Raw genomic sequence first — 57326 nt, forward strand, 5'->3', positions numbered from 1 at the left:
ACTTCGGCGGACACACCGTCCGCACCACCGGCATCGAGAAGAACACCCACGACAACCCCTTCGGCGCCGTCCTGTACTTCAAGGGCACCGTCACCAAGTCGGTGGTGAAGTATCCGCTGGCCGAGACCGTCATCGAACTCACCGACGCCTTCCCGGTCCCGGACTCGGGCGCGTTCAAGGTCGGCGAGTGGTGGACCGTCGAGATCGACCCGATCGCCGGCGGCGGCATCTACGAGCGCGAGTTGCAGAAGCTGGTCGAGATCACCCAGATCGTCGACGGCAGGCACATCCGGGTGGACTACCTCAACGGCTGGGAACTGGCCGCCGGGCGCGGCATCACCTGGACCCGGGTCGAACCGGTCCGACGCGCGGACGTACGCAACATGGTGTTCCTCGGCGCCGGCCCGAACGACGACGAGTACACCGGCTCGCATCCGATCGCCTACGAGTACGCGGTGCGCTGCGACGTGAGCGGGATCGAGGCCACCGGGTCGTTCTGGCCGGTGATCATGCGCCGTTGGTGCACCCACTTCCATACCGCGCGCTCGTCGCTGAAGAACCCGCCGACGGTGATGTACGGCGGCGCGGGCTACCTGACCCAGCAGATCTACTGCCTGTACGGCCGGGTCGAGGACTGCGTGTCGAGCAACGCCCGGCACCTGAACGACCTGACCGCGTCCGCCTACTGTCACGTGGTCAACTGCCACGGGGACGGCGACGACCAGGGCGGCAATCCGTTCACCACGCACGGCCAGTACGAGCACGACCTGCTCTTCGAGGGCAACTCGGGGCTGATGGACATCGCCAACTCCGGTGCTCTGTGGGGTACTTCGGCCAAACGCATCACCGTGCGCGACCACTCTTGCTCGTGGTTCGTCGCGGGTACGAAAATCACCGACCTGACCCTGGAGAACGTCCGGGTGATCCCCCGACCGACGTTCGACCCGGGCGGCACGCTCCAGGTGAACGCGGACGGCGTACAACTGCGCGGCTGTGTGGCGCGCACGTTCGCGATCGGGCAACGTTCGGCCCGCTCCACCCGGCCGAACGTGATCGAGGGGTGCACGTTCGACCTGCCCGCGAAGCAGGTGCTGGTACAGACCCCGGTGAGCAACACCGTGCACTTTCGGGACTGCACCCTCACCGGTGTGGACGGCGCGATCCTGCGCGGTTCGGGCGAGGTCGACTTCGACGGATGCACGATCGTCGGAGCCGGGCCCGCGGCCGCGCCGTTGGAGGTCGGCTCGGCCGTGTTGCGGCTGACCGCGAGCACGCTGACCGACACCGGCGTGCTGCTGTCCGCGGTGCGCGACCAGAGTGTGCACGTGAGTGCGGGCACCCGGCTGAGCGGCGGCAACGGCGCCGGCGCGCTGCTGTCCCGGGGTGCCGGAACGGGCGTCGTGCGCTGGCAGTTGCACGACGCGGCCTCGGCCACCGACGGTGCGCACGCCCGACTGGATGCCGGGGTCAACCACTGGGTGGCCACCGGAACCCGGTTCACCGGCGGCCGGTTGGAGCTGCGCCCGCAGGCGTTCGCCGGCGTGTCGTCGATGTTGCACACCACGTGCGTCGAGGACGGTGTGGCCCGGACCGCGCTGCCCGCCGACGGGGCACGCGTGCTCACCACCGGGAACCTGGCGCTCTGAGATGCGACTGCGCACCACCACCCCGGCCGACGACCTCGCGCTGCACGCCCTGTGGGCGGTGGCCTTCCCGGACGCGCCCGACCTGCCGGCCCTGCACGCGCAGGACCCGGGTCGGCATCCGCGCACCCTGGTCGCGGCCGACGAGGACGGGATCCAGGCCGTGCTGCACTGGCAGCCCCGGCCGATCCGCGACGCGACGGGCGGGGTGGAGGTGGTCGGTTGTGTGGGCAGCGTGGCCAGTGCGCCCCGGGCCCGCGGCCGGGGGTTGATCCGCCGGTTGCTGGTGACGGCGATCGACGACATGACCCGGTACGGCTGCGCGTGGTCGCTGATGTTCAGCGGCACGCCGGGGGTGTACACCGGGTCCGGGTGGGAGGCGTTCCCGGCGCCCCACCTGCGCGGCGTGGCCGGTCCCGAGGCCGCGTGGGGCGACCTTCGGGTGCGGCCGGCGCAGCCCGCCGACCTGCCCCGGATGGCCTTGGCGCACGCGGCCGCGAACGCGAACCGGCCGCTGACCACGGTGCGTTCGCCGGCGGATTGGGTGCACCGGTTCGGCCACTGGTACGCCGCGCCCGCCCGGGTGTTGACCACCGAGGACGGAGATTACGCGGTGATCCGCCCGGACCTGGGCGAGGTGGTCGAGGTGGCCTGCGGCCCGGGCCGCCCGTACGCGCTGCCCGCGCTGTTGCGCGAGGCGCTGTGCGAACTCGGCGGTCCGGGCACGGTGGTGACGTTGCGGGTGCCGATCGACGCGGCGCTGACCCGGGCGATCGGCCCACTGTTGACCGAGGTCAGCACCGGCCACACCACGTTCGGCCTGGCCCGGCCGATCCAGAGCGACCGGGCGCGGGTACGCGCGACGGTCGACGCTCCCGGCGCGATCCACTGGCTGGGGGACTCGTTCTGATGTCCCGTCGGGACGACCACGAACCGCCCGGCTCGGCGAGGAATCACCCCGTGCCGCCGAGCCGGGCACCGATCCTGGTCGGTGGCGAACGCACGGTGGTGTGCGAGGCCGATCCGGACACCGGTGCACTCGCCGAGACCGGGCCGGCGCTCGCGGTGCGCACCGCCTACGCGGCCCGGCATCCGCGTCTGGACCTGGTCTACGGCGTGGACGAGGCACTCGACGGCTCGATCACCGTGATCGAGCCGAGCCGGCACCCGCGATTGCGACAGCGGGCCTCGTCGCGCGGCGCGATCCCGTGTCATCTCGCGGTCTGCCCGGACGGCGGGCACCTGGTCACCGCCAACTACGGCAGCGGCGACCTGATCGTGCACCGTCTCGACGAGCACGGCTCGCTCGCCGGCGTGAGCGAGCAGGTCGCGCTGCCGGGACCGGGTTCGCGGGCACACCCGGAGCGGCAATCGGCGGCGCACCCACACCAGATCGTGTTCGAGGACCAGGGCACGCTCACCGTGGTCGACCTCGGCGGCGACGTGCTGCTCACCTACCACCTGAGCGCGGGCCGACTGCGGCTGCGCTCGACCCACCGCGTCCCGACCGGCACCGGCCCGCGACACCTGAGCGGCCGTTGGCTGCTCGGCGAACTCGATCCGGCGATCCTGGCGCTGCCCGACCTGACCCGCCATCCGCTGCCCGCGCCGGGCCTGCCCTCGGCCATCGTCACCTCCCCCGACGGCGCGCACGTGTACGCCGCCAACCGCGGCCCCGGCACCATCACCACCCTGGCCACGGCCGCCCCGCACACCATGTCCGACCTCCCCGCCGGCGGCGCCGACCCGCAGGACCTGGCCTTCGTCGGCGACGTCCTGTACGCCGCCCTGCCGGACGCGAACGCGGTCGGCGCGTTCCGCCGCACGCCCGGCACCGGCCTGCTGCGCCCGCTCGGCATGGCCCTGCACCTCCCCGACCCACGCTGCCTGTTGCCGATCCGCCGGCTGTCGGCGCGGGCGGCCGAACCCGGGCCCGACCGGGTCGGGCCGAGCGCGGGAGTTCGCTCAGCCGAGTGAAGCCGTCCTTGGCGAATCCGGACCGCACGCCGCCGCGGAACACCTCCAGGACCGCGCTCGGCAGCGCCGCGTCCACGCCCGAATCACGCGTGGTGTGCACGACGTGTTCGATGCTCGCCACCGCCATCGCCAGGGTGTCCACGTCGCCGTCGTGCTCGTCCGCGTCCAGCCGCGGCGCGTAGAAGGCGAGGAAACCCGGCACCGGCCCGGCCGCAGCGTGCGGCAGGAAGTCCGCGGCCCACGCCGGGAGGCGCCGAGTCGGCCGCCCGGGTCTCCCGGAGCGAGCAACCGCTGCTGCCGGCCGGGGTGCACCGGACCCGGCCGATCGACACCTGGGAGCGCACCGCTGCGACGGCCGGCCGAGCGGAGTGCGGGTCAGCGCCCCTCGCCCGCCCGCACCACGCCGTTCTCGTACGCGAACACCGCCGCCTGGGTGCGATCGCGCAGGTTCAGCTTGGCCAGCAGCCGGCTCACGTGCGTCTTGACGGTCTGCTCGCTGACCACCAACCGCGCGGCGATCTCCGCGTTGGACAATCCCTGGGCGATCAGCGAGAGCACCTCGGTCTCCCGTTCGGTGAGTTGCTCGACCCGCCCGCGCGGCCCGCCGGTGGGTGGGCCGAGCCGGGCGAACTCGGCGATCAGCCGGCGGGTCACGGTGGGCGCGAGCAGCGCCTCGCCGGCGGCCACCACCCGCACCGCGTGCGCGAGTTGCAGCGCCGAGGCGTCCTTGAGCAGGAAGCCGCTCGCGCCCGCGCGCAGCGCCTCGTAGACGTACTCGTCCAGGTCGAACGTGGTCAGCACCAGGACCCGGGTCGTGCCGCTCGGATCGGCGGTGATCTCGCGGGTCGCGGCCAGCCCGTCCAGGACCGGCATCCGCACGTCCATCAGCACCACGTCCGGGCGCAGCGCGGCGACCTGCTCGACCGCGTCGCGCCCGTGCACCGCCTCGCCGACCACGTCGATCCCGGGCTGCGCGCCGAGCAGGACGGAGAAGCCCTCGCGCACCATCATCTGGTCGTCGGCGATCAGTACCCGGATGGCCATCGATGTCACTGCTCCTCGGTCGGCAGGAAGACGTCCACGTGATAGCCCCCGTCGGGAGTATGCCCGGCTTCGAGGGTGCCGCCGATCATCGCCGCCCGTTCGCGCATGCCCAGCACGCCGTGTCCGGAGCCCTCCCGCGCGGGCGGCCCGGGAAGTGGCGGGGGCTCGTTGTGCACGCGCAGGGCGATCCCGGTCGGTCCGTACCCGACCTCGACCCGCACCCGGGCGCCGGGCGCGTGCCGCAGTGCGTTGCTCAGTGCCTCCTGGCCGATCCGGTAGGCGGACAGGTCGACGCCCTGCGGCAACGGGCGCGGGGTGCCGAGCACGACGCACTCCACCGTCATGCCGGCCGCGCGCACGTTCTCGAGCAGGTCGGGCAGCCGGTCCAGGGTGGGCAGCGGGGCCGGGCGGGGCGGCTCGCCCGGCTCGGTTTCGGCCTCCTGTTCGGTGCGCAACAGGCCCAGTACGCGCCGGAGTTCGGTAAGCGCGTCGACCGCGTTGGCGCGGATCGTGACGAAGCTTTGGAGCAGTTCGGGTGGTGGGTCGTCGACCCGATACCGGGCCGCCTCTGCCTGGATCGCGATCACCGACATGTGATGCGCGACCACGTCGTGCAACTCGCGGGCGATCCGCGCGCGTTCCTCCAGAAGCGCACTGCGCTCGCGCTCGGTGGCGGTCAGCTCCGATTGCACGGCGAGTTGGCGGCGCGCGTCGCTGCGGCCCCGGAAGGCGACCACGACCACCATCACGATCGCGGTGATCACCGCGACCGCCGGCATCGTGCCCCAGTGCGAAGGGTCGTGCTGCGCGTTGCGGACCAGCACCAGACCGAGCAACGCGGTGATCATCCACGTCTCCACGATGATGCGCAGCCGGGCATGGAAGGCCACATAGGCCATCACCACGACCTGCGCGAAAACACCCACGGCCGTCCACGGCCACTGGATGTGGTCATGCCCGTTCGACTCACCGGCGAGGGCGCACGCCACGGTCGCGCCGAGCGACATCCACCACGCGACGAGTGGCCGTTGCGGCGCGAGCAGGATCGGCGCACCCGCGGCCAGGCCCAGCGCGAAGGCCAAGCCGCCGGACACCCCGGGGTAACCCGCCAGGACTGCACCCTGAATGCCCACGGTGAGCACGACCGCCACGTAGAGCAGGCCGCGCGCGATCCCCATGCTGCCGAACGGGGCCGGCGGGCGCTCGGTGCGGACCCGAACGTCGAACAGGTCCTCGCGCAGCGCGGTCAGCCCTCGGTTCATCCGACCGACCCAGGCCGCACCGCCGCCGGGCTCGTCGATCCGCCCGGCATCAACCGCTCGCTTCGCTCTGCCCGCCTCGACACTCACCCGCAGCACGCTACGAGGCACGACCGGTCCACGGCATCCCCGCCCCGGGGGATCCCGGGCGTCACTCTCAGGAGCTACGCCGGGAGTCCCCGGGGCCGCGTCCGCCCGCCTCCCAACGATGGAACACCGCCCACAACCCGAGCAGCACCCCCGCGAACACCGGCATCCACACGATCCGGGCCACGATCCAGGGCAGGTCGACCGGCGCCGTGCCCAGACCGGGCAGCCCGCCCAGCGCGATGCCGAGCCAGGTCACCGCGAGCATCGCGCTCTGGTGCCACAGGAACACCGTCATCGCGGAGAGGTTGACCAGCGCGACCACCGCCCAGGTCCGCGGCCGCCGGCCCAGCGCCCGCCGCAGCGGGGCTCGCACCAGCAGCGCGAGTCCGCACTGGGCGAGGCCGAAGGCGACCGCGGCGAGCGTGGGCGGGTTCAGGTTGGAGATCGGCTCGCCCGGGACGCCCACCATGCTCACCGGATAGCCGCCGTAGCGGATCAGCCCGGCGCAGGCGAGCCCGCCGACCACCGCCGGCAAACCGCCGAGTCGCTCGATCCGGGCCCGGTGCGGCCCCGCCCAGAGCACCCCGAGGCTGTACGGGACGAGCCAACCGGCGAGCACGTTGACCCAGCCGACCACCGCCGGTCCGTCGGCGGCGAAGCGGGTCAGGTCCACCACCAGGACCGTGCCGACGGCAAGGACCGGTGCGGCCCGGCCGAGGCGGACCACGAGCGGGGTGAGCGCGGTCAGGCCGGCGTAGACGAGCACGAACCACAGCGGCGACACCACGAGTCTGCCGACCGTGTGCAGGGTGTCCCCGGCCACGAAGTCGGCGAGCACCGCCATCACCGCGGTCCACGCCACGAGCAGCGCGGCGATCGGCCGGCCGAGCCGGATCATCCGCCGCCGGGCCCACCGGCGGTAGCCGTCCGCGCGTGCCCACGACCGGGCGGCCACGTACCCGCCGACCAGGAAGAACACCGCGAGCGGCTGGAGCAGCCAGGTGAGCGGCGCGTAGTCGGGCAGGTGGCGCAGCGGGCTGTCGGTCTGCCAGTGGTCGGCGCCCGCGGACACGCCCGTGACGATCCAGTGGCCGAACACGACGCCCAGGATGGCGATCGCCCGCAGGCCGTCCACCTCGCGTTCGCGGTCCGCCGGTGTCGCCTTCTCGATCCGTCGCACCAGGACGCCGGGTTCACGCATGGGTCACCTCCGTGGCGCGGCCGCGCGCGATCAGCGCGAGGTTGTGCAGGGCCGGCCCACCGGGCCGCAGGTAGTCGGAGTGGCCACCGCCGCCGGCCGCGAACTCGCGGGCACCGAAGCCGCCTCCGGTCGGGTCGGCGCCGAAGCCGACGGTGGTGTCGAAGAACGGGATGCGCACGTTGGGCACCAGGTCGATCCAGTCCGAACCGCCCCGCCCGGCCCAGACCCGGGCGCCGGTGCCCAGGTCGTCCCGCTCGTCCACGCCCAGGCCGGGACTGCCGAACACGGCCAGGTCGGCGACGTCGATCCGGGAGACCGCCCGCCCGCACACCACCGAGCCGTACGAGTGGCACAGCAGCGACACTCCGGCGGCGGGCGCCACCGCGTACAACCCGGCGACGAAGCGGCGCAGTTCGCGCGCCCCGTCGTCGGCCCGGCCGGTGGTCAGTACGTCGAGGCTGATCGTGCGCGGCGGCGAGTAGCCCAGCCAGGCGATCACCGCGACCCGCGCGTTCGGCTCCTGGGCGCGGATCTCGTCATACAGCGCGCGGGCGCCGCCGGCCGGCGTGGAGTACGGCTTGTTCCCGCGCGTGTCGAAGTGGTCCAGGTCGCTGTCGCTGCCCGGCACCACGATCGCGATCCGGTCCGCGCCGGCCAGGTCGCCGAGTACCTCGACCGCGCGGACCCGCCCGGCGCGGCCGTCGAAGGCCAGGAAGCTCCGGGCCGGGTCGGCCATCCGCGCGAGGTGGTCCGCACGTGCGGTGTGCCCGGTGTCCCGGGCCAGACCGGCCGCCTCCGCGATGGCCCGCTGGTTGGCCGCGTAGCGCTCGCCCAGGGTCGCCGCGGACATCGCGGGCAGCGTCGGCGGGTTCGGCGCCGCGGCCTCCGCGACACCGACGCCGGGTCCGGCCAGCGTCCCGGCCACCAGCGCCGCGACCAGAGCCATTCGCAGCCGACCACCCATGTCCCGCTCCCGTCCTCGAAGTACCGGACACGAAGCTAGGAATCGGCGGCGGTAGCCTGCGTCGCACCAGGGAGTGGACCTCGGGAGTAGCTCTCCGGGACTACGCGGGTCGGTCGGCGGCCGCGAACACGGACGAACCACCGAAGCCGTGCCCGCCCGCGGCAACCGGCGCCGCCGGCCGGGCGCGGGGAACATCGGGTCGAGTCTCAGGTACCACCCCGCCTCTCCTCCGCTGGGGTGACGCGCGCCGGCCCAGGCCGGCTACCGTGGAATCCGTGACTTTTCGCCCCGTCGAGTCGATCCGCCGCCCGTTCCCGTCCTGGTCCGCGGCCCGCCGCTCGTTCGCCTTCGACGTCACACTCGCCGTCTCGATCGGGCTGCTCACCTCGGGGCTCAACTTCGCCCAGCACCTGCGGGATGGCGGCGACTTCACCGACACCGGCGCGCAGATCTCGTTCCTGGTCGAGCTGACCTCCGGACTGGTGCTGATCATCCGGCGCCGGCATCCGGTGTTGTGTGCGTGGATCGCGGCGCTCACGCTGTTGCAGGAACAGGCCCTGGGCGGTTGCTTCGCGGCCTACGCCGTCGCGGTGTACGTGCAGGATCGGCGCAGGATGTGGCTGACCATCGGGGTGCTGTGCGTGGCCACCTGGCACCCGTGGGACTGGCGGGATCTGGGCAACGGCACCGCGAACATGCTCGTGATCCTCACCCCCGCGTGCTACGGCCTGTACATCGCCTCCCGCCGCCGACTCTTCGCCGCGCTCGGCGAGCGCGCCGAACGTGCGGAACGGGAGCAGGAGTTGCGCGCCGAGCAGGCACGCGAGGAGGAACGCAACCGGCTGGCCGGGGACATGCACGACATCGTCACGCACCGGGTCAGCCTGATGGTCCTCCAGGCCGGCGCGATGCGCTTGCGGGCGCCCGACGACGCGACCCGTACGGCGGCCGAGGACCTGCGCTCCACCGGCTGCCAGGCGCTGGCCGAACTGCGGGACCTGGTGGCGGTGTTGCGCACCGCCGAGGAGCGCACCGCGGGCGCGCCGGTGGAACCCGCGGTGCTCGACCTGTCCGCGCTGGTCGACGAGTCGCTCGCGGCGGGCGTGGACGTGCGCCTGGACGTGCGGGGCACCGTGCGACCCGCCTCGCCGGTGGTGGTGCGCACCGCGTATCGGGTGGTCCAGGAGTCGCTGACCAACGTGCACAAACACGCCCCCGGCGCCTTCGTTCGCATCCTGCTCCGGTACGGCCCCGCCGAGTTGCGGATCACCGTCACCAATACCGCGGCCACCGGTCCGCGCGAGATCGAACTGGGCTCCGGCGGCACCGGCTTGGTCGGGCTGGCGCGCCGGATCGAGTTGACCGGTGGCAGCTTCGGCGCGGGCCCGCGTCCGGACGGCGGTTTCGCCTTGGACGCGCGGCTGCCGCTGGCGCCGACCGAATCGACCGAATCGGCCGAATCGGCCGAGCCGACGGATCCGCCGGCACCGACCCCGGCCGCGCCGGGGCGGTCGACCCGGGAGCCGGGAGCCGCGCCGGGCGCGGTCGACCGGCCGACTCGATCACGCGCGTTGCGGGCCGCCGGCCGAGCAGGGCGTACCGGCGGGCAACGCGCACAATCGGAACCGGAATCGCCACCGGGAGTACTCACCGGGTCACACCCCGAAATCGGTTGATACCCGGCTGATCCGTCCGGGCCGGATTCCGCATCCTCGACACGTGTCACCGGCGCTTGGGTGTTGACTTGACCGGCCCCCGGATGGACCCTCGGGCCAACCACCTCGCGAGCCGCCGGCGGCGGACGCCGACTCGGCAACGCACCGTCCAGGCACGCCGTCACGTCGTGGACCCGGGAACATCCACCGGTCCCGACGCAGCACTCGCATCGCGATCCACCGGCACCTCGGCACCGCAGCAGATCGATCGTCCGGAATCGGAACCTCCGCTTCCGCATGTCGAATTCCCCCGGGCTGCAGGCCCTCGGGACGCCCGGAAAGGCGACCTGATGCCACGACCGAACCCCATGAATCCGAACCGCGTGAACTCGAAGCACGGGCACTCGAACCACGTGCGTCCGGACCACCCCACCGACCCCCCGACCCACCCGTCGAGCCCCGCGTCCGGCGCGCCCTCGCGCCGCACGCTCCTGGGGGGCCTCGCCGGCGCCGCCGCACTCGCGGCGACCCAGTGGACGCCCGTCGGTCTGATCCCGGCGAGCGAGGCGGGCGCCGCGCCCACCCCGCCCGACTTCCCGACCGGCATCACCCTGGGCGTGCAGCAATACCGGAACTGGTCCGGCGAACTGCGCGCGGACGACGTCTGGACGGCGGTGCCCGCGCACCCCTCGGATGTGGTGATCCTGGCGAACTGGGCCCGGGCCAAGGGCTATCGGCTGCGCCCGCGCGGAATGAGCCACAACTGGTCGCCGATCCTGATCCCCACCGGCGCGGACACCTCGCACACCCTGATGGTCGACACCACGCAACATCTGACCTCGCTGGTGGTCAACCCGGGATCGCCCACCACGGTGACCGTCGAGACCGGGTGCAGCGTCGAACGGCTGCTGACCGCACTGGAACAGGCCGGGCGGGGGCTGATCGCGACCACCGCGCCGGGCAAGCTGAGCGTGGGCGGTGTGCTGGCCATCGGCGCGCACGGCAGCGGGATCCCGACGCCGGGCGAGACGTTGCCGCAGGGCGGTACGTACGGCACGCTGAGCAACCTGGTGTTGTCGCTGACCGCGGTGGTGTGGAACCAGGCCGCCGGCGCGTACGTGCTCCGCACCTTCCAGCGCAACGACCCGGAGATCGGTCCGTTCCTGGTGCACCTGGGCCGTGCCTTCGTCACCGAGGTCACCCTGCAGACCAACGCGAACCAACGGCTGCGCTGCCAGAACTTCTACCACGACCAGATCGGCACACTGCTGGGCCCGGCCGGCGGCGGTGGCAAGAAACTCGCCGACTACATCCGCGATTCGGGTCGGGTCGAGGTGATCTGGTTCCCGTTCACCACCGTGCCCTGGCTCAAGGTGTGGAGCGTGGCGCCGAGCAAGCCGTGGGTCTCCACCCGGGTGGAGAATCCGTATCCGTACACGTTCGCCAACTTCGTCACCGAGGACCAGGCGAAGTTCCTGGCCGACATCGCCACCGGCAACGTGGGCGCGACCGAGGTGTTCACCAACGCCGAGATGGCGGTCGTGGGTTCGGGCCTGATCGTGACCTGGACCTGGGACATCTGGGGATGGTCGAAGAACACCCAGCTCTTCGTCGAGCCGACCACGCTGCGCATCCACGAGGGCGGCTGGGCGGTCTTGACGGCGCGGGCCAACGTGCAGCGGGTGCTCAACGAGTTCTTCGTCCGGTACACCGGCCTGTTGGGCGCATACAAGGCCAACGGCCAGTATCCGTGCAACAGTCCGATCGAGCTTCGGGTGACCGGCATCGACCGGGCGAGCGAGGTGGTCACCGCGAACGCGGTCGAACCGACCCTGTCCGCCGCCCGGCCGCGCCCCGACCACCCCGAGTGGGACACCGTGGTCTGGCTGGACGTGGCGACCCTGCCCGGCACGCCCGCCAACCACGACTTCTACCAACAGATGGACGCCTGGATCTGGGGCAACTACACCGGCAACTACGCGTGTGTGCGGCCGGAGTGGTCCAAGGGCTGGGCGTACGGGGTCGACGGCGCGTGGACCGACACGGCCGCGGTGACCGGTCGGATCCCGAATTCCTTCCGCACCGGGCTGCCCACGACGAGCAACTTCGACGCGGCCCGGGCCACGTTCAACAAGTACGATCCGGGCCGGGTCTTCTCCAACACCTTCCTCGACCTCCTCCTGCCCTGACCCACCCGCCCGATCGTCACCCGCCGGCGTCGCCGCTCTCGTGCCCGTTCTCGTTCGCGTCGAGCCAGCCGTCGTCCAGTGCGCCGTTGTCGTCGTGTACGACGAACTCCCGTTCCACAGAATCGATTTCGTATTCGCCCAGCGCGGCCACCAGGGCCGCCGTCGCCGCGGCGGCGGCCTCGTCGCCGACCCGGTGGCAGCGCTGGGTGACGAACCGCTCGGACCGTCCGTCCGCCCGCACACGGCGCGCGTTGTACGACAGATGCGCGCCGTGCCCGACCACCGCGGCGGCAAGCGCGGCCGGGTCGACGTCCCCGGTCAACACGAGCTTGAGGTGATGCTCGAAGTACGACTCGGGCCCGAGCGCGCGCGCCGCCGCGTCCGTGCGCGGCACGCCGGGGTGCCACGGCGCCGCCTCGATCTTGATCCGGGTCACCGAATATCCGTCCCGGCGCAGCTCCGCGGCCAACGCGGCGGCCCGCTCGCGGGCTCGGGTCAGCGTCGTGGTCGCCCGCTCGGTCAGCATCGGCTGGGACACCGTGCGCCCGCGCGCGAGCACGATGTGGGTCAGGCCCACCCCGTAGCCGCCGGCCCGGCGGGCCAGCGTGTCCACATCGTCCGTACGCACCGTGACGTGCGTCTCGAACTCCCCGACCAGGTCGGCGGGGAAGGCCCGGGGCGGGTCGCCGATTCGGCGGGCCCGGCTGCTCTCGGTGGCTTCGGTCGACGCGTGCACCGCGCCATCCTCCCAGGTGGCGATCGCCGGCACCGGCAATTGCCGGGGCGGCGCGGGAGGGCCGCCGATCCCCCGGGACGGCGCCCGGGCCCGCGTACCGGACCGCGATCAGCTCTGTTCGGTGCGCAACAGCCGCAGGAACGCCTTGATCCCGGAGATCACTTCCCGGTTGTCGGTCAACTGGCCGATGGTGTCCTCGAATCGGCGCCCGAGCGCGTCGATCTTGCGGTCGGCCGCGTGGAATTGCTCGGTCGCCCGCTCGGCGTCCTGCCCGGTCGTGGTCTTGAGCAGCGCGACCGTTTCGATCAGCACGGTGGTCCGCTCGTCCAGCCCCTCGACCCTGCGCTCCAACGTGGTCACCCGGTCGATCAGCGCGAGCACGTCCTCGCGCGGGTGGGTCACCTCGCGCAACATGCTCCGCAGCCGCTGCCCCAGGTGCTCCAGGTATGCCTGGCCGGGTCGGAACAGGGTGCTGAGCAGGTAGAACCCGGCGAACCAATAGCCCACCACGCCACCGGAGATCCAGGTGATCAGCGCGATCACCGCCGCCGAGACGACATGCGCGCCGATCGCGCCCCACAACAACCGACGGGCGATCCGGCGTGCCTCGGGTTCACGCGCCTCGGGGACCGCGAGCCCGCGCTCCCGGCTGATCGCGATCTCCCGGATCAACCGCCGGGCCTGGAAGTGCAGGTTCCACGGCACGGTCAGCACCATGATCAACCAGAACAGGCACAACGCACCCGCGCCCAGCGACAACAGGTCGGCCAACGACGTGTCCTCGACGAAATACAGGACGATGCCCAACACCGTCGTCCCGACCAGCAGCAAAGCTCCCAAACCTTTGGCCGCACGCACCCGAACTCCACTCCCCCACCCGGCGATCCGGCCACCCCGAGTGGCGACCTGCTCGGACTGTAGGGCACGCCGATCGGCCCCGCCGCGCCGCGGGGACGTGCGGGTGCACCCGCACGCGGCAGCCCCCCGCGTGCGGCCGGGAGTCTAGTCGCGGTCCGGTATCCAGGACCCGTGGATGCCCGCCGGGACCCGGCGCGGGAGTTCGACCGTCGCGATCGGTGCGGCGGTGATGTCGCGCGCATCCAGCACCAGCAACTCGGAGCCGTCCCGGGCCAGATCGCCGACCACGGTCAGCAGGTAGCCGTCGTCCTCGGCGGTACCGGCCGCGGCGGGTACGAACACCGCCTCGCCCGGCATGCGCCCCGGCCCCTGACCGGCGACCTGCCGCTCCCCGGTGCTCGCGTCGTACTTGACGATCGCATGCTCGTGCAGCCCCGCGCCGGGAAAGGCCAGCGCGTAGTCGAACCGGTGCGGTCGGCCGGTCCGGCGGGCGTCGATGGTCGGGAAGTCCACGACCAGCGAGTCGAGGTCCTCCTCGCCGGCCACGCCGGAGACCGGATCCAGCATCCACCGGTGCCGGATCGCGCCGATCAGCGGCGTCTGCGGGTGCCCGGGCGCGCCCACCCACCACTTCCAACTGCTCTCCCAGGAGGAGCGATCGAAGCGCGGCCCCTCGACCACGATCCGCCCGCGCGCGTCCTCGTAGGCGTTGGCCACGTGCAACAACATGCCCGGCGCCACGTCGTACCAGGTCGCCGCGGCCGGCCCGGTCCTGGGCATCACACCGATCCGCGGCGCGTAGGAGTCGCTCCACCGGTACGGGATGCCGGAGTGTTCGGCCGGGTTGAACACCACCGGCAGGTCCAGCCAGACCACGTGCCGCTCGGTCAGGCCGAAGTCGTGCATGAGGCAGGGGCCGGCGCCGGGAATCACCTCGGCCCGGGTGATCGCGCCCGCGGCGGACGCGACGTAATAGGTCAGAAACGGCGGGAACGGCGAGTAGCCGAAGAAGTGCAACTCACCGGTGACGGGGTCCTCCTTCGGATGCGCGGTCATCGCGGTGGTCAACCGACCGGCGAAGTCGTACGGGCCGACCGTTTCCAACTCCCGGGTCACCTCGAACGGGACGTTGGCCTCCTGGAGCGCGAGCAACCGACCGCCGTGCTCGACGATGTGGGTGCCGGCGACGCTCGCGGTCCGGTCCACGCTGCCGTCCTCGCGTTGGAACGGCGCGCCGTCCAGGGCGGGCGTGCGCACCCAGCGGTTGCGGTACCACTCGGCACGCCCCTCCCGCAGCCGTATCCCGTGCAGCATGCCGCTGCCGCGAAACCAGTGGGTGGGCACATCCCCGGGTTTCGGGTTGTGTCCGTTCCGGAAGTATCGACCGTTCAACTCGGCCGGCAGCTTGCCCCGCACGGCGAGGTCGAACCCGCTGATCTCGTCGGCGACGGGCGCGAAGTGGCCGACGAGGTAAGGCTTTTCGAGGTGCGGCAGCGTGCCGTTCATGCGCAGGGCTCTCCCTTCTGAGGGGACCGGCCGGATCCGGGCGGTCGCCCGATCATCGAGTTACGATCAGTCGCGCCAGTTATGCATACTGACACTCGCCATCGCTGATCGCAGGCTCGACGCAAGGGCACACCCGTGACCCCCGCCTCTCCGTCCGGCCCGCGGGGCTCGCTGTCGCGAGCAGACGCGCACCGAGATCAAGGCGATCGCGGTGCGGCAGTTGGCCGAGGGTGGCACGGAGGCGGGGCCGGCCGGCGCCGGCGGCGCGGCCGGCGAAGCGCGACACGCGGGTCCGGCGCCGGCCGGCGCGGTGCTCGTGTGGACGCAACTGCACGGCGTGATCGGCCTGGAGGTGGCCGGTCGGTTCACGGGCATGGGCCACACCCCCACACGCTGCTCGGCACCGCCCTGGACCTGCTCGCGGACAGTTTCGCCCCGGCCCGACCCCCGGCCGGGCCGAACACGAACACGCGAAGGCGGGCCGGGACTTACCGTCCCCGGCCCGCCGACCATCCGTGTGCACGCCCTACCGCGCGCCCAACTCCTCGCCGAGCGCGCTCGCGAACGCCTCGATGTCGCCCTCGGTGGTGTCGAAGGACGTCATCCAGCGCACCTCACCGATCGACTCGTCCCACGTGTAGAACCGGAACCGCTTCTGCATGCGCTCGGTGACGTCCGGGGGCAGCACCGCGAAGACCGCGTTCGCCTGCGGCATGCGACTGAGCGTCACACCGTCCAGGTCGACCACCTTCTCCGCGAGCAACGTCGCCATCGCGTTCGCGTGCCGGGCGTTGCGCAGCCACAGGTCACCGGCGAGCAGCGCCTCGAACTGCACCGACACGAAGCGCATCTTCGAGGCCAGTTGCATCGCGGCCTTGCGCAGGTAGCCGACGCCGCGCGCCGCGTCGGGGTTGAGCACCACGACGGCCTCGCCGAACATCAGGCCGCTCTTGGTGCCGCCGAAGGACAACACGTCCACCCCGACGTCGGTGCTCAGCGCGCGCAGCGGCACATCCAGCGCCGCGGCCGCGTTGGCCAGGCGCGAGCCGTCCAGATGCGCGAGCATGCCGTGCTCGTGCGCGTGGGCGACCAAGGCGGCGATCTCGTCCGGCGTGTAGACGGTGCCCAGTTCGGTGCTCTCCGCGAAGGAGACCACCCGGGGCTGCGCCCGGTGCTGGTCGCCCCAGCCCCACGCGTGGGTGTCCACGAGTTCGGGGGTGAGCTTGCCGTCGGGGGTGTCCACGGTGAGCAGTTTCAGACCGGCCACCTTCTCCGGCGCACCGCACTCGTCCACGTGGATGTGCGCGGACGCCGCACAGATCACCGACTCCCAGCGGTCGGTCATCGACTGGAGACCGACCACGTTGGCGCCGGTGCCGTTGAACACCGGGAACACCTGCGCGCGTTCGCCGAAGTGCGCCCGGAAGACGTCGGCGAGGTGCTCGGTGTACACGTCCTCGCCGTACGAGATCTGGTGGCCACCGTTGGCCGCGCCGATCGCGGCCAACACCTCGGGGTGGATGCCCGCGTAGTTGTCGCTCGCGAAGCCGCGCGCGTCGGGGTCGTGACGCGGGGTCAGGGGACGTTCAGGCACAGTCTTTTCCCGTTCAGGTCGATTGCCGCGGTGGTCCACAGGCCGGCGATCTCGTCGGCCAGGTCGACCACGTCGGTGAAGCCGGCGAATTTTGCGTTGGGTCGAGCCTGCCGCATCGCGTCGTTCACGAGCGCCTTGACCACCAGGATGGTGGCCGCCGCGTCGCTCTCGGCGAACGCGTCGGCGAGCGCGAGCGTCCAGGTCTCCGCAGCCGCCTTGGCCGCCGCGTAGCCCGCGTTGCCCTGGGTCGGTCGGCCGGCCGCCGCCGCGGAGACCAACACGAAGCGCCCGTTCGCACTGCGGGCGAGCGCCTCGTGGAAGGCGAGGCTGGTGTGCTGCACGGTGCGCACGAGCAGGTCGTGCAGGAAGGCCCAGTCGTCGAGCGAGTTGTCGCCGAACTTCTTGCCCCCGCGCCACCCGCCGACCAGGTGCACGAGGCCGTCCACCCGACCGTGCTCGCGCTCGACGTCCGCCGCCCATCGGCGGGTGGCGGCCGCGTCCAGCAGATCCACCACCGCGCCGCGGGCCCCGGGCGCCGCGTCCACGCTGTCGCGCAACCGCTCGGCGTTCGCGTCCGCGCCGTACACGTGCGCACCGGCCCGCGTCAGCCGCGCGAGCACCGCGTGGCCGGCGGGCCCACCCGCGCCGGCGACCGCGATCACCGCACCGTCGAGACCGTTCATCGCACCCACTCCTCGTTCACCGTGTCGTTCGCCGCGCCGTTGGCCGTCACGACGCCTCGGCCGCCCGCTCGGTCGAATCCTGCGCGGGGCTGTCCGCGGTGATCCCCCGGGTCGAGGCGATCACCTCGCGCAGTCGCCGGTTGAGCGCCTCGTAGAACATGCTCAGCGGGAACTCGTCCGGCAACACCGCGTCCACGAGCGCCTTCGGCGGCCCGTCGATCGGCAGCGCGGCGGCTCCCTTGGCCCACACCGAACCGGGGTGCGGCTGCACGTACTCGGCGACCAGCGCGTAACCGGCCAGCCAGTGGCCGACCTTCGAGCGATCCACCCCCGCGCGGTAGAGCCGGTCCACCTCGTCGTAGAGCCCGAGCACCGCGTCGGTGATCCGATCCCAGTCCACGGTGAGCCGATTGTCCGCCCACTCGACCACACCCGCGCGATGCAGGTAGGCGAACAGCAGTTGGCCGCCCAACCCGTCGTAGTTGCGCACCCGGCCGCCGGTGACCGGGAAGCGGAACAGCCGGTCGAAGATCACCGCGTACTGCACCGAACGAGCGGTCGACACGCCCTCCTCGGCCAGTCGCACCGCCTCGCGGAACGCGGTCAGGTCACACCGCAGCTCCTCCAGCGCGTACATCCAGAACGGCATCCGCTGCTTGATCATGAACGGGTCGAACGGCATCGGACCGCGCATGTGGCTGCGGTCGTGGATCAGGTCCCACAACACGAACGCGTCCTGGGCGAGTTGCTGGCTCTGCACCAACTCCGCCGCCTCCGGCGGAAGTTCCAGGCCGAGCGTGCGCGCCGCAGCGGCGCCGACCCGACGGAAGCGAGCCGCCTCGCGGTCGCAGAAGATGCCGCCCCAGGTGTACTGCGGCACCTCGCGCACGGCCACCGTCTCCGGGAAGAGCACCGCAGAGTCGGTGTCGTAGCCGTCGGTGAAGTCGACGAACGCGATCGGCACGAACATCGCGTTGTCGTAGCGCCCGGCCTCCAACTCGGCCAGCCACTGCGGCCACACCACCCGCAGCAGCACCGCCTCGACGTTGCGCTTCGGGTTGCCGTTCTGGGTGTTCATCGGGAACACGACGAGGTGCTCCAGCCCGTCCCGCCGGTCCCGCTCCGGGCGAAACGCGACGAGCGAGTCCAGGAAGTCGGGGCGGCCGAAACCGTCCGCCGACCAGCGCCGGAAGTCGGCCACGACGGCATCGAGGTACGCCTCGTCGTGCGGGAACAGCGGTGCGAGCCCGGTGATCGAGGAGGTGATGTCGGCCACCAGCGCCCGGGCGGACGCGTGCCCGGACGGCTCGATCGAACCGTCCTCGGCCTGCAACGGACGCAGGTCGGCGACGGACCGTTTGAGCACGGGCCACAGCGGGTGATCGACGGCGGTACGGACGGCTACGCGGGTCATGTTCGACATGGAACCCTCTCAGGAGAAAGCAGGAACCACGGTCAGGCGAACCTATGTCAAAAGATTTTAACGCCGCAAGGCCCTTCCAAACGCAATCTTATCGTCATGGGTATGTTTTGCCCGAATAAGTTGAGATTGCCGGGTGGCCCTGTTCGATCATCTCCCGGGCGCGGCGGCGGTGCATCCGGCGCCTCTGGAGGAAGGCACAAGATTTCGCCGACCCGGTCGCCGAGGTCTGTGGCTATCGACCGTCGATCCGGCCCGTCCCTACAGTTTCGTCCTGCTTGACGGAATACCAATTCCGTATAGCGGAATATTGGCCGGGGAGCGCCCTCGGATCCGCATCCACTCCCGCTGCCCGATCCCGCGAACGATCCGGCGATCCCGCATGTCCGATGGGCCGGGCCGTCCCGCGACGGCACCCGATGTGGAGGCACCGATCATGGGCTGGAGAACCACCAGGAAGACCGTTGCCGGCGAGAACGCGGCCGAGGCGCCGGGCGGGCCGCCCCGCCGGCGGGGCGGCGCCCGTGCATCCCGTGGACGAGATCCTGCCGCCGGGGCGAATGCCGGCCGGCGCCCTGCAACACGTGGCCACGATGTTCGGCACCGTCGCGGTGGCGCGCACCCCGGGCCCGCCCGCCCGCGCCTGACCGTTGCCCCGAAACGGGCGTAGGCCCCGCCGAAGTACTCGGCGGGGCCTACGTGGTGGCGCTGGATCAGACGGCGAGCTGGGTGCCCACCGAGATCAGGTGGGGGTTGCCCCCGATGACGCCCGCGTTCGCGGCGTACAGGGCCTTGTAGCCACCCTTGACGCCGAGCTTCGCGGCGACGCCGGAGAGCGTGTCACCGGCCTTGACGGTGTACTTGCCGGAACCCGAAGTCTGCTTGGTCGCGGCCGACTTCGGCGCGTCCTGCTTGTCCTGCTTGTCCTGCACCTGGACCTTCGGCGCGTTGCCGGTGGAGGTCTTCGGCGCGTTCTCGGTCACGGACTCGGCCTTGGGCGCGGCCTTCGGCTCGACCTTGCTCTTGGTCTTGCCGGTGGTCGCGGAGTCGGCCGTGGCGGAGGCGTTGCCGCCCTTGCCCAGGCCGGCCTTCTGCGAGCAGACCGGCCAGGCGCCCGGACCCTGGCTCGCCAGGACCCGCTCGGCGACCGCGATCTGCTGGTCCTTGGTGGCCTGCGCGGCGCTGGAGGCGTACTGGCTGCCGCCGAACGCGTTCCAGGTGCTCGGTGTGAACTGCAGACCGCCGGAGAAGCCGTTGCCCGTGTTGATACCCCAGTTCCCGGTGCTCTCGCACTGGGCGACCGCGTCCCACGTGGACGAGGTCGCGGCGCTCGCGCTGCCCGTCATGCCCACGAGGGGAAGGACGAGACCCGCACCGGCGGCGACGGCGATGCCGGCGCGACGGCCACGAGAGAGCGAGCGAACGGGAGCGGTGATGGCACGGAAGGTCATTTATTACCTCGTCGGGCGCCTACGAAGTTAGCTGTCGGGTTCGGACGATTGGCCCGGCCTCGCCTGCAACAGGCATGGCTTCACCCCAGACATCGACGTGGCCGATGTCGGCACTCACTTGGTTCCCCCGCTCCTGCCGCCAGTCGATATCGACTGCTTCCCTCGGGCGGCGGCAGGATTCGGCGTACCACCCGGGGAGTCCGCTTGTGCGAACAACCACGAAGCTACGCACCGCTCCGCCGGATTGGCAAACATTTCGGGTGATTTGTGAGGTGCCCCATAGGGCGGAATAACACCGATTTGCCCGATATGTCGCCAACCCCGCAGGTCACGGCTTCGACGTCCACGGTGCGCAGCCGCGTGCTCACCCGTGCTTCAACGACGAGCTATTCCGTCGCGGGCAGCTCCACAGGTACGACTACCCGCTCCTCGTCCCACAGGAACGTCGCCCCGCCGGTCGCGAAATTGGCGACGTCGGCCACCGTGGCCCGCCCCTCCGGCGAATCCAGGGTCGCTTCGATACCGGCGCGGGTCGGTGCGTACAGCCCGACCACCAGGTAATAGGGCGGCTGCGCGCCGGACGGATCCGGTTCGCACTTGCCGATGGTCCAGCCGGTCAACCCGGGCATGGTGCGGGCGAGCGGGACGTGCTTCTCCCAGTAATAGGTGTCGAACGCCGCCGGGTCCTCGGGGTGGCCATAGAGCACGGTCAGCTTGTACATGCCGAATCCTCACGATCGTGTGGTGGATGTGGGTCCTGCCGGTGGTGCCCGGTGCGTCCGGCGCGCCGGCGCCGGATGGAACTAGCGCGCGGCGATGCTCTTGAACGCCCGCGCCTGCTCGGTGATGGCCACCTCGGTGGGCAGCCGTTCCATGCTGGAGGCGCCGAAGAAGCCGACCACTCCGGTGGTGTGGGCCAGCACGTACGCGGCGTCCTCGGGTTCGGCGATCGGCCCGCCGTGGCACAGCACCAGCACGTCGGGGTTCACCTCCGCCGCCGCGTCGCGCATGAGCTGCACCCGCTCCACCGCCTGGTCGAGGGTGACCGCGGTGGTCGCGCCGATGCTGCCCTTGGTGGTCAGTCCCAGATGCGGGACCAGGATGTCGGCGCCCGCCGCGGTCATCGCCCGGGCCTGCTCGGCGTCGAAGACGTAGGGGGCGGTCAGCAGGCCGCGCTCGGCGGCCAGCCGGATCATCTCCACCTCCAGGTCGTAGCCCATCCCGGTCTCCTCCAGGTTCTGCCGGAAGACGCCGTCGAACAGCCCGACCGTGGGGAAGTTCTGCACACCCGCGAAGCCCATCGCGGCGAGCTGGTCCAGGAAGTGCGGCATGATCCGGAACGGATCGGTGCCGCACACGCCCGCCAGTACCGGGGTGCCCTGGACCACCGGCAGCACCTCGCCCGCCATCTCGACCACGATCGCGTTGGCGTCCCCGTAGGGCAGCAGCCCGGCGAGCGAACCCCGACCGGCCATTCGGTAGCGGCCCGAGTTGTAGATGATGATCAGGTCCACCCCGCCGGCCTCGGCGCACTTGGCCGACAGTCCCGTGCCCGCGCCCGCGCCGATCACGACGCCGCCCTGCTCGACCGTCCTGTGCAGTCGGCCCCGCGCCTCGCGTCCGTTCATCTCAGTCCACGCGTCCCTTCGTGATCATTTCGTGCAGTCGATCCGCCGCCGCCGTGGCGAACGCCGGATCGTTGATGTCCGTCGCCGCCTCGTGCACCTCGACGGAGCTGCCCGCGAGCCCCGCTCGCAGCTCGTCGAACAGCGCCTTGTCGGCGACGGAATCGTAGAAGGGCGCGCCCTCGACGTCGATCGCCGAGACCCCGTGCAAGGGCAGGTAGAGCGCGGTGGGGCCGGTCGCGGCGACCAGCTTGGCGGCGATCCGCCGACCCAGCTCGGCGTTCTCCGCGGGGGTGGTGCGCATCAGCGTCACGGTCGGGTTGTGCACGTAGAGCTGCCGCTCCTCGAACCGCTCGGGCACGGTGTTGCGCGGGCCGAAGTTGACCATGTCCAGCGCACCGACGCTGACCACCTGCGGCAGCCCCATCCGGCCGGCCGCGGTCAGCCGCTCGGGACCCGCGCTGAGCACCCCGCCGACCAGGTCGTCGGCCAGCTCGGTGGTGGTCAGGTCGAGGATCCCGGCCAAGAAGCCCGCCTCGGCCAGATTCTCCATCGACGTGCCGCCCGCCCCGGTGGCGTGGAAGACCAGCACCTCGTAGCCCAACTCGGTGAGCCGCTCGCGGGCGGCGTCCACCGCCGGGGTGGTCACCCCGAACATCGACGCGGCGACCAGCGGACGCCCCTCGCCGGTCACCCCCGCGACCGCCGCACGATCCTCGGCGTAACCGCCGGCCATCCCGGCGATCGCGTCCGCCGCGTTGCCCAGGATGCGCTCGGAGAGCCGATTTATCCCGGCGATGTCCACGACGCTGTACATCATCGTCACGTCCACCGCGCCCACATACGGCGACACGTCGCCCGCCGCCATCGTGGAGACCAGCAGCTTGGGCACACCCACCGGCAGCGCGCGCATCGCGTGGGAGGCGATCGCCGACCCGCCCGAGCCGCCCATCGCGAGCACCCCGTCGACCCGGCCCTGCTCGTACAGCTCGCGCAGGATGGACGCGGCCCCTTCGGCCATCGCGGTGGTGGCCGCGCCCCGATCGGCCCGGGTCCGCAGGTCGGCCAGGTCGGTGCCGGCCGCCGCCGCGACGTCGGTCGCCTGTACGTCGGCCTGGGCCAGCGACTCGCCGAGCACGCCCACGTTCATCAACACCACCTCGGCGCCGCGAGCACGCAGCCGGTAGGCCAGCCACGCGTATTCGGATCCCTTGGTGTCGAGCGTTCCGATCAGTACGACGGTGGGCATCGGTGCCTCCGGTGGAGTCGGTAGGGCTTGCCGGGTTGACGCTTCGGCGGCAAACGGCCGCGCACAGTAACCCAACCGGATGATCATGGCGATTGAAAGCACCGTGCGGTAGGACGGGGGGCGAGTTCCGAAGTTTTGGCACGTCACGGAGGTATCGATGGCGGAGGAACCGGACGGACGGGTCGCAATCGTCGCCGGCGCGGGTGACGGCATCGGACGCGCCTGTGCGCTGGCCCTGGCCCGCACCGGCGCGGATCTGGCACTGGCCGCGCGCCGGCCCGAGCCGTTGCGGCGACTCGCGGACGAGATCCGCGAGCTGACGGGCCGTCGGGTGATCGCGGTACCCACCGACCTGGCCGACCAGGCCGGTTGCCGGGCGCTGGTGGACACCGCCGCGCGCGAACTCGGCCGGGTGGACGTGGTGGTCAACGTCGCCACGTACAACCCGGCGGGGCGGCTGGAGGAGTTGGATCCGGAAGAGTTTCGGCGGGCGTTCGAGATCAACGTGCTCGGCGTGCTGGCCGTCTCGCGGGCCGCGCTGCCGCACATGCGCGCGGTCGGCGGTGGGTCGATCGTGCAGATCAGCTCGGAGGCGCCACGCGCGAAGCTGGTGAACCTGGGCGCGTACGCGGCGACCAAGGCCGCGATGGAGGTCGCCTCCGGGGTGCTGGCCAAGGAGGTCGGCCCGGACGGGGTGCGGGTCAACGTGGTCGTCGCGGGCTACACCGAGAACGCCAAACTGGCCGGCTACATCGCCGACATCGCCGCGCGCCGGGACGTGCCCGAGGCGGAGGTGCGCGCCGAGATGACCAAGTCGTCGGCGCTGCGCCGGATCACCCAGCCGGAGGACATCGCCGACACCGTGGCGTTCCTGGCCTCGCCCGGAGCCCGGGCCATCACCGGCACGATCACCCCGGTCACCTCGGGCGTCTCCTTCGGCTGACCCCGGATGCCCGACCGCCGGCGCCGCCGGCCCTGCCCGCAACGCCCGCACACCGCTCGTGGCGCCCCACCCCGTCCGCCGCGAGCGCGCGCTCAGCGCAGCCTGAGCGCCAGGAAGAAGTCCACCTTGTCCTCCAACCGGGACAGCCGACGCCCGGTCAACTCCTCGATCCGGCCGATCCGGTAGCGCAACGTGTTCACATGGACGTGCAACCGTGCCGCGCACCGGGTCCACGACCCGTCGCAGTCCAGGAACACCTCCAGCGTGCCCACCAGATCGGCCTGGTGGCTCGCGTCGTAGGCCCGCAGCGGCTCCAGCAACCGGCCCCGGAACGCCCGCCGCACGTCCTCCGGCACCGCCGCCAACAGCGCGACGTGCGAAGCGAGTTCGGCATGCCCGACCACCTCGACCCGACCGGACCTGGTGCCCGCGATCCGGCCCGCGTGCCAGGCCTCCTCCAGTGCGCCGCGCAGCCCGTCCGCGCGACCCACCCGCGCACTCACCCCGATCCGCACCCGCACACCGCCCGCCGCGGGCCCCGCCAACGCCGCCAACCGCTCGCGCAGCAGCCCGGTGGTGGGGTCCGGCTCGCTGCCGTCCCGATCCGGCAGCGCCTCGCCCGGGATCAGCGCCACCGCGCCCGGCCCGGTCGCCGACACCAGGGCCGCGCTCGGTCGATCCGCCAACGCCTCCTCCAAGAGCACCCGGGCCAGCCGCCGGGCCTCGCGCGAGGGCAGGTCCGGGATGGTGGCGGTGGCGAACTGCCAGTGCGTGGCGCCCGCGCCGTCCGGCTCGGCGGCCCGCAGTCGTGCGGCCACCTCGACCGGGTCGGCGCCGGCCGCGAGCAGGTTCAGCACGTCCTCGGACAACCGCCGGGTGCGCCGACGCTGGTCCTCGACCCGGTCCCGCCCCACCGACACCAGCCGCACCAGCTCGCCCAGCAGCGCCTGGTGCCGCTCCGGCCAGTCGGTGACGTCGTCCTCGACCGCGAGGAACCAGTCGCCCCACGTGTCCAAATCGACCGAACCGCCCGCCTCGGGCACCGGGAGCAGCGAGAACGCGCGTCCGTCGACCCGATAGCGAAACGGCACCCGGGCCTTGCGCTCCCGCGCCGCGAAGTGCGCGCGAGCCATCTTCACCCGCAGCCCCGACGCCAGATCGGGCCCGCCGGCGGCGGCCTGACGCCCGGTCAGCGAGAGCACCCAGCAGTGGATGTCGATGTCGGCCGCGATCAGCCCGAGCACCCCGTCCAGGCCCGCCCCGCCGGCGGCGGCCTGCACCAGCCGTCGATGCCGGTCGACCACCGCGGTCAGGTCGGTCGCCCGTTCGGCGGATATTCGACGGACCACGAATTCGGTCAGATGCGCGAAGGAGAGTTCCTCCTCGACCGCGAACAGCGGTAGATGGTGCCGCTCGCACGCCCGCACCAGATCGACCGGGATGTCGCCGATCTCGGCCTGCCCGGCCGCCAACGCGGTGGCCCCGCCCCCGGTCAGCACCCGGACGAAACGCTCCGAGTCCGCCGGCCCCGCCCGCCAGCCCATGCCGGTCAACACCAGTGCACCGGCGGTCAGGTATCGACTGGGGTCGTGCAGGTCGGTGGTCATCACCGCGCGCACCGACCGATCCAGTTCCTCCTCGCCCACCAACAACCGGATCCCGGGTATGCCGACACCGGCCGTGCCATCGCCGAGAAGCGCGCGCAATCGCATCGACGGCCCCCTCTCGATCGTGCCGGCGCGGCCTGCGCGCACACGGCGGATCCGTCATACCGGTTCGACGACCGGACGAACACTTGGAGAAAAGTACGGGAACCACCCCCACATGACACGCCTGGGTCATGTCTTTGGTGGGTACTCACAGTGACCCTCGTCTCGGTGTACTGGTGCGCACCCTCCGATCCGGACGGACCCGAAACGAAGCGCCCCCGCGACGGGTACAAGGACGGTAGGGCCATACGCAAGGCAGAAGGAGACACCCGTCATGGAATTCCTGCGGCCCGCGACGTGGGAGGAGGCGCTCGCCGTCAAGGCGCAGCACCCGTCCGCGGTCCCGATCGCCGGTGGCACCGACGTAATGGTCGAACTGAACTTCGACCGGCATCGTCCGGATGCACTGCTCGATCTCAACCGGATCCACGAACTGCACACATGGCAGATCGAGGACGACGACATGGTGCGTCTCGGTGCCTGCGTGCCGTACGTCGAGATCATCGACGCACTGCACGATCGACTCCCGGGCCTGGCACTGGGCGCGCGCACGGTCGGATCGCCGCAGATCCGCAACCGGGGATCGGTCGGCGGCAACCTGGGCGGCGCCTCGCCCGCCGGCGACGCGCACCCGCCACTGCTCGCGTCCGGTGCCACGGTCGAGGTCGCCTCGGTGCGCGGCACCCGGCTGATCCCGATCGACGACTTCTATCTCGGCGTCAAACGCAACGCGCTGGAGCCGGACGAACTGATCCGGGCGATCCACATCCCTTCGGCGACCGGGCCACAACAGTTCGCCAAGATCGGCACCCGCAACGCGATGGTGATCGCGGTCTGCTCGTTCGCGGTCGCGCTGCACCCGCGTACCCGGGACGTGCGCACCGGGATCGGCTCCGCCGCGCCCACCCCGCGTCGGGCGAGCGAGGCCGAGGCGTTCATCCGTGGCGAGTTGGCGGACACCGATCTGTGGACCTCCGGCGGCGAGTTGCCGGTGGCCACCGCCGTGCGCTTCGGCGAACTGGTCGCCCAAGCTGCCGCGCCGATCGACGACGTGCGCGGCTCGGCCGCGTACCGGCGGCACGCGCTGGCCGTGATGGCACGCCGCACGCTGCTCTGGACCTGGAACGACCACCGAGCCACCGGGAGGGCCGCCGCATGAGGGTCACATTCACCGTGAACGGCCGCCGGACCGAGGCGGACGACGTCTGGGAGGGCGAGAGCCTGCTCTACGTACTGCGCGAGCGGGTCGGGCTGCCCGGTTCCAAGAACGCGTGCGAACAGGGCGAGTGCGGCTCCTGCACGGTCTACCTGGACGGCGCCCCGGTCTGTGCGTGTCTGGTCGCGGCCGGCCAGGTGCAGGACCGCGAGGTCGGCACCGTCGAGGGTCTGGCCGACGGCGACACGCTGGACGCGGTGCAGCAGGCGTTCGTGGACGCGGGCGCCGTGCAGTGCGGCTTCTGCACGCCGGGCCTGTTGGTCCAGACGCACGATCTGCTCAACCGGGCGCACCACCCCTCCGACGCGGAGATCCGCGAAGCGCTCTCCGGCAACCTGTGCCGTTGTACGGGCTACGAGAAGATCATGGACGCGGTCCGCCTGGCCGCCGCCCGCAAGGCGGACGCCCGCGACACGGCGGCCCTCGGGTCGGAGGGCTGAACCATGGCCGGTCTGACCAGGCCGAAGAACCTGCAGGACGTGCTCGCGCCCGGCCGGGACGGCATCGGCGCCTCGCCGCTGCGCCCGGACGGCATCCTCAAGGTCAAGGGCGATTTCGCCTATTCCTCGGATCTGTGGCACGAGGACATGTTGTGGGGCATGGCGCTGCGCAGCCCGCACGCCCGGGCCCGCATCCTGTCCGTGGACGTGTCCGGGGCCCTGGCCCAGCCGGGTGTGTACGCGGTGCTCACCCACGAGGACATCCCGGGCAGCAAGTTCTACGGCCTGGAGATCGCGGACCAGCCGGTACTGGCCATCGACGAGGTGCGTTTCCACGGCGAGCCGATCGTGATCGTCGCGGCCGACCACCCCGAGACCGCGCGGCGCGCGGTCGCCAAGATCGTGGTCGAGTACGACGTGCTGCCCTCGATCGGGCCCGCCCAGGCGTTGGACCCGGAGCGGTACGGCTACGTGCACCTGCCCGCCGACTACAAGGCACACGCGTCCGGCAACATCGTGCACAGCCAGCACATCCGGCACGGCGACGGGGACTCGGCCGAGGTCCGGGCGCTCGCGGACGTGATCGTGCGCGGCGAGTACGAGGTCGGCATGCAGGATCAGGCGTTCCTGGGCCCGGAGTCCGGCCTCGCGGTGCCCGCCGAGGACGGCGGCATCGATCTGTACGTCGCCACCCAGTGGCTGCACGTGGATCGGCAGCAGATGTGCCCGGTGCTGGGTCTGCCACCGGAGAAGGTACGGCTGACCCTGGCCGGCGTCGGCGGTGCGTTCGGCGGGCGCGAGGACATCTCGATGCAGGTGCACGCGTGCCTGCTGGCGCAGCACACCGGCAAACCGGTCAAGATCGTCTACAACCGCGAGGAGTCGTTCTTCGGCCATGTGCACCGTCATCCCGCGACGATGGTGTTCGAGCACGGTGCCACCCGGGACGGCAGGCTGGTCTTCGTCAAGGCCGAGATCGTGCTGGACGGCGGCGCCTACGCGTCGGCGTCGCCCGCGGTGGTCGGCAACGCGGCCTCGTTGGGCATCGGTCCGTATGTGGTGCCGCATGCGGTGGTCGACTCGATGGCGGTGTACACCAACAACCCGCCGTGCGGCGCGATGCGCGGTTTCGGCGCGGTGCAGATGTGCTTCGGCTACGAGACGCAGATGGACCGACTGGCCGCCGAACTGGGCCTGGATCCGGTCGAGTTGCGCCGGATGAACGCGATGGAGCAGGGTTCGGTCCTGCCCACCGGGCAGGTCGTGGACGCGCCGGCCCCGGTCGCCGAGCTGCTTCGGCGGGTCAAGGCGAGGCCGCTGCCGCCGACGGAGAACTGGCGTACGGCCAACGGCCCGGACCTGCGCGAGCTGCCCGGCGGGTTGTCCAACACCACGCACGGTGAGGGTGTGGTGCGCGGGATCGGCTACGCGGTGGGCATCAAGAACGTCGGCTTCTCCGAGGGTTTCGACGACTATTCGACGGCCCGGGTCCGGCTGGAGGTGATCAACGGCGCGGCGGTCGCACTGGTGCACACCGCGATGGCCGAGGTCGGACAGGGCGGGGTCACCGTGCAGGCGCAGATCGTGCGCACCGAGCTGGGCGTGGACCAGGTGACCATCGCGCCGGCGGACACCCGGGTGGGATCGGCCGGTTCGACGTCCGCGTCCCGGCAGACGTACATGACCGGCGGCGCGGTGAAGCAGGCGGCCGAGGCGGCGCGCACCGCGGTGCTCGCCCGCGGTCGGAAGCGCTACGGCTGGGCGCCCGCGGCGATGGTGGGCCTGCGGCTGTCCGGCGGCAAGGTGCTCACCGCCGCGGGCGAGGTGCTCGCCGACCTGGTGGACCTGCTCGGCGACGAACCGGTGGACGAGACCACCGAGTTCCGCCACCGCCCGACCGAGCCGTTCGACAAGGTCACCGGGCAGGGCTTCGGGCACGTGCAGTACACGTTCTGCGCGCACCGCGCGGTCGTGGACGTGGACGTGGACCTGGGCCTGGTCAAGGTGATCGAGCTGGCCGCGGCGCAGGACGTCGGCAAGGCGATCAATCCGCTCGCCGTGCTCGGCCAGATCCACGGCGGCAGCACCCAGGGGTTGGGCCTGGCCGTGATGGAGGAGATCGTCGTCCGGGACGGCAAGGTCCGCAATCCCTCCTTCACGGACTACCTGATCCCCACCATCCTCGACACTCCGCCGATGCCGGTGGACGTGCTCGAACTGGCCGATCCCCACGCGCCGTACGGGCTGCGCGGGGCCGGCGAGGCACCCACGCTCTCCTCCACTCCGGCCATCGTCGCGGCGATCCGCGCGGCGACCGGTCTGGCCCTGAACCGGGTACCGGTTCGGCCGGAGCACCTCACCGGAACCTGAGACACCGTCAGATCCGGTTTCCCGACCGTAGTACGGTCCCGGCGGCGGCGCAGACGTCGCCCCCGGGGCCGGACCGGCCCGACTCCGCACGGCCGATCGCCGTGTCGTCGAACGGACGCGCCCCCACGCAGGAAGGTCGTCGTCCTCGCCTGCCCGGAGAAGGATTCGGGTGGTTTCGAGGCGGCGATTGGCTCCACCCCAACAACACCTAAGACACTTGGGAGTGGGAAGTGGCTCAGACCTCGGTTCCGACGGAACCCGGCGAAAATCCCCCGCATCCGCCACACGGATCCGGGGCCGGACTCGCCCAGGACCCGCCGCCGGCGGGCTCGGCCGACTCGGGCGCGTTGGACAGGTATTTCAGGATCAGCGCCCGCGGCAGCTCGGTGGGCCGCGAACTGCGCGGCGGCCTCACCACGTTCATGGCGATGGCGTACATCCTGCTGCTCAATCCGATCCTGCTCGGCGGCAAGGACGTCGACGGGAATCGGCTCGATCCGGCGCAGGTCACCACGATGACCGCGCTGGCGGCGTTCATCACCACGGTCGCGATGGGTCTGATCGGCAACGTGCCGCTCGCCCTCGCCGCGGGTCTGTCCGTGGCGGGCGTGGTGGGCAATCAGGTCGCCGCCGAGATGACCTGGCCGCAGGCGATGGGTCTGTGTGTCATCTACGGCCTGATCATCATGCTGATGGTGGTCTCCGGGCTGCGCGAGCGGATCATGAACGCCATCCCGATGGCGCTCAAGCACGCGATCACCATCGGCATCGGGCTGTTCATCGCGATGATCGGCCTGAACAAGGCCGGCGTGGTGACCGAGAACGCCGCGCCGGGCGGGCCGCCGGTCACCCTGGGCCCGGCCGGTGAGCTGGCCGGCTGGCCGGTACTGATCTTCGCGGTCACCGTGCTCGCCATCTTCCTGCTGATGGCGCGCAACATCCGCGGCGCGATCCTGATCGGCCTGGTCTTCGGCACGCTGCTGGCCATGGTGATCAACGCGATCGTCGACATATCCGACAAGACCTGGGGCGGTGGCGTCCCGAACCTGCCGGACAAGGTGGTCGACTCACCGGACTTCGGGCTGTTCGGTGAGGTGAGCGTGTTCGGCGGCTTCTCCGAAGCCGGCGGCATCACCGCCTCGGTGCTGGTGTTCACCCTGGTGTTCGCGGGCTTCTTCGACGCGATGGCGACCATCATCGGGATCGGCAACGAGGCCAAGCTGGTGGACGACAAGGGCCGGATGCCCGGCCTGTCCAAGGCGCTGGCCATCGACGGTGCGGGGGGCATCGTCGGTGGGGTGACCGGTTCGTCCGGTCAGACGGTGTTCATCGAATCGGCCACCGGGGTCGGCGACGGCGCACGCACGGGGCTGTCCAGCGTGGTCACCGGCGGCATCTTCGGTCTGATGTTGTTCTTCACGCCGATCGCGGGCGTGGTCCCGGACCAGGTCGCGGCCGCCGCGCTCGTGGTGATCGGCTCGATGATGATCACCCAGGTCAAGCACATCGACTGGGACGACAGGGCGGCGGCGATCCCGGCGTTCCTGACCATCGTGCTGATGCCGTTCACCTACTCGATCACCGCGGGCGTCGCCGCCGGTGTGATCGTCTACACCCTGATCAAGGCCGCCCAGGGCAGGTTCCGCGACATCGGTCCACTGATGTGGGTGCTCACCCTGGCGTTCCTGGTGTTCTTCGCGCTGCATCCGATCAAGGAGTGGTTGGGCGTCAGCTAGGCCCACCGACCGCGCCACCACCCCCAAGGAGACGTCGATGCTCGACCTCGGGACCGAACTCGCGGCCTGGCGCCGTGCGGGAACGCCATACGCCCTGGCCACCGTCGTCGGCGTCAGCGGGAGCGCACCCCGCCCCCCGGGTGCGGCGCTCGCGGTGGCCGCCGACGGCACGGTCGTGGGCAGCGTCTCGGGCGGGTGTGTGGAGGGCGCGGTGTACGAGCTGTGCCGCGAGGCGCTGGAGAGCGGTATCCCGGTGCTCCAGCGCTTCGGCTACAGCGACGAGGACGCCTTCGCCGTCGGGTTGACCTGCGGCGGAGTGCTGGACGTGTTCGTGCAGCCCGGCGGTGACGTCGCCGTCGAGGCGGCGTTGGCCGCGGCCGAGCGGGGCGTCCCCGTGGCCGCGGCCCGGGTCGTCGCCGGGCCGGCCGGGCTGTTGGGCCGGGTGATCGCGGTGGTCGCCGACGCGGGTGCGACCGGGACGTACGGCGCCGATCCCGCACTGGACGCGGCGGTGGTCGCAACGGCCCGGGCCATGCTGCACGCGGGCCGGACCGGATCGACCACGCTGCGCCCGGACGGTCGGCCGTGCCCGGAGGCGGGTCCGGACGACCTGACGATCTTCGTCGAGAGTCGCACGCCGCCGCCGCGGCTGTTGGTCTACGGCGCGATCGACTTCGCGGCGGCGGTGACCCGGGTGGGCAAGTTGCTCGGCTATCACGTGAGCGTGTGCGACGCCCGGGAGGTGTTCGCGACGCGGCGCCGGTTCCCGGAGGCGGACGAGGTGGTGGTCGACTGGCCGCACCGGCACCTGGCCTCGATCGCGGACACGCTGGACCGCCGCACGGTGGTCACGGTGCTCACCCACGACCCGAAGTTCGACATCCCGCTGCTGGAGCTCGCGCTGCGGCTGGACCTGGCCTATGTCGGCGCGATGGGCTCCCGCCGCACCCATGCGGCGCGCCACGCCCGGCTCCGCGAAACCGGCCTGGGCGAACAGCAGTTGGCGGCACTGCACTCCCCGATCGGCCTGGACCTGGGCGCCCGCACCCCCGAGGAGACGGCGCTGTCCGTCTTCGCCGAGGTGGTGGCCACCCACAACGGCGGCACCGGCCTGCCCCTGCGCACGGCCGCCGGCCCGATCCACCGGGCGGCATGACCGGACGCACCGTCGACCGCGCGTCGTGACCTGTGTCCGCGTCGCGGCCGTGCTGTCGGGCGCCGCCTCCGCGTTCGCCCTGATCGACCCGATAAAGGCGAGCACCGCCGCGCTGCCCGTGTCCCGCGGGCTGCGACAGGGCCTGCGTACGCTCCTCGCGCTGCTCCCGGTCGGGCTCGCCTGGGCCGCCGTGGTGGCCGTCGGCACGGTGCGCTCCGACCGGGCACTGCCCTGGGCCGGCCTCACCCTCGAAGCCGCCGTACTGACCTGCACCGCCCTGGCCGCCGCCGCGTCGGCGGTGCACCGCGTCCCCGGCAAGCCCGCCGCCGCCCTCGCGGTCGGGGCCCTGCCGACCCTCCTGACCGGCACCCTCGCCCTCCCCGCCTCCCTGTGGCCATGGCCCGACGCCGACGCCGACGACTGGTCCCACATCCACCGGCTCTGGGCCGCCCTCCTCATCGTCCCCGCCCTCACCCCGCGGCACGCCAACCACCGCCCCACCCCCTGAAACCCGACCCGACCCCAAAGCGCCGCGAGGCCCTCGAAGGGGCCTCGCGGTGGGGGTCGGGTGGGCTCAATCGCGCTTGAGGGAGCCCTTGATCTTGTTGATCGCCTCGTTGGCCTTGTCCTTGGCACCGGCGACGGCCTCCTTGGCCTTCGCCTCGCCCTGATCCTGTTGGCCCTCGTCGCGGAGATCCTCGTTGCCGGTGGCCTCGCCGAGCTTCTCCTTGGCCTGGCCGCCGGCGTTCCGGGCCTTGTTGCGGATGTTGTCGTCGATGCCCATGTCTCGGGTCTCCTGTCGCGGTCCACCGTGCGCGTCCGTTGATCGCGCAACGTCCAGCCCGACCTATAACCGCAAACAACCCATCCGACACACCTTCGTAGCATTCATGACCTTTGTCACCGAGCCTGGGAGATCTCCACGTTCTCCAGCACACCCAGCGCGTCGGGCACCAGCACCGCCGCCGAGTAGTAGGCCGTGACCAGGTAGGAGATCAGCGCCTGCTCGTTGATACCCATGAAACGCACCGACAGGCCGGGCTGGTATTCGTCCGGCAGACCGGTCTGGTGCAGACCCACCACACCCTGGTCGTCCTCACCCGTACGCAGCACCAGGATCGAACTGGTGCGCGCCTCGGAGATCGGGATCTTGTTGCACGGGAAGATCGGCACGCCGCGCCAGGCCGGGATCTGGTTGCCGCCCACGTCGACCGTGGTCGGGTACAGGCCGAGCCGGCTGCACTCGCGGCCGAACGCGGCGATGGTGCGCGGGTGGGCCAGGAACAGCCGGGAGCCGCGCCGGCGACTGAGCAGTTCGTCCATGTCGTCCGGCGTCGGCGGGCCGGCCTGGGCCTGGATGCGCTGCTCGTAGTCCGCGTTGTGCAGCAGACCGAATTCGGGGTTGTTGATCAGCTCGTGTTCCTGCCGCTCGCGCAACGCCTCGATGGTCAGTCGAAGCTGCTGCTCGATCTGATCCATCGGCTGGTTGTACAGGTCGGCCACCCGGCTGTGCACCCGCAACACGGTCTGCGCCGCGCTCAACTCGTATTCGCGCGGGTTGAGTTCGTAGTCCACGAAGCTGCCCGGCAGCACCGCCTCGCCGTGGTGGCCGGCGGACATCGGGATCTCCGCCTCACCCTTGGCGTTCTGCGGACGGCTGCTGCCCGCCGCGTATTCGGCAAGATGCTCGCGCAGACTGTCGGCGCGCACCCCCTCGAACGCGTCCCTGGGCAGTTCCAGCACGATCACCGAGGTCGCCGCGGTCGCCGTGTATTCCCACGACGATTCCGGGTCGACGAGCATCTTCTCGCCGAAGTGGTCACCGTCGCCGTGCAGACCGAGCGAGGTGCGATCGCCGTACGGGCCCTCCCCCGACCTGGCCACCTTGCCGTGCACGACCAGCACCACCCGGTCGTTCGGCTCGCCGATCGTCGCGAGCGTCTCCCCGGCCGCGTACTCGCGCCGCACGAAGCGGTCGGCCAACGCGCGCAGCACCTCGTCGTCCGCGAATCCGCGCAGCGGTGCCAGCTCGCCCAACTCGCCCGGGATGACCCGGACTTCGGACCCGGTCTGGACGAACTGCACACGTCCGTCGCCCACCCGGTAACTCAACCGGCGGTTGACCCGGTACGTACCACCCGACACTTGGACCCACGGCAACATCTTCAGCAGCCACCGCGACGTGATGTCCTGCATCTGCGGGACCGTCTTGGTGGTGGTCGCGAGATTCCGCGCCGCCGCCGTCGCAAGACTCGAACGAGCCTGCGTGTCCTGGGCTGCACCTTCCGTGCCGGCCCCAGCATCGATCGACAACGATTCCGCCTCCCCTGGATGAACCAGATTTCGCGGTCCATCGTTGCCGGTGTGACCGTGGCCGGCCATTACCCGAACGGGTGAGACTGGAGGGGCGTGGAAGTGGCTAGGTAACTGGGTTCGGCCGTACTCGTCGGCCCGCGCCCACCCGTTCGGCCGTCGGGCGAACGGCCGAGCGCGCGCCCGGCGTCCGAGGACGTCCGAGCGCGCGCCGACCCGACCCGATCGGGCTTCGCGAGGTTCCTCGCCGCGGTGCGCGATCCGCGGTCGGTGGTGTGCCGCGGACCGTCTGCCGTGTGCCGTCCGTCGCCTGCCGCCTCAGGCGTCCCGGACCGCCGAGACCGCCTTGGCCACCCGTTCCCCGTACTCCGGATCCGCCGTGTGGAAGTGCCGGAGCACTCGGTCCACGATGTCGTCCCGGTTGACCTGCCCCAGGCTGCCCGCGATGTTCTCGACCAGTCGGGCCCGTTCCGCCTCGGACATCAGCCGATACAACTCGCCCGCCTGGAAGAAGTCGTCGTCCTTGGCGTGCGTCGGCGCCGGGTGGGTGCCGGTGTGGCCGGTCACCGCGAGCGGTGCGGACAACGCCGCGTCGCTCTGGTACGGCCCGCCGAAGCTGTTCGGCTCGTAATTCCGGGCCCGCCCGGCCACGTTGCTCGCGTGCGCGCCGTCCCGGCCGTGGTTGACGGCCGTGGTCGCCTTGGGCGCGTTCACCGCGAGTTGCGTGTGGTTGACGCCCAGGCGGTAGCGGTGCGCGTCCGCGTAGGCGAACAGCCGCCCCTGGAGCATCTTGTCCGGACTGGGTCCGATCCCCGGCACGAAGTTGTTCGGGCTGAACGCGGCCTGCTCGACCTCGGCGAACACGTTCTCCGGATTACGGTTCAGGGTCAGCGTGCCGACCTTGAGCAGCGGGTGGTCGGCGTGCGGCCACACCTTGGTCAGGTCGAACGGGTTGAATCGGTAGCGCGGCGCGTCGGCGGCCGGCATCACCTGGACGAACAGCGTCCAGGACGGGAACACCCCACGCTCGATGGCCTGATGCAGGTCCCGCTGATGCGAGTCCGGGTCCTCGCCCGCGAGTTCCGCGCCTTCGGCGCTGGTCAGACTGCGTACGCCCTGGTTGGTCAGGAAGTGATACTTGACCCAGAACACCTCGCCGGCGGCATCGACCCACTGGTAGGCGTGCGAGCCGAAGCCGTTCATGTGCCGGTAGGACGCCGGGATGCCGCGGTCGCCGAACAGCCAGGTGATCTGGTGGGTGGCCTCCGGCGAGTGCGACCAGAAGTCCCATACGTTCTCCGGTTCGGTGCTGCCGGTGTACGGGTCGCGCTTCTGCGAGTGGATGAAGTCCGGGAACTTCAGCGGATCCTTGATGAAGAACACCGGGGTGTTGTTGCCGACGAGGTCGTAATTGCCCTCCTCGGTATAGAACTTCAGCGCGAAGCCGCGCGGATCGCGAACCGCGTCGCCCGCACCCAGGTTGCCCGCCACGGTGGAGAAGCGCTGGAACACCTCGGTGCGTCGACCCACCGCGCCCAGGAAGTGCGCGCGGGTGTAGCGGCTGACGTCCTCGGTCACCTCGAACACGCCGTACGCGCCCGAGCCGCGCGCGTGCACCACCCGCTCCGGGATGCGCTCGCGATTGAACCGGGCCAACTTCTCGATCAGGTACTGGTCCTGGAGCAGCAACGGCCCGCCGGCCCCGGCCGCCGCGCTGTTCTGGTTGTCGGAGACCGGGGCACCGGCCTCCGTCGTCAGTATCGGCTTGCCCATAACGGAGTTGACTCCCTGTCAGCTATTCGGAGAGATGCCGGCGTCGGGGGTGTGGAAACGGTTCCGAAGGGCGGTCAGGCCGGCCTCGGTCAACCGACCCGGCAGCCGCAGTCGGGCCACCCCGCCATCCGGGAAGACCTCGATCCGCACGTGCGTGACGGGTCGCGCGTCGGCGAGTCGGAAGCGGTGCCGGGTGTCCGGCTGGACCCGGGTGCGGGGCAACAGTTCGAACCACGCGTCCGGGTCCACACCCGCGTCGCTGCCGACGAGCGCGATCCAACCCGGCGCGTTGCCCAGGTAGTTGTCGATGTCGATTTCGGCGGCCAGGATCTCGGCCTGCCCGACCAGGCGCACCCGTACCCAGTCGTGCCCGTCGTCGCGTCGGCGCCGGGTCTCCCAGCCCTCGCCCATCACCCGCGAGCGGCCCGGCGCGTTGAGGTTGTGCGGCGAGGAGAAGTATCGGTCGCTGGCCGCCTCGGCCACCGCGCCGTACTCCTGCGCGGCCAGGTCCACGGTGAGCCCGTCCAGCCAGGCCGGGTCCGGTACCGCGTCGCCGTACACGCGCAGCCGGGCCACCCCGCCGTCCGGGAAGATGTTCAGCCGCACGTGGGTGAACCGCTGTTCGGCGGTGACCGCGAACGGGTGCGCGGTGTCCCCCTTGAGGTCGGTGCGCGCGACCACCGTGGTCCACCGCACGGCCGGGTCGAGCAGTTCCGCCGGGGAGGGGGTGCCGGGCACGGCCGCGGCCTCCACCGAGGCGCTCGGCGGGTAGTTGCCGGTGAAGAACGCGGTGTCCACCACGATCCCGCGCAACACGCCCGGCACGCCGAGCCGAACGATCGCCCAGTCGTGCGCGTCCGGCCCGGGATGCGGATGTTCGGCCGAGGTGCCGCGCCGGCGGCGGGTCTCCCAGCCGTCCATGATCTGACCCTTGGGGCCGAACGTATGCGGGGCGAAGACCGGCGGTTCGGCCCGGAGCAGGTTCTCCTTCTCGGCGAACCACTCGTCGTTGGCGGCCACCACGCCGGCTCCGAGGGCGCGGGCAGCCAGGTTGACGTGTTCGGTGAAATCGGTGCTCACGGTCGATCTCCTTGGCCTGGGCGGGAGTTGGCGAACCTCGATGCGGACTCGGGACCGGGAGGGGGCGGGCCGTGGCCGCGTCGGTGGCGCGTCCCGGCGGTGCTCACGAGGCGGTCTCCGTCCGGTCCAGGAGCCGCCCGCGCGGGCTGCCGTGCACGTCCACGGGCGCGCCCGCGAGCCAGGTGGTGCGGACCACGCCGGTGAGCGCGCGGCCCGCGTACGGGGTGACCGGGTTGCGGTGGTGCAGCCCGGCCGGGTCCACGGTGAACACCGCGTCCGGATCGAAGGCGACCAGGTCGGCGTCGTACCCGGGTGCGATCGCGCCCTTGCGGGCCAGGCCCACCAGCCGGGCCGGACCGGCGGACATCAGCGCGACCACGTCGGCCAGCGCGATACCGCGGGCCCGGGCCTGGGTCCACACCGTGGGCAGACCCAGTTGCAGCGACGCGATCCCGCCCCACGCCGCGGCGAAGTCGCCCACGTCCAGCCGCTTGAGATCGGCGGTGCACGGCGAGTGGTCGGAGACCACGGCGGCGAACGAACCCGCCTCGATCCCGCGCCACAGCCGGTCCCGGTTGTCCCGGGAGCGGATCGGCGGGCAACACTTGAACGCGGTGTCACCGGCCGGGACACCCTCGGCGACCAGGGTCAGATAGTGCGGGCAGGTCTCGGCGGTGACCGCGATCCCGGCCGCGCGGGCGGCGTCCAGGAGCGGCAGCACCTCGGCCGAGGACACGTGCAGGATGTGTACGCGGGCACCGGTGCGCCCGGCGGTGTCGAGCAGTTGCTCCACCGCGACGGTCTCCGCCGCGTCCGGTCGGGAGGCCAGAAAGTCGGCGTACGCCCGGCCGGGTACCTGTGGAGCGGCGTCCAGCACGTGCGGCGCCTCGGCGTGGATGATGGCCAGCGCGCCCAGTCGGGCCTGTTCGGTCAGCGCCCGGTCCAGTTCGGCCGCGTTCACGTGCGGGAACTCGTCGACGCCGGACGGCGCGAGGAAACTCTTGAAGCCGTACACGCCGGCCCGATGCAGCGGCTCCAATTGGTCGGTGTTGCCCGGGATCGCGCCGCCCCAGAAGCCCACGTCCACGTAGACCCGGCCGCGGGCGACCTCCTGCTTGACCCGCAGCGCGTCGACCGTGACGGTGGCCGGGATCGAGTTCAGCGGCATGTCGATCAGCGTGGTGACGCCGCCGGCGGCCGCGGCCCGGGTCGCACTGGTGAAGCCCTCCCACGCGGTGCGGCCCGGCTCGTTGATGTGCACGTGGGTGTCCACCAGGCCCGGCAGCAGGGCGAGTTCGCCCAGCTCCTCGACCGGTGCGCCGGTCGCGGTGCGGTGCGGCAGCACGTCCACGATCCGATCGCCGGCCACGACCACGTCGGCCGGCCGCTCACCGGCCGGGGTGAAGACTCGGCGCGAGCGCAATACGAGCGTGGGGGTGTGGGTCACGACGCGTCCTCCGAGTCCGCCGTGCGCGGGTGGGCGGGCTGCTCTCCCAGCAGGTCCTTGGCAAGCAACTCGCCTGCGTGCTCCGCGAGTTCGCCGGCATTGGTCATACTGTCCGGGCCGAGGTCGGCCAGCGCGTAGGCCGCCACGATGCCGGCCGCGTCGAGTTGGACCCCGCTCAACTCGACGCGGCCGCACACCACCGCCACGGGTACACCCCGTGCCCGGGCGGCGGCGGCCACCCCCGCCGGCGCCTTGCCGTGCAGGGTCTGCCGATCCAGGCTGCCCTCCCCGGTGACCACGAGCCGTGCTCCGTCGAGCAGTTCGTCGAAACCGAGGAGTTCGAGCAGCACGGCGATGCCGGGCCGCACCCGTGCGCCGAGAAACGCCAGCGCGCCGTAGCCCGCCCCGCCCGCGGCTCCCGCGCCGGGCACCTCGGTCAGTTCGGGCGCGACCACCTCGGCCCAGCGCGCGAGCGCGGCGTCCAGTACCCGTACGTCCTCCGACGTGGCGCCCTTCTGCGGCCCGTACACCGCTGCGGCGCCCTTCGGGCCGAGCAGCGGATTGTCCACGTCCGAGGCGATCACCACCTCGACGCCGGCCAGCCGGGCCGCCAGGTCGCCCCGCTCGATCCGGTCCAGGCGCAGCAGCGCGGCCCCGCCGGGCGGCAACTCCGCGCCCGCCGCGTCCAACAGGCGCACCCCCAGCGCGCGAGCCAACCCCGACCCGCCGTCGGTGGAGGCCGAGCCGCCCAGCCCGAGCACGATCCGGGTGCAACCCAGCTCCAGCGCCCGGGCGATCAGCTCGCCCACCCCGGCGGTGTCCGCCGTCAGCGGCGCGGGCCCGTCCGGAAGCAGCGCGAGCCCCGAGGACTGGGCCAACTCGACCACGGCCGTGCGATCGCGCACCGCCAGCGCCGCCGCGACCGGCCGCCCGGTGGGACCGGTGACCCGCGCCGGGACGCGCGCGAAGCCGGCCGCCACCGCCGCGTCCACGGTGCCCTCCCCGCCGTCGGCGATCGGCAACATCCGCACCTGCGCGTCCGGGCGACCCCGCCGGATCCCGGCACCGATCCTGGTCGCGGCCTGTACCGCGGTCAGGGTCCCCTTGAACTTGTCGGGGGCCAGGACGACGACCGGTCCCATGCGCTGCTCCTTCGGGTGTGCCGGCAGAGGCAACAGTCAACTACGTGGCTGCCGCGACCGGGGAGATGACAGGGCCGGGAAACCGCCCGGCGACGCGGGCGCGACACCTGGAATGGGTCGACGTCACCGGGCGGAATCGATGGGGAGCGGGACGAACCCCGGGAGACGGTCCGGCCGATTCGGCCCGCCCCGCTCCGGTTCGGTCGCGCCGGGTCCGACTACGCAACCGGCTCGAACTCCTTGACCGCGTCGATCGCGGGCCCGTGCGGCGTGTTCGCCTCGCGCTCGATCATGATCTCCACCAGGACCGGGCGCGAGGTGCGGCGCGCCTCCTTGCGGGCCCATTCGACGGTCGGGGCGATCTCGTCCGGCTCGACCACCCGCCGGCCCGAACAGCCGTACGCCTCCATCAACTTGACGTTGTCGGTGCCGACCTCGTCGTAGTGGATGTCGACCTGGTAGTTCATCTCGTACGGGATGGACGCCTGCCGGATCAGGCCCAGGTACTCGTTGTTGATCATGATGATCACGAACGGCACGTTGTACTGCGCCGCGACCGCGAGTTCCTCGACCAGATACTGGAAGCCGTAGTCGCCGACGATGCCGACCACCTCGGCGTCCGGGTCGCTGTGCTTGAGCGCCTTCTTGACGCCGATCGCCGCCGGGATCTCCCAGCCGAGCGGGCCCGCCTGGCCGCAGACCTGGTAGTGGCGCGGCTTGTACGCCTTCTGGTGCTGGCCGCCCCAGATCTGGTAGAGGCCGATCGCGGTGACGAAGTAGGTGTCCTCGTCGAAGATCTCGTTGATCTCCTTGTACACGCGCGGCGCCTTGATCGGCACGCTGTCGAAGTCCTCGCGCCGGGTCAGCGTCGCGCGCAGCTCCCGGATCCGGGCGACCCACGCGCCGGCCTCGCGGCGGATGCCGCGCTCCTTCGCGGTGGCCAGGATCGCCTGGAGGAAGTGCCGGGTGTCCGAGACGATGCCCAGGTCCGGCTCGAAGACCTTGCCGAGCTGGGTCGGCTCGATGTCGACGTGGATGAACGTGCGGGTGCCCCGGTAGACGTCCAGGGTGCCGGTGTGCCGGTCGCCGAAGCGCGCGCCGAGCGCGAGCACCAGGTCGGACTCCAGGAACGAGGCGTTGCCGTAGCGCTGCGAGGTCTGCACGCCGGTCATCCCGCTGTAGAGCGGGTGGTTCTCGTCGATCGAGCCCTTGCCCATCAGGGTGACCTGGACCGGGATCTGGAGCAGTTCGGCCAGTTCGACCAGTTCCTCGTGCGCCTCGCCGGTAATCACGCCGCCGCCGGAGAGCAGTAGCGGGCGCTCGGCGGCGAGCAGCAGGTCCAGGGCGGCCTCCACACGCGGCTGGTGCGGCAGCACCTCGGTGACCGGCAGCGGCGCGTCCACCTCCGGGTCCCACCAGATCTCCTGCTTCTGCACGTCCAGCGGCAGGTCGATGAGCACCGGGCCGGGTCGGCCGGAGCGGGCCAGCCGGAACGCCTCGCGGAAGATCCAGGGCGCCTGTGCGGCCTCCTTGACCTGCACCGCCCACTTGGTCACCGGCTTGGCGATCTCCACGATGTCGACCGCCTGGAACGCCTCCTGGTGCAGCTTGCTCGAGACGGCCTGGCCGGTGATGCACACGATCGGGATGGAGTCGGCGAGCGCGGTGTACAGGCCGGTGATCATGTTGGTGCCGGCCGGGCCGGAGGTGCCGATCGCCACGCCGACCCCGCCGTTGGTGCGGGCCCAGCCGTCGGCCATGTGGGTCGCGCCCTCTTCGTGCCGGACGATCAGGTGCTCGATGCCGCCGACCGCTTCCAGGGCCGCGTAGAGCGGCAGGATCGCCGCACCCGGGCAGCCGAACGCGGTGTCCACGCCTTCGGACGCGAGCACCTCCACGACGGCGTTCATGACCGGAACACGACGGGGTGCCATCAGTTGTCTCCCTGCTTCGAACTACTGTCGTCGGAGCCGCCGTTGAGCCGTTCCAGGCCGAGCAGCAGACCGGAGTGGTCCAGGCCGCCGCCGCCCTGGGCGCGCAGCGACGCGACCAGTTGCGCGGTGAGGCCGGCGAGCGGCAGCACGAGATCGAACTCGCGGGCCGACTCGGTGACGATGCCCATGTCCTTGTGGTGCAGGTCGATGCGGAATCCGGGTCTGAAGTCGCGCTCGCGCATCACCCGGGCCTTGCGGTCCAGGACGGTGCTGCCGGCCAGGCCGCCGGCGAGCACCCGCAGGCCGGCCTCGGTGTCCACTCCCGCGCGTTCGAGGAACAGCAGTGCCTCGGCGACGAGTTGGATGTTGCCGGCGACGATCAGTTGGTTCGCCGCCTTGACCGTCTGACCGGCACCGTGCGGCCCGACGTGTACGACGGTCTTGCCGAGCACCTCGAACAGGGGCAGTGCGGCGGCGAAGTCCGCCGCCTCGCCGCCGACCATGATGGAGAGCACCGCCTCGATCGCGCCCGCCTCGCCCCCGCTGACCGGCGCGTCCAGCACCCGCAGTCGCCGCTCGGCGCCGGCCTCGGCCACCGCGATCGAGGTGGCGGGCTTGATCGAACTCATGTCGATCACCAGGGTGCCGGGCCGGGCCGCGGCCAACACGCCGTCGGCGCCGAACATCACCTGCTCGACGTGCGGGTCGGCCGGGACCATGGTGATCACCACGTCCGCGTCGCGCACCGCCTCGGCGATGTTCGCCGCGCCCCGGCCGCCGGCCGCGATCAGCCGGTCCACCGCGTCCTGTTCCAGGTTGACGCCGGTCACCCGATGGCCGGCCCGGACCAGGTGGGCGGCCATCGGGCCGCCCATGATGCCCAGTCCGATGAACGCGACGCTCTTGCTCGTGCCGGTCATCCGGCCCCTCCCTCGGTGCCGCGCAGCTCGCGCGGGAGCCAGCCGAAGCTGTCCGCGCTCGGGCCGACGGGCTTGTATTCGAGGCCGACGCGCCCGGTGTACCCGGCGGCGACGAGTCGGCGGAACAGGTCTTCGAAATCCAGCTCGCCGGTGCCGGGTTGGCCCCGCCCGGGGGTGTCGGCGATCTGCACGTGGCCGAACCGGTCGACGTGCGTGTCGATCACGGCGGCGAGGTCCTCGCCGTTGCGGGCCAGGTGGTACAGGTCGCACAGGAAGGTGGTGTTGCCCAGCCCGGTCTCGGCGTTGACCTTGTCCACGACGGCCACCGCGTCGGCGGCGGTGACCAGCGGGTATCGCGGGTTCTCCGGCGCGCTGATCGACTCGATCAGTACGACCGCGCCGATGCGATGGGCGGCCCGGGCGGCCGAGGCCAGGTTCGCCAGGGCCAGTTCGTCCTGGGCCTGCGGGTCCACGCCGTCCTCGCGGTTGCCGTACAGCGCGTTGAGCGCGCGGCAGCCCAGGCTCTCGGCGAAGCCGGTCGCGACCTCGATGTTGTCCCGGAAGCGCGCCGACCCGGAGGGCCGGGACAGCAGGCCCCGGTCGCCGGCGGGCATGTCGCCGGCGTCGAAGTTGAGTCCGACCAGATCGACGCCGGCGTCGCGGATCGCCCGGGAGAGCGCGTCCAGTTCGGCGTCGGCGGGGGTCGGGCCGGCGAAGGGCCACCACAGCTCGATCTCGGTGAAGCCGGCCGACGCGGCGGCAGCGGGCCGTTCGAGGAGCGGGAGCTCGGTGAAGAGGATCGAGAGATTGATGTCGAAGCGCAGTCCACGAGCGCTCACGGGATCACCCCTTCCACGTCGGTTCCACAATGCGGAAGTAAGATTCTGCTCATCGGAATCATGCCATGCGCCTTCAACAGTTTGTCAAGGTCGACCGTGGCAGCCCGGTCCCGGCGCGGTCCACTCGCCGGAGCTCGCCGCCGCACGCCGGGCGCCGATCCGGGAGCGGGCGCTAGGGTTCGGGCGTGCGATTGCGGATTGAGTTCTCGACCGAACCGTTCGACCTGGACGGCGTGCCGGCCCATGCCCTGGAGGCCCGACGGGTCATCGACGAGGCGGGCCTCGACGTGGAGGTCGGCCCGTTCGGCACGACCGCCGAGGGCGAGGCGGACGCCGTCCTCGCCGCACTCGACCGGGTGTTGCGAGGCGCGCTCGGCGTCGGCGCGAGCCGGATCTCGGTACAGGTCACCACCGTGCCGGAAACACCGGGAGGCCACGCGTGACCCCCGCCGACCACCCGCTGTCCGCCGCGATCAAGCCCCTGGTGACCGCGATCGGCGCCCGCCTCGTCGCCCCGGAGGAGGCCGGCCCCGAGGACGTGATCCTGGACTGGGAGGGCGAACCGGTCGTCGCCGTCCGCCTCCCCGGCCTGGACAGCGCCCTCGACCGCCTCCTCGGCGACGCGGCCCGCCAATACGGCCCCCTGGCCGACCTCGACCGCGAAGCCAAACAACGCGTCGTCCGCACCCTCGAACAACGCGGCGCCTTCACCATCCGCCACGGCGTCGAAACCGTAGCCGCCGCCCTGGGCGTAAGCCGCTTCACCGTCTACAACTACCTCAACCGCGAAACCCGCCCCTGACCTCTCCGTCGACGAGCACGCCTCGACACCGCACACCCCGCCCCGACCGACCGGCCCACCACCGGTTCGGCTCGGGGCGTTTTCGCGCGGCCGACGTTCGGTCGGGTGGGTGATCGGCTTCAACAAACTGTTGACGGGGGTGATTCGGAGCGCCTAGCGTTCCGGCCATCGTCGCATCGGGGTGCCCGCTCCGGTGCGGCGTTCGACTCCGGGTGGGGGTGCCCGCCCAGTGGGGAGGTTCCCGAGATGTCATCTGCGCCAGGACTCGACAGGCTCGACGAGGCGTCCACCGACGAGGCGATTCGGCTGCTCGGCGAGGTCTGTGCGAGCGGCGCCTGGATCGGCGCGGTGCTCGCGGGCCGGCCGTACGGGGAGCCGGACAAGCTGTACACGAGTTCCGACGAGGCGGTCGCCGCACTGACCGCCGCCGATCTCCAGGAGGCGATCGACGGCCATGCCGTGATCGGCCGCCCGCGCCACGACGATCCGCAGTCGGCGCGCGAACAGTCGGGCGTCCACCGGGCGGGTGACGCGGTGTTGGCCGAACTGCGGGCCGGGAACATCGCGTACGAGAACCGGTTCGGCCGGGTCTTCCTGATCTGCGCGAGTGGTCGCAGCGCTGCGGAGATGCTCGCCGAACTGCGGCACCGACTCGACAACGAACCGGCGTTCGAGTGGGAGGTCACCCGCGAGGAGTTGCGGAAAATCAACCGCCTGCGTCTGGAAGGGCTGATCTCCACGTGATCTCCACCCACATCCTGGACACCAGCGAGGGCCGACCGGCGACCGACGTCCCGGTCGAGTTGTCCCGGCGCGCGGCCGACGGAACGTGGACCGTGCTCGGCACGTCCGCCACCGACGCCGACGGCCGCTGCCCGGACCTGCCTCCGCTGGGTGTTCGACCCGACGCCGGACCGGTCGACGTCCGGCTGGTCTTCGACGTCGCCGCGTACCGCCGTGCCCGCGGCGAGACGCCGTTCTTCCCGGAGGTCCAGGTGGTCTTCACCGCTGACCCCGGCACCCGCTACCACGTACCGCTCTTGCTCAACCCGTACGGATACTCCGTTTATCGAGGGAGCTGACAGGCATGCCGATGGTGCTCGGCCAGAATCAGTACGGAAAGGCGGAGACCCGCGTGGTGCGGGTCCGCCGCGACACCGAACGGCACGAGGTCAAGGATCTCAACGTCAGCGTCGCACTGTCGGGCGAGTTGTCCGACACCCACTTCACCGGCGGCAACGACAACGTGCTGCCGACCGACACCATGAAGAACACCGTGTTCGCCTTCGCACGGGAACACGGCATCGACTCGGCCGAGGGCTACGGCGTGCGCCTGGCCCGGCACTTCGTCGAGTCGCAGCCCTCGATCACCCGGGCCCGGGTACGGATCGAGGAGTACCCGTGGAACCGGATCCCCGCCGCTCCCTCGCGCAACCGCTTCATCGGCGCGGACGAGATCCAACACTCGTTCGTCCGCGACGGCGGCGAGACCCGGACCACCGAGATCGTCTGGGAACACGGGCGGGTCCGGGTGATATCCGGGCTCAAGGACCTGATCGTGATGAACACGACGTCCTCCGAGTTCTGGGGCTACATCAAGGACCGATACACCACGCTCCGGGAGGCGTACGACCGGATCCTGGCGACCCAGGTCACCGCCCGCTGGCGGTTCTCCTTCGACGCGGGCGACGACGCGGTCGAGCCGAACTGGGAGCGCTCGTACGCCCAGGTGCGCCGACACCTGCTGGAGGCGTTCGCCGAGACCTACTCCTACTCGCTCCAGCAGACCCTGTACGCGATGGCCAACCGGGTCCTGACCGGGCGGCACGAGGTGGACGAGGTTCGGCTGTCCCTGCCGAACAAGCACAACTTCCTCGTCGACATGGAGCAGATCGGCGTCAAGAACGACAAGGAGGTGTACTACGCCGCCGACCGACCCTACGGTCTGATCGAGGGCACGGTGCACCGCGAGGGCGTCACTCCGCTGATTCCGGTGGACTGAACACACACTGCTCGGGCATTACCCCGGAGGATTCTCATCCGCCGTCCCGCCTCCGGGGCCCGCAGCAGGCAGGACCAGACGGCGGTACGTTCGCACATCGGACCGCTGCCGCAAAGGGACTGCCCATGTCTGTAGGGACCTCCGCCGGGAACGCCGCAGGGAACTCCGCCGCGACGTCCGCCGCCACCGGGCGCGTCGTCATCGAGAACTGCGCGATCGCCACCGTCGACGCACGCGACACCGAATACGCCTTCGGCCACATCGTGACCGCCGGCAACCGCATCGAGTCGGTCGGCGCCGGAGCCGCCCCGGCCGGCTTGGAGAACGTGGTGCGCCGGGTCGACGGAACCGGCCACCTGGTCACCCCGGGCCTGGTCAACACCCACCACCACTTCTACCAGTGGATCACCCGCGGCCTCGCCCAGGAGTGCAACCTCTTCGACTGGCTCGTGACGCTGTACCCCACCTGGGCGAAGATCGACGACGAGATGTGTTACGCCGCCGCACAGGGCTCGGCCGCCGCGCTGTTGCGCTCGGGCTGCACCACCTCCACGGATCACGCGTACGTCTTCCCCAAGGACGGCGGCGACATCCTGGGGGCGGAGATCCGCGCGCTGGCCGAACTTGGCATGCGCTTCCAGCCCACCCGCGGCTCGATGGACCTGGGCCGGTCGCAGGGCGGGCTGCCCCCGGACGCGTGCGTCGAGGACACCGACGCGGCACTCGCCGCGACCGCCGGGGCGATCGACAGATGGCACGACGCGTCCTTCGACTCGATGGTGCGAGTCACCGCCGCGCCCTGCTCTCCGTTCTCCGTCACTCCGGAACTCCTGTGCGGAGCAGCCGAGTTGGCCCGAGCCAAGGGCGTGCGACTGCACACCCACGGGTCGGAGACGGTGGAGGAGGAGGCGTTTTGCCGGGAGAGGTTCGGCATGGGTCCCACCGACTACCTGGAGAGCGTGGGCTGGCTGGGCGAGGACGTGTGGATGGCGCACTGCGTGCACATGAACGACTCGGACATCACCAAGTTCGCCGCCACCGGCACCGGCGTGGCGCACTGCCCGTCCTCCAACGCCCGAATCGCCGCGGGCATCGCCCGGGTGCCGGAGATGGTGGCCGCCGGCGTGCCGGTCGGCCTGGGCGTCGACGGCACCGCCTCCAACGAGTCGGGCGAGCTGGGTACGGAACTGCGCAACGCCCTGCTGATCGCCCGGCTGCGGGGCGGCCCGGCGGCGATGACGGTCCGTCAGTCACTGCGACTGGGCACGATGGGCGGCGCGAAGGTGCTCGGTCGCGAGCGCGAGATCGGCTCGTTGGAGCCCGGCAAGCTCGCCGACCTGGCCATGTGGCGGGTGGACGGCGTACTGCACTCGGGGATCGTCGACCCGGTCGCGGCCCTGGTCCTGGGTGCGGCGGCACCGCTGACCCTGCTGCTGGTGAACGGCCGCGAGGTGGTCGAACAGGGGCACCTCTCCCGGGTCGACGAGGAGGAGATCGCCCGCAACGTCGCCCACGCGGCGGCCCGGCTGCGCGCCGCGTAAACGGCCGAACCGCCGAGCCGGCGGACCGGCGGACCGGCAGGCCCGAGCGCCGGCGCCCCGACACACCACCGTCATCCCCTGACCTGCCGTCACGCGGCCGAGGCCCCCGGGACTTCGGCCGCGCGTCGGCCCGCGCCGGCACCTCAGTCCCGCGCCGCAACCGCCTTGGCCACCAGCGCCAGCGGCACCGTCGCACACTGCGTCGCGGACGCCACCGTCATCGTCCGCACCCCGGTCCGCCCGGCGATGTCGACCAGTCGCGCCGCGTCGCACGAGTACGGCCGGCCATGCGGCACGTCCCGGGCACACGTATCCGCGTCGACGAACGCCGGCAACCACGGCTGCCCGTCCCGGCCGCGAATGAAGACCACCGACTCGGTGTCGTCGATCGCGACGACCACCCCGCCGGCCACGATCTCCGCGAGCAGGTCGGCAGGGTCGATCTCGGAGTCGTCGGCGCGGTCGAGGATGGCGGCCAGGGCCGGGTTCGCGGCAGTCATGCCAAGATCATATGGGCCCCGATTGTCGGGATTGGGCAGCACCGACCCGGCGCAACCCACGCCGACCCGGGTCGGACCCGCCCCGCGTGCTCGAAGCCGGACTACGCCTCACGCCCCAGCGTCCGCAAATAGGCGCGCCAGCCACCGAACTCGGTGATCTCCTTGTGCCGGCCCGACTGCAATTCGCCGCGCCGCAGGATCATCGAGAAGCAGGCCGAGCCGTCCTCCAGCTTGATGATCCCGAACTCCAGCTCGGCCGGCTCGGTCGGCAGGAGGTTGTCGCGCAGCACCTCGTCCGGAACCTCGTACACCTCGCCCGCGATCTGCACCTCGCTCGCCGGATCGGGCAACAGACCAGGACAACGGTCGCCGATGGAGAAGAAGCGATAGCCGGGCGCGGTACGGGTCTTGGCCACCAGCGGCGCACCCGCCAGGTGATGGTGGAACGGACCACCCTCCATCGCCTGGCCGTTGAGGAACATCCGTGCCATTGTGCTGCCTCCTGTTCGATGCCCGCACGGACAACGTCGGCGCGAGCAGTGTCGGCATGAGATGCCCGCACGAACAGCGTCGGCGCGAGCGGTGTCGACGCGAGCGATCTCGGCACCGGCGGTACCGGCGCGACGTCGCCCGCGCCCGAAAACACGGTGCCAAGCTGCGGAACGACCGGGCCCGCCCGATTGGACGCGCCCCACGACCGCCGGGGTGGACCCGGCCGTCCCGGTATTGGGGGGATCGGCGAACAGCCCGCCTCAGTCGAGCAGTTCGTATCCCGGCAGGGTGAGGAAGTCGACGAAGTCCGCAGCCAGGGCCACCTTGAGGAACAGGTCCCGGGCGGCCGTCCAGCGGCCCGCCTCGAACCGGTCGTCGCCGATGTCCTCGCGCAGTGCGCCCAGTTCCTCGACGACCAGGCGCCGGACCAGGTCTGCGGTCACCTTCTCGCCGGTGTCCGCGAGCACCACGCCGTTGTTGATCCACTGCCAGACCTGGGACCGGGAGATCTCCGCGGTCGCCACGTCCTCCATCAGGCCGAAGACGCCGACCGCCCCGTATCCGCGCAGCCACGCCTCCAGGTAGCGCAGCCCGACCCCGACCGCCGCGTGCAGCCCGGCCCCGGTCGGCGACCCCTCGGCCGACGCCACATCCAGGAGCTGATCCGCCGTCACCTCGACGTCGTCCCGGGTGCGTTCGATCTGGTTGGGTCGATCGCCGAGCACCGCGTCGAACGCCTCGCGGCAGACCGGCACCAGGTCGGGGTGCGCCACCCACGAGCCGTCGAAGCCGTCGCCGGCCTCGCGGTCCTTGTCGTCGCGCACCTTGGTCAGCGCCGCCGCGTTGGCCGCCGCGTCGCGTCGGGAGGGGATCACCGCCGCCATCCCGCCGATCGCGTGCGCCCCGCGCCGGTGGCAGGTGCGCACGAGCAGTTCGGTGTACGCCCGCATGAACGGCGCGGTCATGGTGACCGCGTTGCGGTCCGGCAGGACGAACGCGTCGCCCGCGTCGCGGAAGTTCTTGACGATGCTGAACAGGTAGTCCCAGCGGCCCGCGTTCAGACCCGACGCGTGCTCGCGCAGTTCGTACAGGATCTCGTCCATCTCGAACGCGGCCGTGACCGTCTCGATCAGCACGGTGGCGCGGATCGTACCGCGCGGGATGTCCAGCAGGTCCTGTGCGTGCCGGAACACGTCGTTCCACAACCGGGCTTCGAGGTGGCTCTCGATCTTGGGCAGGTAGAAGTACGGGCCCAGGCCCCGGTCGAGCAGGCGGGCCGCGTTGTGGAAGAAGTACAGCCCGAAGTCGACCAGCGCGCCGGCGGCCGGCACTCCGTCGACCAGGACGTGCCGCTCGTCCAGATGCCAGCCGCGCGGGCGCATCACCACGGTGGCCAACTCGTCGTCCGGGCGCAGCCGGTAGCTCTTGCCCTCGGCGGTGGAGAAGTCGATCCGCCGGTCGTAGGCGTCGATCAGGTTGAGCTGATGCGCGACGACGTTGTGCCAGGTCGGCGCCGACGCGTCCTCGAAGTCGGCGAGCCAGATCCGGGCGCCGGAGTTGAGCGCGTTGATGGTCATCTTGCGATCCGCCGGGCCGGTGATCTCCACCCGTCGGTCCCGCAGCGCGGGCGGCGCCTCGGCGACACGCCAGTCGGCGGCCCGCACCTCGGCGGTCTCCGGCAGGAAGTCGAGCCGGCCGGTGCGGGCGATCTCCTCGCGTCGGGCCCGGCGCAGGTCGAGCAACGCGTCGCGACGGCCGCCGAACCTGCGTTGCAGGCTCGCCACGAAACGCAGCGCCTCGGTGGTGAGCACCTCGTCCGCTCGCGGCACGGAGCCGCCGGTCGCCGTGCCGTGCTTGACCACGATGGCCGGTGCACTCATGGGTGGCTCTCCTTCGCCGTCGACGCTCTTTTGTAGAGTGGACATTAGTTTCCGGGAAACGGAAGTTCAACAACTTGTTGAAATATTCTCGACGAAGGATCATGCCGTGGCCGCACTCGACTCACGTAGCAACGGCACGAGCGGTGGCGTCCAGTCCCTGGAACGCGCGTTCGACCTCCTCGAACTGCTCGCCGACGCGGGCGGAGTGCTGACGCTCAGCGAACTCGCCGCGCGTTCAGGATTGCCCATGCCCACCATCCACCGCCTGGTACGCACGCTCGTGTCGCTGGGATATCTGCGCCAGGACGCCTCTCGCCGCTACACCCTGGGCCCGCGGCTGATCCGGTTGGGCGAGACCGCAGGTCGCCTGCTCGGCGGCTGGGCCCGGCCGTACCTGGCCGAACTGATGGAGGCCACCGGCGAGACCGCCAATCTCGCGGTGCTGGAGGCCGGCGAGGTGGTCTATGTCGGCCAGGTGCCCAGCAGGCATTCGATGCGGATGTTCACCGAGGTCGGCCGGCGCGTACAGCCGCACTGCACCGCGGTGGGCAAGATCCTGCTCGCCCAACTCCCGGAGGCGGACGCCGCCCGCGTGCTCGGCGGTCGACCACTGACCTCGCACACCGAACACACCGTCACCGATCCGGCCGAGCTGCTCGCCCAGTTCCCGCGGATCAGGGCCCAGGGCTATGCGATCGACGACCAGGAACAGGAACTCGGCGTGCGCTGCGTCGCGGTCGTGGTGCCGGGAGCGCCCACCGCGACCGCGCTGTCCGTGTCCGGCCCCGAGGGCCGGATCCGGGCGATGGAGGAGCGCTGGATGACCACCAGGATGCAGGAGATCGCGGTCCGGCTGGGCGCGCGCCTGGGCGGCACCGAACCGGCCCCGGAGTCGATGCCCACGAACTGACACCCGCGCCCGGTCCGCGCCTTCGGATGAATCCACCACACCGCCCGCACCCGCGCCGACCGGCTCTCGTACGTTCCGCCCGTGGACCCTCGCCGGCCCGGCGGCTCTACTGGCGGGCATGTCCCACCCCTTCGCGCCACCCGCTCCGCTGCTCGACCGGTTCGCTCGTGTGCACACCGACCTGCGCGTGTCCCTGACCGACCGGTGCAATCTGCGCTGTACGTACTGCATGCCCGCCGAGGGCCTGCCCTGGTTGCCCGCCGACGACCTGCTCACCCGTGCGGAGACCACCCGCCTGGTCCGGATCGCGGTGGAGCACCTGGGCATCCGCACGGTGCGACTCACCGGCGGCGAACCGCTGTTGCGGCCGGATCTGCCCGCGCTGATCGCGGATCTGGCCGGCCTGCCCCGGGCTCCCGAACCGTCGCTGACCACCAACGGAGTCCGGCCGGCGGCCCTGGCCCCCGCACTGTGCACGCGGCGGGTCTGCGGCGGGTCAACGTCAGCCTGGACACGCTGCGGCCCGAGCGGTTCGCCCGGCCCACCCGCCGGGACCGGATCGAGGACGTGTTCGCCGGGCTGCGCGCGGCACGCGCGGTCGGCCTCGCGCCGGTCAAGGTCAACACGGTGCCGGTACGCGGGCTCAACGACGACGAGATCGTGCCGATGGTCGAAGGGGCGATCGAGCACGGCTACCGGCTGCGCTTCATCGAACAGATGCCGCTGGATCCGCACGGCGCGTGGGATCGCGACCTGATGATCACCGCGGCCGAGGTACTGGACCGACTGGCCGCACGCTTCACCCTCTCCGCCGCGCCCCGGGACGACTCGTCGCCCGCCGAGGAGTGGCACCTGGCCGGCACCGACGCCGCGGTCGGCGTGATCGCGAGTGTGGCCCGGCCGTTCTGCGGTGCGTGCGACCGGGTCCGCCTCACCTCCGACGGACAGTTGCGCACCTGCCTGTTCGCCCGCGAGGAGTCCGACCTGCGCGGCCTGCTGCGCTCGGGCGCGGACGACGACGAGATCGCCTCGACCTGACCGAGTGGGCGACCTGCTCGTCGGCGACACCGCGATCGTCGTGGCGGTCGCCACCGCACATCGCGCGGCGGCCTTCACGGCCTGCCACGAACCGGTCGACCGGATCAAGCACGAGGTGCCGATCTGGAAGCGGCAGACCTACCTCGACGGCGCCCGGGGCCGGGTCAACTGCGAGCACTGAGCGCCGGCGGCCCGACCGGATCCAGCCCGAGCACCGCACCGGCCACCGCGGCAAGCGTCGCGGCCACCCCCGCGGTGTCCCGCAGATGGCGGGTGCGCGCCACGTCGTTGATCGCGGTCAGCGCGGCGTACACCCGGATCCGGGCGGGCGCCGTCGCGTACTCCGGGCGCACCGCGCACAACAGGTGCACCCACTCCATCAGGTAGTCGGACTGCGCCTGCCGGGCCCGATGCCGAGCCGGCGTCGGCAGGTGCGAGACCTCCGTGAGCAACAACGTGACCAGGTCGCTGTGTTCGGCCGCGAATCGGATGTAGGCCGCCAGCAGGACGCGCAGCGCCGTCTCGGGATCCGCGGCGCCGGCGAGCGCGCGCGTCATGTCCATCGCCAACCACTCGATGCCCCGGGTCACCGCCGCCGAGAGCAGGTCCCCCTTGCTCTCGAAGTGGTTGTACACACTCGGGCCCGCGATTCCGGCCGCCGCGCCGATGTCCTCGATGGCCACGCCCGCGTACCCCTGCTCGGCGAACATCCGTACGGCCGCGGTCAGCAACGCCTCGCGGCGCGAGCGCAGCACCAGCCCGGCCGGCGGACGGGCCATCGGCACCAGTTCGGCGGGCGGCGCGGCCACCGCCGCCCGGCCCAACTCCACCAGCAGCCGCAGATATTCCGGACGCGGGAGTTCGATGTGATGGAAGGACGGGCTGAGCAGCACGCCCAGGCCGCACCACGCGAGCAACTCGGCCTGTTCGGGCGACAACTCCGGCCGGGCGGTCCGGATCAGCCCGGCGACCACGGCGGTCACCGCGCGGATCTCGCGCCGGACCTCGGCCCGCTCCGCCGCCGGCAACAACCGGCCCTCGCGCTGCCACAACACGCCGACCTCGCGATGGTCGAGGGTGACCGCGACCACCGCACGCAGCACGGTGTCCGGATCCTCGACCGCGCTGCGCGCCAGTGCGTCGCGCACCGGCGCGACCCCGTCGAGCACGACCTGCATGAGCAGGTGCTGCTTGCTCCGGAAGTGCCGGTACAGCGCCGACGGTCCCATGCCCACCGCCTCGGCGATGTCGCTCATACCCACGTCCGCGTACCCGCGGCGGTGGAACAGTTCGGCTGCCGCGGCCAGGATCAGCGCGCGCCGATTGCGTGGTCGGGTCCCCCGGGCCGGTGGCACGTGTCCACCGACCTTGCGCACCGCAGCCGCCATCGCGTACTTCCTTCCGGGATCCGCCCCGGCGCCATTGTTTCAGCCGGCCGCGCCCGCCGCCGACGCGCGAATCGGGCCCTCGGGCGTTCGGTTACTACCCTGGGCGACATGACGACCTCACTGATCACCGGTGCCACCTCGGGCCTCGGCGCCGCGTTCGCCCGACGACTCGCCCACGAGGGGCACGCCCTCGTCCTGGTCGCGCGCGACCGGGAACGCCTGGCCGAATCCGCCCGCGACCTGAGCGAGGAGCACGGGGTGCCGGTGGAGGTGCTGGCCGCGGACCTGGCCACGGACGAGGGAATCGCGGCGGTCGAGGCCCGGCTCGCCGATCGCGTCGCACCGGTGGACGTGTTGGTCAACAACGCCGGCTTCGGCAACAAGGGCGGTTTCCTGGACGCGTCCACGGCCGACGAGGTGCGCATGCTCAAGGTGCACTGCGAGGCGGTGCTGCGGCTGACCACCGCCGCGAGTGCCGCGATGCGCGAGCGTGGTCGCGGCTGGGTGATCAACGTGGCCTCCGTCGCGGCCTTCCTGCCGCGCGGCACCTACGGCGCGAGCAAGGCGTGGGTGGTCAGCTTCACCGAGGGCGCGGCCCGCGAACTCGCGGGCAGTGGTGTGCGGTTGATGGCGCTGTGTCCGGGCTTCGTGCGCACCGAGTTCCACCTGCGGGCCGGGATGGGCACCTCCAACATCCCCAACTGGATGTGGTTGGACGCCGATCGGGTGGTCGCCGCCGCGATCCGCGACCTCGCGGTGGGCCGCACGGTCAGCGTGCCGGACCTGCGCTACAAGGCGGTGGTCGGGTTGGCCAAACTCACCCCCCGCGGCCTGTTCGGCAGCGTGTCCACCAGGACCGGTCGGCTCTACGGACCGACCCGCCCGTAGCGCACAGCCGGCCACCGGCCCAAACACGCCACAGGCCCCGCCGACGCGAAGTCGGCGGGGCCTGCGGGCGCGTACCGGGCGGGGCGGTGGGGACTTCACGCCCCTCCCCCGGGCATCCGCGAGGTTCGGGGGGATCGTCCGGGGCCGGTGCCCGGGGGCGCCGGCCGCGGACGCCGGGCCGTCAGCGCTTCGGGCGACCCTTGGGCCGGTCGCTCTTGCCGCGCCTGGCCGCCTTGTGGGATTCGAGGGTGTCCGTCGCCTCCGCTGCCGGTGCCGGTGCGGAGTCGGCACGCTCGGCTTCGACGAACAGCGAATTCTTGTTCTGCAGGTGAGGTTTCGACTTCTGCTTGGCCATGGCCGTTTTCCTCCTACGGAGAACCGATGGTCGGTCGTCATCCACTCTCACATCGATCGTCACGCGGTGCATGTCGAGAGCTACCGAACGTGTTGATCGAATGCGAATGGCAGCCCGAAATTGCTTCTACGATGCCTGGATGCTCCTTGACCCACCCGGGCGCGCTCCCCGGCCCCGGACGCGATTCCACCGCAGCAAACGAGGGATCGTCGGCTCCCTGACCGGCCTGGGCCTCGCATTCGGTTGCGTGCAATGCCTGGTGCCCGCCTACCTGCACGACGGTGCGAAATCGTCCTTGGCCGGTGCCACTCTCACGCCCTCCAAGCCGCCGCCGGCCGCCGCCGCGCATCCGCCCGCGGGGATTCCGGACACCCCTCGGGGCGGCGCCGCGATCGAGGGCCGCAGCTACATCCGCGTACCCGGCGCCCGGCCGATGGTGTTCGGACATCGGGGTGCGCCGACCCTGGCCCCGGAGAACACGCTGCCCTCGGACGAGGCGGCCCGGCGCTCGGGCGCGGACTGGATCGAGAACGACGTGCAGCCCAGCGTCGACGGCGTCCCGCACATCATGCACGACGCCACCGTGAATCGAACCACCAACGGCAAGGGCCGCCTGCGCGAACTGACGGCTGCTCACCTGGCCACGCTGGACGCCGGCAAGTGGTTCAAGCCGTCCTTCGCCGGCACCCATGTACTGACCCTGCGCGAGCAACTCGCCGACCTGCGCACGCACGGCGGCCGGCTGCTCCTGGAGATCAAGACCCCGCACACCCGGGAGGAGATCTCCCGGATCGTCCAGGAGGTACGGACCGCCGGCATGTCCGGCCGGGTGTTCGTGCAGAGTTTCGACGTGGATTCGCTGCGGATCACCCGTGACGTCGCCCCCGAGTTGCCGCTCGGACTGCTCCGGGATCGGCTGGACCCCGATCCGGTGGCGCTGGCCAAGGAGTTGCGCCTCGCCTCGTACAACCCGTCCTACCAGGCCCTGCGGCAACGCCCGCAACTGGTGCAGCAGTTGCACGCCGCCGGCATCGCGGTACTGGCCTGGACGCCGGACGACCCCAAGGAGTGGGCGGCGCTCGACGAGGCGGGGGTGGACGGCATCATCACGAACCGGACCGCCGACCTGGTCTCGTGGCTCACCACGCACCACGCGAAGGGCACCGGCAAACCCTGAATCGACGCACCACGAGGCCCGCGGCCGATTCCGGGTAACCCTCCCGGAACCGGCCGCGGGCCTTCTTCTCGGAGGTTCGGCCCGGCCGGCCGGGCCGACTGTCCACGGACCGGCGTCGGCAAACCCTTTACCTCGTGAGGGCAATGTGACATTTTACAGATGTGAGCGAACTCCGTCCCAGTGATGTCGTC

Annotated in this window: 51 protein-coding genes, 3 pseudogenes and 1 riboswitch (1 of these 55 running past the window's edge); of the genes and pseudogenes, 24 read left to right on the top strand and 30 right to left on the bottom strand. The window is 71.5% G+C overall.

From position 1 onward, the window contains the following. From ABZ374_RS31550 to ABZ374_RS31560, 3 genes are all read left to right on the top strand, one after another. On the top strand, positions 1-1646 hold a 1646-nt coding region (locus ABZ374_RS31550; protein ID WP_360317495.1), incomplete at its 5' end, for a peptidase C14. A gap of 1 nt (position 1647) precedes the next feature. Continuing rightward, positions 1648-2553: a GNAT family N-acetyltransferase gene (locus tag ABZ374_RS31555; protein WP_360317497.1), complete on the top strand. Its 906-nt coding sequence runs from the start codon at positions 1648-1650 to the stop codon at positions 2551-2553. Further along, complete coding sequence (locus ABZ374_RS31560) at positions 2553-3620, top strand: beta-propeller fold lactonase family protein (protein ID WP_360317499.1); 1068 nt, start codon at positions 2553-2555, stop codon at positions 3618-3620. The genes ABZ374_RS31555 and ABZ374_RS31560 overlap by 1 nt, the downstream gene beginning before the upstream one ends. Positions 3621-3657: 37 nt before the next feature. Here the strand turns inward: ABZ374_RS31560 and ABZ374_RS31565 are convergent. From ABZ374_RS31565 to ABZ374_RS31585, 5 genes and pseudogenes are all read right to left on the bottom strand, one after another. Next, positions 3658-3822, bottom strand: a pseudogene (locus ABZ374_RS31565) (NAD(P)-dependent oxidoreductase); the annotation flags it as partial. Between the two features lie 173 nt (positions 3823-3995). Next, entirely contained in the window at positions 3996-4664 is a 669-nt protein-coding gene (locus ABZ374_RS31570; protein WP_360317501.1) for a response regulator transcription factor, read from the bottom strand. A gap of 5 nt (positions 4665-4669) precedes the next feature. Next, the gene (locus tag ABZ374_RS31575; RefSeq protein ID WP_360317503.1) at positions 4670-6013 is read right to left on the bottom strand and encodes a sensor histidine kinase; all 1344 of its coding nucleotides are present in this window, start codon (positions 6011-6013) and stop codon (positions 4670-4672) included. A 67-nt stretch (positions 6014-6080) separates the two neighbouring features. Then, on the bottom strand, positions 6081-7214 hold the full coding sequence (locus tag ABZ374_RS31580; protein ID WP_360317505.1) for an acyltransferase: 1134 nt from the start codon (positions 7212-7214) through the stop codon (positions 6081-6083). After that, the gene (locus ABZ374_RS31585; RefSeq protein ID WP_360317507.1) at positions 7207-8178 is read right to left on the bottom strand and encodes an alpha/beta hydrolase; all 972 of its coding nucleotides are present in this window, start codon (positions 8176-8178) and stop codon (positions 7207-7209) included. The genes ABZ374_RS31580 and ABZ374_RS31585 overlap by 8 nt, the downstream gene beginning before the upstream one ends. A 275-nt stretch (positions 8179-8453) precedes the next feature. On the opposite strand from ABZ374_RS31585, the gene ABZ374_RS31590 reads away from it, so the two are divergent. Together ABZ374_RS31590 and ABZ374_RS31595 are read left to right on the top strand one after the other, a co-directional pair. After that, complete coding sequence (locus tag ABZ374_RS31590; RefSeq protein ID WP_360317509.1) at positions 8454-9854, top strand: histidine kinase; 1401 nt, start codon at positions 8454-8456, stop codon at positions 9852-9854. Positions 9855-10216: 362 nt separating this feature from the next. Next, positions 10217-12022 (top strand): cholesterol oxidase substrate-binding domain-containing protein, encoded by a 1806-nt coding sequence (locus ABZ374_RS31595; RefSeq protein WP_360317512.1) that lies wholly within the window; start codon positions 10217-10219, stop codon positions 12020-12022. A 16-nt stretch (positions 12023-12038) separates the two neighbouring features. Here the strand turns inward: ABZ374_RS31595 and ABZ374_RS31600 are convergent, their stop codons facing one another. The 10 genes from ABZ374_RS31600 to ABZ374_RS31645 form a co-directional block, all read right to left on the bottom strand. After that, a complete protein-coding gene (locus ABZ374_RS31600; RefSeq protein WP_360317514.1) occupies positions 12039-12758 on the bottom strand; it encodes a hypothetical protein in 720 nt (239 codons plus the stop codon). 108 nt (positions 12759-12866) lie between these two features. Continuing rightward, positions 12867-13589, bottom strand: coding sequence for a hypothetical protein (locus ABZ374_RS31605; RefSeq protein WP_360317517.1), 723 nt, complete (start codon positions 13587-13589; stop codon positions 12867-12869). A 171-nt stretch (positions 13590-13760) separates the two neighbouring features. Beyond that, positions 13761-15122, bottom strand: a complete 1362-nt coding sequence (locus ABZ374_RS31610) for a carotenoid oxygenase family protein (RefSeq protein ID WP_360317519.1) — start codon at positions 15120-15122, stop codon at positions 13761-13763. A 526-nt stretch (positions 15123-15648) separates the two neighbouring features. Further along, positions 15649-16716 (bottom strand): low specificity L-threonine aldolase, encoded by a 1068-nt coding sequence (locus ABZ374_RS31615; protein WP_360317521.1) that lies wholly within the window; start codon positions 16714-16716, stop codon positions 15649-15651. Beyond that, entirely contained in the window at positions 16698-17399 is a 702-nt protein-coding gene (locus ABZ374_RS31620) for an SDR family NAD(P)-dependent oxidoreductase (RefSeq protein WP_360317523.1), read from the bottom strand. The genes ABZ374_RS31615 and ABZ374_RS31620 overlap by 19 nt, the downstream gene beginning before the upstream one ends. Before the next feature lie 46 nt (positions 17400-17445). Further along, the gene (locus tag ABZ374_RS31625; protein ID WP_360317526.1) at positions 17446-18822 is read right to left on the bottom strand and encodes a DUF6421 family protein; all 1377 of its coding nucleotides are present in this window, start codon (positions 18820-18822) and stop codon (positions 17446-17448) included. 710 nt (positions 18823-19532) lie between these two features. Next, positions 19533-20165, bottom strand: coding sequence for a transglycosylase family protein (locus tag ABZ374_RS31630; protein WP_360317528.1), 633 nt, complete (start codon positions 20163-20165; stop codon positions 19533-19535). Between the two features lie 105 nt (positions 20166-20270). Further along, a riboswitch (cyclic di-AMP (ydaO/yuaA leader) is annotated at positions 20271-20465 on the bottom strand. A gap of 191 nt (positions 20466-20656) precedes the next feature. Continuing rightward, positions 20657-20992, bottom strand: coding sequence for an EthD family reductase (locus ABZ374_RS31635; protein ID WP_360317530.1), 336 nt, complete (start codon positions 20990-20992; stop codon positions 20657-20659). A gap of 81 nt (positions 20993-21073) precedes the next feature. Then, complete coding sequence (locus tag ABZ374_RS31640; protein ID WP_360317533.1) at positions 21074-21898, bottom strand: phosphoenolpyruvate hydrolase family protein; 825 nt, start codon at positions 21896-21898, stop codon at positions 21074-21076. A gap of 1 nt (position 21899) precedes the next feature. Then, a complete protein-coding gene (locus tag ABZ374_RS31645; protein WP_360317535.1) occupies positions 21900-23144 on the bottom strand; it encodes a Tm-1-like ATP-binding domain-containing protein in 1245 nt (414 codons plus the stop codon). 157 nt (positions 23145-23301) lie between these two features. Between ABZ374_RS31645 and ABZ374_RS31650 the strand changes: the two genes are divergently transcribed. Beyond that, complete coding sequence (locus ABZ374_RS31650; RefSeq protein WP_360317537.1) at positions 23302-24087, top strand: SDR family oxidoreductase; 786 nt, start codon at positions 23302-23304, stop codon at positions 24085-24087. A 92-nt stretch (positions 24088-24179) separates the two neighbouring features. Here the strand turns inward: ABZ374_RS31650 and ABZ374_RS31655 are convergent, their stop codons facing one another. After that, positions 24180-25799, bottom strand: coding sequence for a helix-turn-helix domain-containing protein (locus tag ABZ374_RS31655; RefSeq protein WP_360317539.1), 1620 nt, complete (start codon positions 25797-25799; stop codon positions 24180-24182). A 271-nt stretch (positions 25800-26070) separates the two neighbouring features. Here ABZ374_RS31655 and ABZ374_RS31660 point away from each other — a divergent pair, with 271 nt between their 5' ends. The 6 genes from ABZ374_RS31660 (at position 26071) to ABZ374_RS31685 (ending at position 33222) form a co-directional block, all read left to right on the top strand. Further along, the gene (locus tag ABZ374_RS31660; protein WP_360317541.1) at positions 26071-26955 is read left to right on the top strand and encodes a xanthine dehydrogenase family protein subunit M; all 885 of its coding nucleotides are present in this window, start codon (positions 26071-26073) and stop codon (positions 26953-26955) included. Then, positions 26952-27452: a (2Fe-2S)-binding protein gene (locus ABZ374_RS31665; protein ID WP_360317543.1), complete on the top strand. Its 501-nt coding sequence runs from the start codon at positions 26952-26954 to the stop codon at positions 27450-27452. Before ABZ374_RS31660 ends, ABZ374_RS31665 begins: the two co-directional genes overlap by 4 nt. A 3-nt stretch (positions 27453-27455) precedes the next feature. Further along, positions 27456-29822, top strand: coding sequence for a xanthine dehydrogenase subunit D (pucD, locus tag ABZ374_RS31670; protein WP_360317546.1), 2367 nt, complete (start codon positions 27456-27458; stop codon positions 29820-29822). A 347-nt stretch (positions 29823-30169) separates the two neighbouring features. Next, on the top strand, positions 30170-31558 hold the full coding sequence (locus ABZ374_RS31675; protein ID WP_360317548.1) for an NCS2 family permease: 1389 nt from the start codon (positions 30170-30172) through the stop codon (positions 31556-31558). A 37-nt stretch (positions 31559-31595) separates the two neighbouring features. Next, positions 31596-32714, top strand: a complete 1119-nt coding sequence (locus ABZ374_RS31680) for an XdhC/CoxI family protein (RefSeq protein ID WP_360317551.1) — start codon at positions 31596-31598, stop codon at positions 32712-32714. A 25-nt stretch (positions 32715-32739) separates the two neighbouring features. Beyond that, entirely contained in the window at positions 32740-33222 is a 483-nt protein-coding gene (locus ABZ374_RS31685; protein WP_360317554.1) for a hypothetical protein, read from the top strand. A gap of 66 nt (positions 33223-33288) precedes the next feature. On the opposite strand, the gene ABZ374_RS31690 is transcribed toward ABZ374_RS31685, so the two are convergent. The 9 genes from ABZ374_RS31690 to ABZ374_RS31730 all read right to left on the bottom strand — a co-directional run bounded on the left by ABZ374_RS31690 (position 33289) and on the right by ABZ374_RS31730 (position 44162). After that, the gene (locus ABZ374_RS31690; RefSeq protein WP_360317557.1) at positions 33289-33498 is read right to left on the bottom strand and encodes a CsbD family protein; all 210 of its coding nucleotides are present in this window, start codon (positions 33496-33498) and stop codon (positions 33289-33291) included. A 116-nt stretch (positions 33499-33614) separates the two neighbouring features. After that, positions 33615-35027, bottom strand: coding sequence for a family 2B encapsulin nanocompartment shell protein (locus tag ABZ374_RS31695; protein WP_360317560.1), 1413 nt, complete (start codon positions 35025-35027; stop codon positions 33615-33617). A 318-nt stretch (positions 35028-35345) separates the two neighbouring features. Beyond that, positions 35346-36800: a catalase gene (locus ABZ374_RS31700; RefSeq protein WP_360317562.1), complete on the bottom strand. Its 1455-nt coding sequence runs from the start codon at positions 36798-36800 to the stop codon at positions 35346-35348. An 18-nt stretch (positions 36801-36818) separates the two neighbouring features. After that, the gene (gene alc, locus ABZ374_RS31705) at positions 36819-37880 is read right to left on the bottom strand and encodes an allantoicase (RefSeq protein WP_360317565.1); all 1062 of its coding nucleotides are present in this window, start codon (positions 37878-37880) and stop codon (positions 36819-36821) included. A gap of 103 nt (positions 37881-37983) precedes the next feature. After that, a complete protein-coding gene (allB, locus tag ABZ374_RS31710; RefSeq protein ID WP_360317568.1) occupies positions 37984-39327 on the bottom strand; it encodes an allantoinase AllB in 1344 nt (447 codons plus the stop codon). Then, positions 39324-40469, bottom strand: coding sequence for a glycerate kinase (locus ABZ374_RS31715; RefSeq protein ID WP_360317570.1), 1146 nt, complete (start codon positions 40467-40469; stop codon positions 39324-39326). Before ABZ374_RS31715 ends, allB begins: the two co-directional genes overlap by 4 nt. Before the next feature lie 218 nt (positions 40470-40687). After that, complete coding sequence (gene gcl / locus ABZ374_RS31720) at positions 40688-42379, bottom strand: glyoxylate carboligase (RefSeq protein WP_360317573.1); 1692 nt, start codon at positions 42377-42379, stop codon at positions 40688-40690. Between the two features lie 23 nt (positions 42380-42402). Next, a complete protein-coding gene (locus tag ABZ374_RS31725; protein ID WP_360317576.1) occupies positions 42403-43323 on the bottom strand; it encodes a 2-hydroxy-3-oxopropionate reductase in 921 nt (306 codons plus the stop codon). Then, on the bottom strand, positions 43320-44162 hold the full coding sequence (locus ABZ374_RS31730; protein ID WP_360317579.1) for a TIM barrel protein: 843 nt from the start codon (positions 44160-44162) through the stop codon (positions 43320-43322). The genes ABZ374_RS31725 and ABZ374_RS31730 overlap by 4 nt, the downstream gene beginning before the upstream one ends. A gap of 185 nt (positions 44163-44347) precedes the next feature. Here ABZ374_RS31730 and ABZ374_RS31735 point away from each other — a divergent pair, with 185 nt between their 5' ends. From ABZ374_RS31735 to ABZ374_RS31760, 6 genes are all read left to right on the top strand, one after another. Continuing rightward, complete coding sequence (locus ABZ374_RS31735; RefSeq protein WP_360317582.1) at positions 44348-44605, top strand: thiamine-binding protein; 258 nt, start codon at positions 44348-44350, stop codon at positions 44603-44605. Next, a complete protein-coding gene (locus ABZ374_RS31740) occupies positions 44602-44964 on the top strand; it encodes a helix-turn-helix domain-containing protein (protein WP_360317584.1) in 363 nt (120 codons plus the stop codon). The genes ABZ374_RS31735 and ABZ374_RS31740 overlap by 4 nt, the downstream gene beginning before the upstream one ends. A 246-nt stretch (positions 44965-45210) precedes the next feature. Then, on the top strand, positions 45211-45708 hold the full coding sequence (gene uraD, locus ABZ374_RS31745; RefSeq protein ID WP_360317587.1) for a 2-oxo-4-hydroxy-4-carboxy-5-ureidoimidazoline decarboxylase: 498 nt from the start codon (positions 45211-45213) through the stop codon (positions 45706-45708). Then, positions 45705-46046 (top strand): hydroxyisourate hydrolase, encoded by a 342-nt coding sequence (gene uraH, locus ABZ374_RS31750; RefSeq protein ID WP_360317589.1) that lies wholly within the window; start codon positions 45705-45707, stop codon positions 46044-46046. The genes uraD and uraH overlap by 4 nt, the downstream gene beginning before the upstream one ends. 5 nt (positions 46047-46051) lie before the next feature. Further along, entirely contained in the window at positions 46052-46966 is a 915-nt protein-coding gene (pucL, locus tag ABZ374_RS31755; protein ID WP_360317591.1) for a factor-independent urate hydroxylase, read from the top strand. A gap of 125 nt (positions 46967-47091) precedes the next feature. Then, positions 47092-48507: an 8-oxoguanine deaminase gene (locus tag ABZ374_RS31760; protein ID WP_360317593.1), complete on the top strand. Its 1416-nt coding sequence runs from the start codon at positions 47092-47094 to the stop codon at positions 48505-48507. Between the two features lie 143 nt (positions 48508-48650). Here ABZ374_RS31760 and ABZ374_RS31765 read toward each other — a convergent pair whose 3' ends face one another. The 3 genes from ABZ374_RS31765 to aceB all read right to left on the bottom strand — a co-directional run bounded on the left by ABZ374_RS31765 (position 48651) and on the right by aceB (position 51379). After that, complete coding sequence (locus ABZ374_RS31765; protein WP_360317595.1) at positions 48651-49007, bottom strand: hypothetical protein; 357 nt, start codon at positions 49005-49007, stop codon at positions 48651-48653. Positions 49008-49108: 101 nt separating this feature from the next. After that, positions 49109-49498, bottom strand: coding sequence for a gamma-glutamylcyclotransferase (locus ABZ374_RS31770; protein WP_360317597.1), 390 nt, complete (start codon positions 49496-49498; stop codon positions 49109-49111). 261 nt (positions 49499-49759) lie between these two features. Next, positions 49760-51379, bottom strand: coding sequence for a malate synthase A (aceB, locus tag ABZ374_RS31775; RefSeq protein WP_360317599.1), 1620 nt, complete (start codon positions 51377-51379; stop codon positions 49760-49762). A 106-nt stretch (positions 51380-51485) separates the two neighbouring features. Between aceB and ABZ374_RS31780 the strand changes: the two genes are divergently transcribed. The 3 genes and pseudogenes from ABZ374_RS31780 to ABZ374_RS31790 form a co-directional block, all read left to right on the top strand. After that, positions 51486-52289, top strand: coding sequence for an IclR family transcriptional regulator (locus ABZ374_RS31780; RefSeq protein ID WP_360317601.1), 804 nt, complete (start codon positions 51486-51488; stop codon positions 52287-52289). 118 nt (positions 52290-52407) lie between these two features. Further along, a pseudogene (moaA, locus tag ABZ374_RS31785) lies at positions 52408-53318 on the top strand (GTP 3',8-cyclase MoaA); the annotation flags it as partial. 10 nt (positions 53319-53328) lie between these two features. Beyond that, positions 53329-53508 (top strand): annotated as a pseudogene (locus ABZ374_RS31790) (molybdenum cofactor biosynthesis protein MoaE); the annotation flags it as partial. Here ABZ374_RS31790 and ABZ374_RS31795 read toward each other — a convergent pair. After that, complete coding sequence (locus ABZ374_RS31795; RefSeq protein ID WP_360317604.1) at positions 53492-54715, bottom strand: TetR/AcrR family transcriptional regulator; 1224 nt, start codon at positions 54713-54715, stop codon at positions 53492-53494. The pseudogene ABZ374_RS31790 and the gene ABZ374_RS31795 overlap by 17 nt on opposite strands. Before the next feature lie 108 nt (positions 54716-54823). Between ABZ374_RS31795 and ABZ374_RS31800 the strand changes: the two genes are divergently transcribed. After that, positions 54824-55603: an SDR family oxidoreductase gene (locus tag ABZ374_RS31800; RefSeq protein WP_360317606.1), complete on the top strand. Its 780-nt coding sequence runs from the start codon at positions 54824-54826 to the stop codon at positions 55601-55603. 181 nt (positions 55604-55784) lie between these two features. Here the strand turns inward: ABZ374_RS31800 and ABZ374_RS31805 are convergent, their stop codons facing one another. Then, entirely contained in the window at positions 55785-55958 is a 174-nt protein-coding gene (locus tag ABZ374_RS31805) for a hypothetical protein (RefSeq protein ID WP_360317609.1), read from the bottom strand. Between the two features lie 139 nt (positions 55959-56097). Between ABZ374_RS31805 and ABZ374_RS31810 the strand changes: the two genes are divergently transcribed. Then, the gene (locus ABZ374_RS31810; protein WP_360317612.1) at positions 56098-57135 is read left to right on the top strand and encodes a glycerophosphodiester phosphodiesterase family protein; all 1038 of its coding nucleotides are present in this window, start codon (positions 56098-56100) and stop codon (positions 57133-57135) included. A gap of 161 nt (positions 57136-57296) precedes the next feature. After that, positions 57297-57326, top strand: the 5' end (the start) of a protein-coding gene (locus ABZ374_RS31815) for an FAD-binding oxidoreductase (protein ID WP_360317615.1). 1116 nt of this gene lie beyond the right edge of the window; the window shows 30 of its 1146 coding nt (coding positions 1-30); the start codon lies at positions 57297-57299; the stop codon falls past the right edge of the window.

The organism is Embleya sp. NPDC005971, from assembly GCF_040629175.1.
Lineage (GTDB): Bacteria > Actinomycetota > Actinomycetes > Streptomycetales > Streptomycetaceae > Embleya.

Coding starts and splice junctions, on each gene's coding strand:
- ABZ374_RS31555 (WP_360317497.1), top strand. CDS start 1,648: ATGCGACTGCGCACCACCACCCCGGCCGACGACCTCGCGCTGCACGCC.
- ABZ374_RS31560 (WP_360317499.1), top strand. CDS start 2,553: ATGTCCCGTCGGGACGACCACGAACCGCCCGGCTCGGCGAGGAATCAC.
- ABZ374_RS31570 (WP_360317501.1), bottom strand. CDS start 4,664: ATGGCCATCCGGGTACTGATCGCCGACGACCAGATGATGGTGCGCGAG.
- ABZ374_RS31580 (WP_360317505.1), bottom strand. CDS start 7,214: ATGCGTGAACCCGGCGTCCTGGTGCGACGGATCGAGAAGGCGACACCG.
- ABZ374_RS31585 (WP_360317507.1), bottom strand. CDS start 8,178: ATGGGTGGTCGGCTGCGAATGGCTCTGGTCGCGGCGCTGGTGGCCGGG.
- ABZ374_RS31610 (WP_360317519.1), bottom strand. CDS start 15,122: ATGAACGGCACGCTGCCGCACCTCGAAAAGCCTTACCTCGTCGGCCAC.
- ABZ374_RS31620 (WP_360317523.1), bottom strand. CDS start 17,399: ATGAACGGTCTCGACGGTGCGGTGATCGCGGTCGCCGGCGCGGGTGGG.
- ABZ374_RS31625 (WP_360317526.1), bottom strand. CDS start 18,822: ATGTCGAACATGACCCGCGTAGCCGTCCGTACCGCCGTCGATCACCCG.
- ABZ374_RS31630 (WP_360317528.1), bottom strand. CDS start 20,165: ATGACGGGCAGCGCGAGCGCCGCGACCTCGTCCACGTGGGACGCGGTC.
- ABZ374_RS31635 (WP_360317530.1), bottom strand. CDS start 20,992: ATGTACAAGCTGACCGTGCTCTATGGCCACCCCGAGGACCCGGCGGCG.
- ABZ374_RS31640 (WP_360317533.1), bottom strand. CDS start 21,898: ATGAACGGACGCGAGGCGCGGGGCCGACTGCACAGGACGGTCGAGCAG.
- ABZ374_RS31645 (WP_360317535.1), bottom strand. CDS start 23,144: ATGCCCACCGTCGTACTGATCGGAACGCTCGACACCAAGGGATCCGAA.
- ABZ374_RS31650 (WP_360317537.1), top strand. CDS start 23,302: ATGGCGGAGGAACCGGACGGACGGGTCGCAATCGTCGCCGGCGCGGGT.
- ABZ374_RS31655 (WP_360317539.1), bottom strand. CDS start 25,799: ATGCGATTGCGCGCGCTTCTCGGCGATGGCACGGCCGGTGTCGGCATA.
- ABZ374_RS31660 (WP_360317541.1), top strand. CDS start 26,071: ATGGAATTCCTGCGGCCCGCGACGTGGGAGGAGGCGCTCGCCGTCAAG.
- ABZ374_RS31665 (WP_360317543.1), top strand. CDS start 26,952: ATGAGGGTCACATTCACCGTGAACGGCCGCCGGACCGAGGCGGACGAC.
- pucD (WP_360317546.1), top strand. CDS start 27,456: ATGGCCGGTCTGACCAGGCCGAAGAACCTGCAGGACGTGCTCGCGCCC.
- ABZ374_RS31680 (WP_360317551.1), top strand. CDS start 31,596: ATGCTCGACCTCGGGACCGAACTCGCGGCCTGGCGCCGTGCGGGAACG.
- ABZ374_RS31690 (WP_360317557.1), bottom strand. CDS start 33,498: ATGGGCATCGACGACAACATCCGCAACAAGGCCCGGAACGCCGGCGGC.
- ABZ374_RS31700 (WP_360317562.1), bottom strand. CDS start 36,800: ATGGGCAAGCCGATACTGACGACGGAGGCCGGTGCCCCGGTCTCCGAC.
- ABZ374_RS31715 (WP_360317570.1), bottom strand. CDS start 40,469: ATGGGACCGGTCGTCGTCCTGGCCCCCGACAAGTTCAAGGGGACCCTG.
- gcl (WP_360317573.1), bottom strand. CDS start 42,379: ATGAACGCCGTCGTGGAGGTGCTCGCGTCCGAAGGCGTGGACACCGCG.
- ABZ374_RS31725 (WP_360317576.1), bottom strand. CDS start 43,323: ATGACCGGCACGAGCAAGAGCGTCGCGTTCATCGGACTGGGCATCATG.
- uraD (WP_360317587.1), top strand. CDS start 45,211: ATGTCATCTGCGCCAGGACTCGACAGGCTCGACGAGGCGTCCACCGAC.
- pucL (WP_360317591.1), top strand. CDS start 46,052: ATGCCGATGGTGCTCGGCCAGAATCAGTACGGAAAGGCGGAGACCCGC.
- ABZ374_RS31760 (WP_360317593.1), top strand. CDS start 47,092: ATGTCTGTAGGGACCTCCGCCGGGAACGCCGCAGGGAACTCCGCCGCG.
- ABZ374_RS31765 (WP_360317595.1), bottom strand. CDS start 49,007: ATGACTGCCGCGAACCCGGCCCTGGCCGCCATCCTCGACCGCGCCGAC.
- ABZ374_RS31770 (WP_360317597.1), bottom strand. CDS start 49,498: ATGGCACGGATGTTCCTCAACGGCCAGGCGATGGAGGGTGGTCCGTTC.
- aceB (WP_360317599.1), bottom strand. CDS start 51,379: ATGAGTGCACCGGCCATCGTGGTCAAGCACGGCACGGCGACCGGCGGC.
- ABZ374_RS31795 (WP_360317604.1), bottom strand. CDS start 54,715: ATGGCGGCTGCGGTGCGCAAGGTCGGTGGACACGTGCCACCGGCCCGG.
- ABZ374_RS31800 (WP_360317606.1), top strand. CDS start 54,824: ATGACGACCTCACTGATCACCGGTGCCACCTCGGGCCTCGGCGCCGCG.
- ABZ374_RS31805 (WP_360317609.1), bottom strand. CDS start 55,958: ATGGCCAAGCAGAAGTCGAAACCTCACCTGCAGAACAAGAATTCGCTG.
- ABZ374_RS31810 (WP_360317612.1), top strand. CDS start 56,098: ATGCTCCTTGACCCACCCGGGCGCGCTCCCCGGCCCCGGACGCGATTC.